General features: G+C 55.6%; 62 protein-coding genes and 1 pseudogene (1 of these 63 running past the window's edge). 6 read left to right on the forward strand and 57 right to left on the reverse strand.

Features of this window, described 5'->3' with window-relative positions; all coding sequences use genetic code 11:
* Positions 1-427 (forward strand): annotated as a pseudogene (locus F6X61_RS02255) (valine--tRNA ligase); the annotation flags it as partial.
* A gap of 441 nt (positions 428-868) precedes the next feature.
* Here F6X61_RS02255 and F6X61_RS02260 read toward each other — a convergent pair.
* The 40 genes from F6X61_RS02260 to F6X61_RS02450 form a co-directional block, all read right to left on the reverse strand.
* Complete coding sequence (locus tag F6X61_RS02260) at positions 869-1,657, reverse strand: hypothetical protein (RefSeq protein WP_153785184.1); 789 nt, start codon at positions 1,655-1,657, stop codon at positions 869-871.
* 485 nt (positions 1,658-2,142) lie between these two features.
* A complete protein-coding gene (locus F6X61_RS02265; RefSeq protein WP_153785185.1) occupies positions 2,143-2,346 on the reverse strand; it encodes a hypothetical protein in 204 nt (67 codons plus the stop codon).
* Positions 2,347-2,539: 193 nt separating this feature from the next.
* Positions 2,540-2,773, reverse strand: a complete 234-nt coding sequence (locus F6X61_RS02270; RefSeq protein WP_153785186.1) for a hypothetical protein — start codon at positions 2,771-2,773, stop codon at positions 2,540-2,542.
* Positions 2,774-2,801: 28 nt separating this feature from the next.
* Complete coding sequence (locus F6X61_RS26885; protein WP_178125741.1) at positions 2,802-3,353, reverse strand: hypothetical protein; 552 nt, start codon at positions 3,351-3,353, stop codon at positions 2,802-2,804.
* A gap of 96 nt (positions 3,354-3,449) precedes the next feature.
* Positions 3,450-3,752, reverse strand: a complete 303-nt coding sequence (locus F6X61_RS02280) for a hypothetical protein (protein ID WP_153785187.1) — start codon at positions 3,750-3,752, stop codon at positions 3,450-3,452.
* A 57-nt stretch (positions 3,753-3,809) separates the two neighbouring features.
* Positions 3,810-4,139, reverse strand: coding sequence for a hypothetical protein (locus F6X61_RS02285; RefSeq protein ID WP_153785188.1), 330 nt, complete (start codon positions 4,137-4,139; stop codon positions 3,810-3,812).
* Between the two features lie 16 nt (positions 4,140-4,155).
* Positions 4,156-4,485: a hypothetical protein gene (locus tag F6X61_RS02290; RefSeq protein ID WP_153785189.1), complete on the reverse strand. Its 330-nt coding sequence runs from the start codon at positions 4,483-4,485 to the stop codon at positions 4,156-4,158.
* Between the two features lie 137 nt (positions 4,486-4,622).
* Entirely contained in the window at positions 4,623-5,303 is a 681-nt protein-coding gene (locus F6X61_RS02295) for an ATPase, T2SS/T4P/T4SS family (RefSeq protein WP_153785190.1), read from the reverse strand.
* Positions 5,304-5,533: 230 nt separating this feature from the next.
* On the reverse strand, positions 5,534-5,878 hold the full coding sequence (locus F6X61_RS02300) for a hypothetical protein (RefSeq protein WP_153785191.1): 345 nt from the start codon (positions 5,876-5,878) through the stop codon (positions 5,534-5,536).
* A gap of 1,070 nt (positions 5,879-6,948) precedes the next feature.
* Positions 6,949-7,179 (reverse strand): hypothetical protein, encoded by a 231-nt coding sequence (locus F6X61_RS02305; protein ID WP_153785192.1) that lies wholly within the window; start codon positions 7,177-7,179, stop codon positions 6,949-6,951.
* A gap of 16 nt (positions 7,180-7,195) precedes the next feature.
* Positions 7,196-7,534, reverse strand: a complete 339-nt coding sequence (locus F6X61_RS02310) for a hypothetical protein (protein ID WP_153785193.1) — start codon at positions 7,532-7,534, stop codon at positions 7,196-7,198.
* Between the two features lie 13 nt (positions 7,535-7,547).
* Complete coding sequence (locus F6X61_RS02315) at positions 7,548-8,240, reverse strand: hypothetical protein (RefSeq protein WP_153785194.1); 693 nt, start codon at positions 8,238-8,240, stop codon at positions 7,548-7,550.
* A 223-nt stretch (positions 8,241-8,463) separates the two neighbouring features.
* A complete protein-coding gene (locus F6X61_RS02320; RefSeq protein ID WP_153785195.1) occupies positions 8,464-8,697 on the reverse strand; it encodes a hypothetical protein in 234 nt (77 codons plus the stop codon).
* Between the two features lie 36 nt (positions 8,698-8,733).
* Complete coding sequence (locus tag F6X61_RS02325) at positions 8,734-8,961, reverse strand: hypothetical protein (RefSeq protein WP_153785196.1); 228 nt, start codon at positions 8,959-8,961, stop codon at positions 8,734-8,736.
* Positions 8,962-9,050: 89 nt separating this feature from the next.
* Complete coding sequence (locus F6X61_RS02330; RefSeq protein WP_153785197.1) at positions 9,051-9,263, reverse strand: hypothetical protein; 213 nt, start codon at positions 9,261-9,263, stop codon at positions 9,051-9,053.
* Between the two features lie 73 nt (positions 9,264-9,336).
* On the reverse strand, positions 9,337-9,561 hold the full coding sequence (locus tag F6X61_RS02335; RefSeq protein ID WP_153785198.1) for a hypothetical protein: 225 nt from the start codon (positions 9,559-9,561) through the stop codon (positions 9,337-9,339).
* A gap of 84 nt (positions 9,562-9,645) precedes the next feature.
* Positions 9,646-9,864, reverse strand: coding sequence for a hypothetical protein (locus tag F6X61_RS02340; protein ID WP_153785199.1), 219 nt, complete (start codon positions 9,862-9,864; stop codon positions 9,646-9,648).
* Between the two features lie 101 nt (positions 9,865-9,965).
* Positions 9,966-10,190, reverse strand: coding sequence for a hypothetical protein (locus F6X61_RS02345; RefSeq protein WP_153785200.1), 225 nt, complete (start codon positions 10,188-10,190; stop codon positions 9,966-9,968).
* A gap of 16 nt (positions 10,191-10,206) precedes the next feature.
* Complete coding sequence (locus tag F6X61_RS02350; protein ID WP_153785201.1) at positions 10,207-10,491, reverse strand: hypothetical protein; 285 nt, start codon at positions 10,489-10,491, stop codon at positions 10,207-10,209.
* A gap of 94 nt (positions 10,492-10,585) precedes the next feature.
* Complete coding sequence (locus F6X61_RS02355; protein WP_153785202.1) at positions 10,586-11,146, reverse strand: hypothetical protein; 561 nt, start codon at positions 11,144-11,146, stop codon at positions 10,586-10,588.
* A gap of 99 nt (positions 11,147-11,245) precedes the next feature.
* Positions 11,246-11,431 (reverse strand): hypothetical protein, encoded by a 186-nt coding sequence (locus F6X61_RS02360; RefSeq protein WP_153785203.1) that lies wholly within the window; start codon positions 11,429-11,431, stop codon positions 11,246-11,248.
* 11 nt (positions 11,432-11,442) lie between these two features.
* The gene (locus F6X61_RS02365; RefSeq protein WP_178125742.1) at positions 11,443-11,691 is read right to left on the reverse strand and encodes an Arc family DNA-binding protein; all 249 of its coding nucleotides are present in this window, start codon (positions 11,689-11,691) and stop codon (positions 11,443-11,445) included.
* Between the two features lie 121 nt (positions 11,692-11,812).
* A complete protein-coding gene (locus F6X61_RS02370) occupies positions 11,813-12,469 on the reverse strand; it encodes an adenylosuccinate synthase (RefSeq protein ID WP_153785205.1) in 657 nt (218 codons plus the stop codon).
* A gap of 35 nt (positions 12,470-12,504) precedes the next feature.
* Positions 12,505-12,645, reverse strand: coding sequence for a hypothetical protein (locus F6X61_RS02375; RefSeq protein WP_153785206.1), 141 nt, complete (start codon positions 12,643-12,645; stop codon positions 12,505-12,507).
* Between the two features lie 285 nt (positions 12,646-12,930).
* A complete protein-coding gene (locus tag F6X61_RS02380; RefSeq protein ID WP_153785207.1) occupies positions 12,931-13,086 on the reverse strand; it encodes a hypothetical protein in 156 nt (51 codons plus the stop codon).
* Between the two features lie 46 nt (positions 13,087-13,132).
* Positions 13,133-13,408, reverse strand: a complete 276-nt coding sequence (locus F6X61_RS02385) for a helix-turn-helix domain-containing protein (RefSeq protein ID WP_153785208.1) — start codon at positions 13,406-13,408, stop codon at positions 13,133-13,135.
* A 68-nt stretch (positions 13,409-13,476) separates the two neighbouring features.
* The gene (locus F6X61_RS27170; protein ID WP_256671269.1) at positions 13,477-13,854 is read right to left on the reverse strand and encodes a tyrosine-type recombinase/integrase; all 378 of its coding nucleotides are present in this window, start codon (positions 13,852-13,854) and stop codon (positions 13,477-13,479) included.
* Between the two features lie 437 nt (positions 13,855-14,291).
* A complete protein-coding gene (locus tag F6X61_RS02395) occupies positions 14,292-14,687 on the reverse strand; it encodes a glyoxalase superfamily protein (RefSeq protein ID WP_153785210.1) in 396 nt (131 codons plus the stop codon).
* 201 nt (positions 14,688-14,888) lie between these two features.
* Positions 14,889-15,125, reverse strand: a complete 237-nt coding sequence (locus F6X61_RS02400; protein WP_153785211.1) for a hypothetical protein — start codon at positions 15,123-15,125, stop codon at positions 14,889-14,891.
* A gap of 14 nt (positions 15,126-15,139) precedes the next feature.
* Positions 15,140-15,379 carry a hypothetical protein gene (locus tag F6X61_RS02405; RefSeq protein WP_153785212.1) on the reverse strand — a complete coding sequence of 80 codons (240 nt, stop codon included), beginning with the start codon at positions 15,377-15,379 and terminating at the stop codon, positions 15,140-15,142.
* 327 nt (positions 15,380-15,706) lie between these two features.
* Entirely contained in the window at positions 15,707-16,450 is a 744-nt protein-coding gene (locus F6X61_RS02410) for a hypothetical protein (RefSeq protein ID WP_153785213.1), read from the reverse strand.
* Between the two features lie 19 nt (positions 16,451-16,469).
* Positions 16,470-16,841, reverse strand: a complete 372-nt coding sequence (locus F6X61_RS02415) for a histone-like nucleoid-structuring protein, MvaT/MvaU family (protein ID WP_153785214.1) — start codon at positions 16,839-16,841, stop codon at positions 16,470-16,472.
* Positions 16,838-18,988 carry an ATP-dependent helicase gene (locus tag F6X61_RS02420; protein ID WP_153785215.1) on the reverse strand — a complete coding sequence of 717 codons (2,151 nt, stop codon included), beginning with the start codon at positions 18,986-18,988 and terminating at the stop codon, positions 16,838-16,840. Before F6X61_RS02420 ends, F6X61_RS02415 begins: the two co-directional genes overlap by 4 nt.
* A gap of 33 nt (positions 18,989-19,021) precedes the next feature.
* Positions 19,022-19,288: a hypothetical protein gene (locus F6X61_RS02425; RefSeq protein WP_153785216.1), complete on the reverse strand. Its 267-nt coding sequence runs from the start codon at positions 19,286-19,288 to the stop codon at positions 19,022-19,024.
* A 12-nt stretch (positions 19,289-19,300) separates the two neighbouring features.
* Positions 19,301-19,813: a DotD/TraH family lipoprotein gene (locus F6X61_RS02430; protein ID WP_153785217.1), complete on the reverse strand. Its 513-nt coding sequence runs from the start codon at positions 19,811-19,813 to the stop codon at positions 19,301-19,303.
* Between the two features lie 107 nt (positions 19,814-19,920).
* The gene (locus F6X61_RS02435; RefSeq protein WP_178125743.1) at positions 19,921-25,806 is read right to left on the reverse strand and encodes an N-6 DNA methylase; all 5,886 of its coding nucleotides are present in this window, start codon (positions 25,804-25,806) and stop codon (positions 19,921-19,923) included.
* Between the two features lie 128 nt (positions 25,807-25,934).
* Positions 25,935-26,348, reverse strand: coding sequence for a hypothetical protein (locus F6X61_RS26895; RefSeq protein WP_178125744.1), 414 nt, complete (start codon positions 26,346-26,348; stop codon positions 25,935-25,937).
* Positions 26,349-26,747: 399 nt separating this feature from the next.
* A complete protein-coding gene (locus F6X61_RS02440) occupies positions 26,748-28,136 on the reverse strand; it encodes a hypothetical protein (protein ID WP_153785219.1) in 1,389 nt (462 codons plus the stop codon).
* Positions 28,137-28,145: 9 nt separating this feature from the next.
* On the reverse strand, positions 28,146-29,642 hold the full coding sequence (locus F6X61_RS02445) for a YqaJ viral recombinase family protein (protein ID WP_153785220.1): 1,497 nt from the start codon (positions 29,640-29,642) through the stop codon (positions 28,146-28,148).
* Between the two features lie 159 nt (positions 29,643-29,801).
* The gene (locus F6X61_RS02450) at positions 29,802-30,401 is read right to left on the reverse strand and encodes a hypothetical protein (RefSeq protein WP_153785221.1); all 600 of its coding nucleotides are present in this window, start codon (positions 30,399-30,401) and stop codon (positions 29,802-29,804) included.
* Between the two features lie 92 nt (positions 30,402-30,493).
* Here F6X61_RS02450 and F6X61_RS02455 point away from each other — a divergent pair, with 92 nt between their 5' ends.
* Entirely contained in the window at positions 30,494-31,147 is a 654-nt protein-coding gene (locus F6X61_RS02455; RefSeq protein ID WP_153785222.1) for a hypothetical protein, read from the forward strand.
* Between the two features lie 8 nt (positions 31,148-31,155).
* On the forward strand, positions 31,156-31,977 hold the full coding sequence (locus tag F6X61_RS02460) for a hypothetical protein (RefSeq protein ID WP_153785223.1): 822 nt from the start codon (positions 31,156-31,158) through the stop codon (positions 31,975-31,977).
* 287 nt (positions 31,978-32,264) lie between these two features.
* Here the strand turns inward: F6X61_RS02460 and F6X61_RS02465 are convergent, their stop codons facing one another.
* From F6X61_RS02465 to F6X61_RS02515, 11 genes are read right to left on the reverse strand one after another with little or no spacing between them, the layout of a single operon-like run.
* Entirely contained in the window at positions 32,265-32,609 is a 345-nt protein-coding gene (locus F6X61_RS02465) for a hypothetical protein (RefSeq protein ID WP_153785224.1), read from the reverse strand.
* Between the two features lie 19 nt (positions 32,610-32,628).
* On the reverse strand, positions 32,629-35,757 hold the full coding sequence (locus F6X61_RS02470; protein ID WP_153785225.1) for a hypothetical protein: 3,129 nt from the start codon (positions 35,755-35,757) through the stop codon (positions 32,629-32,631).
* A 5-nt stretch (positions 35,758-35,762) separates the two neighbouring features.
* The gene (locus F6X61_RS02475) at positions 35,763-37,838 is read right to left on the reverse strand and encodes an ATP-dependent helicase (RefSeq protein ID WP_153785226.1); all 2,076 of its coding nucleotides are present in this window, start codon (positions 37,836-37,838) and stop codon (positions 35,763-35,765) included.
* Complete coding sequence (locus F6X61_RS02480) at positions 37,828-39,144, reverse strand: hypothetical protein (RefSeq protein ID WP_153785227.1); 1,317 nt, start codon at positions 39,142-39,144, stop codon at positions 37,828-37,830. Before F6X61_RS02480 ends, F6X61_RS02475 begins: the two co-directional genes overlap by 11 nt.
* 21 nt (positions 39,145-39,165) lie before the next feature.
* Positions 39,166-39,831 carry a hypothetical protein gene (locus F6X61_RS02485; protein ID WP_153785228.1) on the reverse strand — a complete coding sequence of 222 codons (666 nt, stop codon included), beginning with the start codon at positions 39,829-39,831 and terminating at the stop codon, positions 39,166-39,168.
* 12 nt (positions 39,832-39,843) lie between these two features.
* Positions 39,844-40,212, reverse strand: a complete 369-nt coding sequence (locus F6X61_RS02490) for a hypothetical protein (protein WP_153785229.1) — start codon at positions 40,210-40,212, stop codon at positions 39,844-39,846.
* Between the two features lie 11 nt (positions 40,213-40,223).
* Complete coding sequence (locus F6X61_RS02495) at positions 40,224-40,748, reverse strand: hypothetical protein (protein ID WP_153785230.1); 525 nt, start codon at positions 40,746-40,748, stop codon at positions 40,224-40,226.
* Positions 40,749-40,753: 5 nt separating this feature from the next.
* On the reverse strand, positions 40,754-42,190 hold the full coding sequence (locus tag F6X61_RS02500) for a hypothetical protein (protein ID WP_153785231.1): 1,437 nt from the start codon (positions 42,188-42,190) through the stop codon (positions 40,754-40,756).
* Positions 42,191-43,462 carry a DotG/IcmE/VirB10 family protein gene (locus F6X61_RS02505; protein WP_153785232.1) on the reverse strand — a complete coding sequence of 424 codons (1,272 nt, stop codon included), beginning with the start codon at positions 43,460-43,462 and terminating at the stop codon, positions 42,191-42,193.
* Positions 43,462-44,445 (reverse strand): DotH/IcmK family type IV secretion protein, encoded by a 984-nt coding sequence (locus tag F6X61_RS02510; RefSeq protein WP_178125745.1) that lies wholly within the window; start codon positions 44,443-44,445, stop codon positions 43,462-43,464. The genes F6X61_RS02505 and F6X61_RS02510 overlap by 1 nt, the downstream gene beginning before the upstream one ends.
* Positions 44,446-44,462: 17 nt before the next feature.
* The gene (locus tag F6X61_RS02515; RefSeq protein WP_178125746.1) at positions 44,463-45,158 is read right to left on the reverse strand and encodes a DotI/IcmL family type IV secretion protein; all 696 of its coding nucleotides are present in this window, start codon (positions 45,156-45,158) and stop codon (positions 44,463-44,465) included.
* Positions 45,159-45,312: 154 nt separating this feature from the next.
* On the opposite strand from F6X61_RS02515, the gene F6X61_RS02520 reads away from it, so the two are divergent.
* Complete coding sequence (locus tag F6X61_RS02520; protein WP_153785235.1) at positions 45,313-46,419, forward strand: hypothetical protein; 1,107 nt, start codon at positions 45,313-45,315, stop codon at positions 46,417-46,419.
* Positions 46,420-46,448: 29 nt separating this feature from the next.
* Here the strand turns inward: F6X61_RS02520 and F6X61_RS02525 are convergent, their stop codons facing one another.
* Genes F6X61_RS02525 through F6X61_RS02545 form a run of 5 tightly spaced genes read right to left on the reverse strand, consistent with a single transcriptional unit; the run spans position 46,449 to position 52,601 of the window.
* Positions 46,449-49,232, reverse strand: a complete 2,784-nt coding sequence (locus tag F6X61_RS02525; RefSeq protein ID WP_153785236.1) for a hypothetical protein — start codon at positions 49,230-49,232, stop codon at positions 46,449-46,451.
* Between the two features lie 7 nt (positions 49,233-49,239).
* The gene (locus F6X61_RS02530; protein ID WP_153785237.1) at positions 49,240-50,400 is read right to left on the reverse strand and encodes a hypothetical protein; all 1,161 of its coding nucleotides are present in this window, start codon (positions 50,398-50,400) and stop codon (positions 49,240-49,242) included.
* Positions 50,401-50,403: 3 nt separating this feature from the next.
* On the reverse strand, positions 50,404-51,465 hold the full coding sequence (locus tag F6X61_RS02535) for a hypothetical protein (RefSeq protein ID WP_153785238.1): 1,062 nt from the start codon (positions 51,463-51,465) through the stop codon (positions 50,404-50,406).
* Complete coding sequence (locus F6X61_RS02540) at positions 51,455-52,096, reverse strand: hypothetical protein (RefSeq protein ID WP_153785239.1); 642 nt, start codon at positions 52,094-52,096, stop codon at positions 51,455-51,457. The genes F6X61_RS02535 and F6X61_RS02540 overlap by 11 nt, the downstream gene beginning before the upstream one ends.
* Positions 52,089-52,601, reverse strand: coding sequence for a hypothetical protein (locus F6X61_RS02545; RefSeq protein ID WP_153785240.1), 513 nt, complete (start codon positions 52,599-52,601; stop codon positions 52,089-52,091). The genes F6X61_RS02540 and F6X61_RS02545 overlap by 8 nt, the downstream gene beginning before the upstream one ends.
* 111 nt (positions 52,602-52,712) lie before the next feature.
* Here F6X61_RS02545 and F6X61_RS02550 point away from each other — a divergent pair, with 111 nt between their 5' ends.
* Complete coding sequence (locus F6X61_RS02550; protein WP_153785241.1) at positions 52,713-53,258, forward strand: hypothetical protein; 546 nt, start codon at positions 52,713-52,715, stop codon at positions 53,256-53,258.
* Positions 53,255-55,597 carry a DotA/TraY family protein gene (locus tag F6X61_RS02555; RefSeq protein ID WP_153785242.1) on the forward strand — a complete coding sequence of 781 codons (2,343 nt, stop codon included), beginning with the start codon at positions 53,255-53,257 and terminating at the stop codon, positions 55,595-55,597. The genes F6X61_RS02550 and F6X61_RS02555 overlap by 4 nt, the downstream gene beginning before the upstream one ends.
* A 56-nt stretch (positions 55,598-55,653) precedes the next feature.
* On the opposite strand, the gene F6X61_RS02560 is transcribed toward F6X61_RS02555, so the two are convergent.
* A protein-coding gene (locus F6X61_RS02560) for a hypothetical protein (RefSeq protein ID WP_153785243.1) crosses the window boundary here: on the reverse strand, positions 55,654-55,727 show its final stretch. It continues 787 nt past the right edge of the window; 74 of the gene's 861 nt are visible here — the last part of the coding sequence; its start codon lies off the right edge, out of view — the gene reads right to left on this strand; the stop codon is at positions 55,654-55,656.

The following is a 55,727-nucleotide window of genomic DNA, read 5'->3' on the forward strand; positions in this document are numbered from 1 at the left end:
CCGCGCCGAGATGAACATCGGCCCGGGCAAGCCGCTGCCGCTGTTCCTGAAGAACGCCAACGCCGACGACCAGCGCCGCCTGCAGGAAAACGAAGCCCTGCTGAAGAAACTGGCCAAGGTCGAGTCGTTCACCGTGCTGGGCGAGCAGGACGAAGCACCGCTGTCGGCCACCGCGCTGGTGGGTGACCTGCAAGTGCTGGTGCCGATGGCCGGCCTGATCGACAAGGACGCAGAACTCGCACGCCTGAACAAGGAAATCCAGCGCCTGCAGGGCGAAGTCCAGCGCGTGGGTGGCAAGCTGTCCAACGCCGCCTTCGTCGACAAGGCCCCGCCTGCGGTGATCGAGAAAGAACGCGCCAAGCTGGCCGAGTCGGAGCAGGCCCTGGCCAACTTCACCGAACAGCATGCGCGGATTGCTGCGCTGTAGGCCCGATCGTCCTACTCAGCACAAACAGTCGCACCCAGCCACATCGGGTGCGAGGCTTTGTCATCCCCCAGCCTCAGCAGAATAGAAAAAGCCCGCACCAGAGGCGGGCTTTGACTGCAGCGCCAGCGGCTAGCCTGGGTATTCCTCGTCCTCATCGTTGAGGCCCGAAATCATCCGGCTGGCTTCCGATATGGAGGCTGCGTTGCCTATGTGCTCGACACAGTTGCTGTCGGTGTACAGATCGTAAGATCCACCACAGGATGGAACCGAAACGGCAACCTCCCCAGTTTTAAAGTGATGAGCAATCTGCACGGAAATCTCCTAGCTGGCCAATGATGATCCGCTCATGCAAGAACGAGCAGATCTTTATTATAGTTCCTTTTAACGGAACATAAAAGAGTGCCATCCTTCCCGCTTGCTACAAGCAGCCACCGTCATCTTTTATCGCGGGAGCAGCACGCTGGTGTACGCGATGAGGGCCTCGAACTGCTCTTTGGCAAGCGCACAGAACAAGCCGTACGCTTCCACCGCCAGAGCATGCTGTTCAGATGTCTGCTCGATCACTGTGGCGATTGAAATCGCCTCCCTGGACCCTATCGACCAGCTTCGCTGCCCACTACCCCTCTCTTTCACTACCACCGATGCCGTTAAGCCAAGACCAATATTTCGCGGGTGGCCATGTTCGTGCTGGTTTCGGAAATCATCGGTCAGGTCATGTATCGGGCCATGACCCAGTCTTTCACTCAGCAGCGGCGCCAAGGTCTTCCAACTCGCCCAGGGCTGCCCAATCCTGGAAGCAACCTTCATGGTTAAATGGCCAGTTCCATCCCACTGCAGGGACGTATTGGCGCGGTGGAGCAGATTATTGGCATGGCTGCACCCGACTGCTGCTGCATGGATTATTCTCCCCCGAATGGCTTGAGGCCCGTTCAAGGCAAGCGTGGCGAACGGGCGGATATGCTCTACCAGTATGGATAGGCGGTCTTCGTCCCCGCAGCCGTCATAGACATGGCCCCACGCTTCGAGTGTGAGTATCCAGCGCCTGAAGTCGTTGATCGAGTTGAACAGTTCACGCAAGAAGTCGGAAGCGCTTTCCACGAACGGGATCATCGCGCCGGTCATGGTGCGCCCGCCTGATAAATGCGTTGATTGGACGATCGGCAGAGGACTGTGCTTTTGGTAATGGGTGCGGAATTGAGCGTAGAGCTCGACGGCGCGAAGATCGTCCATGGTCGACTTCCAATCAAGTTGTTGATAAACCCGCGTTGCTCGACCCAACCAAGCGTGCGGAGAGACCGTCAAGTCGCGGATCAACGTCAGACCCCAACTTGCCAGAGTTGCGAGGCCTGCGCACGGGTTTCACGACTAATGAACTTGCGCGCCTGGTCGTCCTGCAACACAAAGCCGCGGACCGCCATGCTGGCCAGCCACGGCGTCTTGTGCTCCTTAGGCGTAGTGTCGGACTCAGAAAAAAATACAAAAGTGCCCCGCTCCTACTGTCAAAGTCCCAGTCAAGGGCCGTAGTGTGCAGCGAACTCTTCCCAGATCATGCAGCGGCAAGCCGTTGCGCGGGTCGTGTGGGGTGTCACTCATGGGGCTGACCTCGATCTTGATGGGTGGGGGTTCAGTTCTTGCGCGGGGCCACTTTCAGCTGCAACTCGCTCCAGGCGTCATCGGCATCCCAGATCACCTGCAGCAGCGCGTCGTCCTCGACCTTACTGCCCAGCACCTGCCAGCTGCAGGCCTGACACCTCAAAGCGGTCTTCCTCGGCCGGCGCCCCGCCATTGGCCCACAGGTAGGCATAGCTGGCCTGGCGAAAACGGTTCAAGGCAGCCAGGTCGGGGCCGGCCAGGGTCAGGGTGACGGGCTCGGTCAACAGCGCCGGGGCGCGCTTAGCGGGGGCGGGGGTCGCGGTCATGGGTGGGGCTCCTTGCGAATAATGAGGGTGGGGGTTCAGGCGTTATGGGTAACTGGCGCCGGACATGCCGCCACTTGTCATCAGCCGCCGCCCAGGCGAAGGTTTTCGGATTGCCTTCACACCACCGGCATAGCGCGATCATCTTCACGCTTTTCGAACTGCTCTGATTTGGCCGGGGCATGGCGGCGATTTCCTACCGCTGGTTGAACATGTCAGCTTGTGTGTTCGCAGGATCTGCCTTCGGCGCATTCAGCGGCTGGCCCAACTGCCGGCGCACCTCGGCCAGCCATGCCTTGTACGGGGTGTTCTCTCGCTCGCCCCATGGGTATGCCTCGGTCAACGCTTTGCGCAGCGCCTTCATGTCGCTCCGTCCCACGCGGCGAATTACTTCTGCGACGACCGGCGCCGCTGCATCTGCCCAAGACATGGCCACCTCCCTGATTACCCTTGTCGATTCAGCTCAATGCCATACTGGCGATTGCATCACGCGACATGCTGTTTATTTCAGCATGAGCCACGCGCACAGACGCATCGAGCCAGAGGGGGAAAAACTCCTCAAATGTGAAGTCGATGACTTCACCATCCACTGGCGTATTGGGGCCACCCATATCCAGGAACTGGGACGTATCACCTACTCGGCACAAGTCGTACTCATTCTCCTGCTCAAACCACATCAAGAAGGCACGCTCAGGGCCAGTCTCAACGGTGATTTCGTACACGTCGTAATCCGGGCCGGAGTGGAAATTTTCAGGGTCATCACTGGTTTCAACACTTTCCACGAGCCTGATGACCGCGCTAACGTACCTATCAGGTTTCTCCGGATTTCGATATGGAGTCCAGTGAACATTCCAATCGTTAGCGTCTGGATTGAATTCGACGGCTTTCATTCCGTCCTTGGAAACCAGTCCATGCTTCAAAAACACCTCTTCCACCTCCTGCCCTGGGCTACTGGCTGTAACCTCGTCTATCCATTTGTCGCCCTGGTAAACGTCCCAAAAATGCGCCATTGAGTTACTCCAGATTCCACGGGTCGAAAGTACCCTGTTTTACGGCCTCGGCCCTACGTTTGACGGCTGGGCTTGTGGTGCACCTGGGCGTTTTCCTTATCTTGCTGTGTCGACCCCAAGGTGCTTACAAAGAGCATCCAGTTTTGTATTCAGGCCCTGTACCCCTGGCACTTCACTGGAGGGAGCTTCTTTTCGAGTATGGGACAAGCCTTTGGCTATCTCTCGGTAAAAGAAGAGCACCCCGAAGATAGAGACAGTCACCATCGCCGCCAAACCAACCCCTAGCCACCAGTCGATATCGAAGGCCTTGGGTAAGGTCATGCCGCCGCAGGTCGACAAGACCGTTAAAAGAACCAATAGGCTAAGGGGGTTGTACCCTTCAGTTTCTGAAGATTTCATCGCAATTTTCCTGTTGCGTTGTGTTAAGCGCCGGCATGCAACAGCCGGGCGTTTTCCTTAAATCTTTCTCAGCTCGGCAGCATAGGCGCGCAGCACCTCGCCACGAAGGTTGCGATCAAGCTTCACGAGCACCAGTGTGAAGCCGTAGAAGCCCCCATCCGGGGCTGGCACGATCTCGACTCCTGGGAAGTTGGACACAAACTCCATGAAGCCAACCTCAAACTCATCAGCGCCCTTGGCAGCACGAAGCAGGGTAAGGTCGTCAGTCGCGGCTACCTGCTCAAGAGCGTTGGCCATGCCATCACGCCACATTCGGCGGTCGTCACCGCCAGGCATCAAACTTACAAGCAACTCGGTCAGCGACTCAGGTGTTTGCTCAGTGGACATGCGTTGTTTTCCGGGATCAGTTGGTCGAAGACCAAGACCTGGTTTGGCCTCGGAAAGGAACCTCCAGATCCTTGCCGATGATCTGCTCCGATTTCACCTGGTTGATAGGAGGATTACCGATGACTCGCCCGGCCACTTGCCCAAGCAGTTCAAGCGTTCCGTGATTCACGACGTTGCGGGCCACTTGCCCGTGAACTACTGCCTTGCCTCCTGCCTCGATGATCAGTCCACCGGCCAGCTGGCCACGGGCGATCAATACGCCGCCTGATTTCACGTAGGTTGTGCCGGTGATCTGCCCGGACGTTTGCTGATGGTCGGTCACAATCAAATCGCCTTTATGTTGCATGAAAGATCCTCGATACGGAGCTGCGGAGAATCCGTCTCTCTCTACGCCCTTAGCCCAGCGCATGGCTGGGCTTGTGGGGTACAGCGTTTTCCTTTAACTGAGAACGAGCGGCGTAACGCCGCTCGATGCGCCTTTTGCTATCGTCTCGCAGTGATCGCCATCACCTGACCATTTTCAAGCAAGCGCTCCAGCAACAGCTCCCCCATGCCCTGCGCTTTCAACAAAGCCCGGAGCCGATCTACAGGCGATTTTGCATGGAGCGTCACAATCACTTTGGCACCGTCCAATACCATCGCGACAACCTCGAACGCAGCGTATGGATCTCGGAGTTCATCCACCACTACCAGCGACTCGGTAATCTGACCAGAACGGAGGATAGATTCCGCTCCAGGGATGTAGCGTGCGGACACTCGTTCGGGATAGGGAAACTCCTTGAGCCCGACATGCAAGATATCGGTGGGCTTGTCAGCATCTTGCTGTGCTATCAAATCTTCAACGATTACCCGCACAGTCGATGTTTTGCCTTGCCCCGTAACGCCCCAAACGACGATCAGCGCACCCGAGCTGCTGGACGGAGCCAGCATCTGGTGAACACTGAGATTCGACACTTCGTGTGCACCAATTTTGCCTACATCTTGTGTGCTCGATGGCTTGAAGGATGCACAGGCAGCGTCCCAAGTAGGGTAGTTTTCTTCCCTGGCCACAAGCTCAAGAGCTTGCGAGTGGGTCACAGAGACGCGGAACATACCTTCTACAGCGTTGCGCAGGTTTTTAGCGCGGACCTTAAGAGCTTCTGAAGTCATTTTGCTGGTTTCCATGTTGAGCCAGGTTGACGCATTGCGTTGTCGGAGTCCTCGTTCTCGATGCCTGGCAATGGTTGCCAACAAGCTTCGTCTATTCCCACATTCACCATACCGTTTCCGGCGAGGACGACAGGCTGTGGGCTGCCGTGTTGAAATGCTATTTGGGATGGCCTACCCATCCCGAATAGCACTTTTGCTCTAGGCCCCTCACCGGGGCCAGCGCATGTTTCATGGGCGACGTTTTCCTATTGGTCGCGTTTGCAGTCAAGGTAGGCCCGATAAACCTCCTGGTAACGGTGGTGTCCGAGCGTCGAGCTGTAGTGAGGACCCTGCTCATCCTTGACGATCATGCGCTCTTTATTGACCCCCGCTAGGCGATATTCCACGCCAAACTGGCGGCTCATCATCGACGCGGTTTCCTGCGTTTCTTGCAGGCCTTCTACAAGCTTGAACGCCTCCTGCTCATCACTGGCCCATCCCACGCACCCGCCCAGGGTGACGGAAGCCGGAATGTAGTTCACGCCGAAAACTGGAAAATGGCTGGTGTCCGATGATGCCATGATTGCTTCGATTTCAGCCGTGACGCTCATTGGTCGTTATCCCTTAACTGCTTAGCTTCTGGCTGGGGTTGGAGTTCTTGGCCGTATCCGCCAGGTCGTGCAGCTAGCGCATCTACCAAGGGCTCGGATCACTGCTCATCAGCGCTGCGCAGTGGACTACCTTGCAGACCCTCGCGCTTTAAGTAGTCCAGCGCTTTCGCCGGGAGGTCGCTATCTGGCGCTGCCCCGCTGAGTCGATAGGCTAGTTGTCGAACTAGAGCCGACAAATTTTCTATCACCGATTTGTGTGCTTCATCGTATTGTGGCCGGATCACGTACATGGCGTGACACCCGCTGCAATCCACCCAGTAGGCCTTCTCGTAGTCTGCGTGGGGTGCAACTGGGAATACGCCCCCCGGCATCGCCATGCCCCAGTTTGCTGCCTTGTACTCGCAGCGGTGGCCACACCTAGGACATGGCACAGTAATGCTCGCAGTCCGAGGAGAAACCACAAGTGCCACTTCTGCTCGTACTGATGACGGGTGTTGAACCTCAAAGCGATGCTGACAACGCAAGCACTCATACAGGTGCACATCCTCCGGCAGCTTCTGACAGCCTTCTGGCTGCTCAGTTACCCGCCGACCGACCGCACCGGGGGCACACGCCGGATTGGTGCAGAACCCTTTCAGGTGTTGGCTGTGGTTCTCAGTAATACCTGTGATTCGATCCAGTTTCATACGTCACCTCTTTTAGCTGGCGCGAATAACGCCCCGCTTCTACGACCTCAACCCCTTTTGATTCCAGGGCTGGGAGTGCAATTGATCGAAAATTATCTGGGTCTGGCGACTGGCGGCATGACCCCAGCTAGCCAACCACCGCGTGCGGCAAGAAGCTTGCTGCTTGGTGGGCGCCGGCGATTTAGTTCGGTTGTGCAGATTTACTCTGCAGTGCTTGGGTTCATTTCGGTTGGGACAGGCTGGCCAGCTGGTGCACGCAATGGCAGATCGTAATCGTCGATTCATTCCTCGACATGTGAGGCGCGAAAGCCGCGCCCTGGTGCCTCGAAAGCCCGCACTGGGCGGGCTAGGGAGCGGCGGCGATTTCCTTGGTAACGGCGTGGATCACGCCTGGGCTTCTTCCAGGGCTTCCACTGCCTGCTCAACGGCGTCGATAGCCGTACTCATTTGTCCGGCGGCCAGCTCCATCGCCTGGCCGCGCTCGGTTTGCTGCAAACCTTCGCTCAGGTTGTCGAAGCCTTCCTGTTCTTCCTCTTGCAGCTGCTCGATGCGCTCACGCAGATCCTGCAATTGCGTGGTGATTTCGGCCAGTTCCTTGCGGCGGGCGTTATTCATCGATCCTTTCCCTTTACTAAGCGCCGTCGGCCACGGGGACCAGGCGAAACTCAATCATCTCCGACGATACCTTACTGCCGAAATACAGACGCCCGAAGGTGTAGCCGAGCGTCGCTTCTGGCGGCACCACCAGCGGCCCGCCCTCTGGCGACTTGTCCGCGAACCCGTGCTGCCTCCTGATATTGCTCCCCGAAGGCAGTTGTATCGTCACAAACCGCCACCCAACCAGCGCCGGACATGCCACGACCTCGTTATCAGTCGCCTCCCAGGCGAAGGTTTTCGGGTTGCGCTCGAACCACCGGCATAGCGCGGTCATCTTCACGCTTTTCGAACTGGTATGACTTGGCCGGGACATGGCGGCGTTTTCCTTACCAACCGGCGTAGTGGGTAACCAGGTGGCCCCAGTCGGACAAAGCCGAATGGTCGCGCAGGATGTTCAACGCCTCGGCCGCATGTATCTTCGTTGGGCAGCCTCCAGTCAGGAACATCTTGTCTTTTCCCTGGCGGTACAGGTGCATGACGGTCAGCGTCATTACTTGTTGGAGAGGTGTCATAGAGCGATAGGCCTTGCGCATGGCTTTGAGGGCATCTGGAACCGCACTCCAATCACCAGCCCAGGCATAGCCGCGTGGACGCAAGCTGTAGTGATCCCCGTTGCTCGGGCGCACCTGGTTGTGCCGCTCGAAGCACCCATGTAGCTGGTACTTGTCAACGATGCTCCAAACCGCATGCCCGAAGATCTTCGCTCGCGCATCGGAGCCATTGAAAGAAGGCAGTGGCGCACCACAGACGATGGCCAGGGCCGCGTACTCTGCATAATCCATGCACGGGATCTTGTCGACCAGATCAACCAGGGCATAGCTCGGAAACCGTCCAGCAGCAAACGTAGGGTTCACAGCTGCATATGCGGCCAGAGCTGCCGGCTGCTGGGAATGGTGAATGTAGGCCTCACTAGCCGTTTGCACGTCAGTCAATGACCACACGCCTTCCGCGGCTTGATGCACTCCAAAACCGGTCAACAGTTCCTGCGCATTTGCGGCATAGTGTGCTGCTGTAACCATGACTCATCCTCTGAATTAGGTTCTTCTACTGGCTTAGCCCGCGACTGGGCGGGCTGTAGGAGCGGCAGCGATTTCCTAAGTAATCCGTCTTGCATCAATGTGGGCGCCCAGTTCGACATAGATTGGGGACCACATCAGCTACAACTGGCGTCCTGACAGCGGTGAGGCGGGGGCCTCGATTCAACAGAAACTCACTTACGCGCACCCCGTGGGCACGGAGCCATTACGGCGCCGGCGGCACCTCGCCCGCCACCTGGGCGGCCAGCGCGGCCTGCTGCAGCTCCCAGGTGTGATGCCCCTGGCCGAGCAGGCAATACTGGCAGTCGCGGAACATCCCGTTCGGGGTGGGCTTCCAGCGCGTCAGGCCCTTCTTGCCGCAGCGCGGGCACAGGCCGCGCTTGGGCTTGGGTATGCCGAACTGCTGGCCTTTGCGGCCGGTGCGATAGCCACGATCCATGGGCGTGTTCCTCGTTAGCGGCGGGTGGGGGTTCGGTTACTCGGGCAGGGCTGCACAGTGCGGGCACAGGTGGATGTTGCGGCCAGGCAAGCGGCGCAGCTTCCAGCCGTTCGCCTTGGCCACTTCCCAAGCGCCCGCAGCGGCACCCTTGGTGCTGTCCCAATAGGTTTCGCCCTGCTCGATGAAATCGAGCCCTACAGAGGATTTGCAGCCACTTCCGCCGGGGCCGTTGCAGAAAATGTCAGCTTGCCAAACAACGCTCATGGGTGGGGCTCCTTGCGGGGGTTGAGGCCGGCACGCGCCGCGACGGCGGCGGGTGGGGCTTGTTGCGTAGAAAAAGGGTGGGGGTTCGGTTACGCGATGGCTTGGCGCGTCAGGACATGCACGGAGGTGGCCAGGTTCTTTTCCGCCTGCTGCAGCTCGGCCTTAGCCTGCTTGGCCTCGGCGCTGCTCAGATCCCGCCGGGCATACGCCAGGCGGGCGGCCCGGTACGCATTGAGCGCGGCCAGGTCAATGCCTGACAGGGTAATGGTGACCGGATCGGTCAGGGGCGTGGCAGCGGTCATGGGTGGGGCTCCTTGCGAATGTGAGGGGGTGGGTTCTAGTGCCTCGGCCCAGCGCGGGGGCTGGGATTGGGCTTCAATAGTCGGTCCAGGGATACACATCACCCTGCGCGTCACGAAGAAGTTCATACACGTGCTGAGCGCTCACTTGCTCATCGGCCCCGGCGAAATAAACGCCGTTCTCGCATTTGACCCAGGTGTCACCCACTACCCACAACACGCAATCAGGTATGGCCCACACCGCCTGCATTATTGGGGCAAGCATCAGCGGGTGAGTGTCATAGGGTTCAGGGATAGCCATCGCCGTTTTCCGTGTCTGTGACTGTCGGCAATCGACTCTGTGAATCGACTCCCGACAGGCCCCGCGAATTGCAGGGCATGCCGATTACTTCTGCTGCAACTGGTGGTTGAGTTGCTGCTGTTGGAACGTCAGTTGGGCCTTCTGGTACTCCTGGGACTTCAGCTGATTCTCCTGGATCTGCGTCAGCGTCACGTTGATGGCTGCGAGCTGCGCGTTCTGCTGCTCAATCTGCGCCGGGGTGGCACAGCCACTCAACGACAGCAAAGCCACCACTGCAGCGGCCAAGGTGATACGGGTTTTCATGATAGGTCGTTCCTTCGATGCGCCCGGCCTATCCGGTGCGCCTCTACGGCCTCGGCCCAGCGCGGGGGCTGGGCTTGGGCGTACCTGGGCGTTTTCCTGGATCAGTTGTTATCTCGTTGAAGCTCACGAATCGTGATGTTCAACAGCTTGCCGACATTCAGATTTTGGGTTCCGACTGCCGCGCTGAGGGCAACGACCGCCGCGTCCAAATCCCCAGTTTCCACCAGTTCCCTTGCTTGCTGCTCGATCTGCTCTGCCCTGCTGCGCAAATCACTTGCCAGCTCAAGCATTACGGCGGCAATCCGCTCAGGGTTCAATTTCGCCATGGTCGCGGTTTCCGTGCTACTGCGACTGCTTGAGGAAGACGTGAGTGCTGGCTTGGGCAACGATGTTTTTGGCAGATGCTGTCATGCCCTGGACACGCTCCCACTGGGCCTGGTCGAAGTTCGATGGTGAGGTCACAACGCAATGCCCAGCATTGGCCAAATCGAGGGTTGCAACATCGCCCTTCGGAGCAAGCTCGATCTGCACCTGACAATTCGACAGGATCGCTTCTGGGGCTGCTGGTGACATCCCCAACAGGTCTTTGGTATTGGCTGTAACCATCACCACATTTTCATTGCTCATGCAGTTCATTCCTTAGCATGTGAAGCGCGAAAGCCGCGCCCTGGTACTGCAAAAGGCCCAGTCAAGGGCCGTGGGATGCAGCGGGTTTTCCGTGCTATTCAGGTTTGTGGGACTGCACCTCGACCGAAGCCAGAGATACAAGCGAACCAATGGAGGACTGCCGTTCGTATGCCGCCTTGGCGGCTCGAAGCTCGACAGCTGCCTTGCTCAAATCTAGAGCGCTTGCACTGAGCATTACGTCGATAGCCCGGCTTAGGCGTAGCCACGCAGCAGTAATTTCTGGCCTATGGGAAAGGTTTTCGGCAGGCCGCTCGACAATGCCGCCTTTGTCCGCTGCTCGTTCGGCCAAATCCAGGCGCATGATCAGCTCAGTGTTTAAGGGACATCCGCTTTCGTTAGCAGCGGCCTGGAGGCGCTCTTTGAGCGCTTCCGGCATGCGAACCCCGTATGGGTGACGGCTGAGCGGTTCTTCTACTCCACCGGTCACTGTAACGATGGGGTTCTCGCTCAGGCTGCGCTCAAGCAAGAGATTGATATGCGCGTTGAGCGAGCGGTTCCCACGCTCCGCCTGAACCTCCAAGCGCAGGCGCAAAGACGGAGGAAGGCGCAAAGAAAACGGATTTTGCCGCCCTATGCCCTGGAGTTTGTTCGCCATCGTTGTCCTGCTCGATCCTGGGGAGCGAAAAGCATCCCTCTCTATGTCCTCGGCCCCAGCAAGGGCCGGGGCTTGGGGTGTGCCTGGTCGCTTTCCGTGCTATTCGGCGTTGCTTGGGATAACGCCAGCGCGCTCGGCGCTGACCAACCGCTCTTGCTCAGCAACGATGAGCTCATCTTTTTCATCCTGGCCCAAGGCACCCCACTGATTGAACTCATCAGCCTCAGCGTTCCAGCGGTTCTCGGCACTCTGAGCAATGCTCGTATCAGGCGCATCTACTTTCATGTTGCTTTCCCTCAACTTTCGGCTTTCACGCCAAGGTGACGGCACAGCGCTTCAACTTTGGAGTCCAGAGCCAGCAACGCAGGCAAGGTCGAAGCCTCCTGCTTGATGGCACCCTCATTTCCCGATTCAAAGCTTTGTTTGAGCCGCGCATTGATTTCTGCTGTCAAGCTGCGCCCGTTTGCAGCTGCTGCCGCTGCAATCATTTCTTTGAGGGCTACGCTGTCAAATCGGTGGTTGTGCTGCGGGTCGGTGCGTGCCATTTCAACTCCTGCTCGATCCTGGGGAGCAAAAAGCATCCCTCTCTACTGACTCGGCCCCGGCCTTTGACGGCCAGGGCTTGGGGTGCAACTGAGCGATTTCATTTAGTTTTCCTTGAATTGTTCAAACACTCGCCGGGGTCACCCGGCGTGGTGTGGCTTTGGGTATCTCTCCGCTGAGGTCAATCCCACTACGCTGCATCTTCAAGGCTCTGATTTCATCAGCCTGCGCGTTGCAGATAGTGACCAATCGCGCTTGCTCACGCTGGGCGGCGTTGATTGAGTTCTTCACTTTGTCTGGATCGTCGATCCTGGCCATGACCCTGATCAGCAGCCACGTTTCACGCTCGGCATTCCGGGCGTGCTGCCAAGCCGCAGCGACAGCATCAAACGTCCCGCTGTTGTTAGACAGAGCGACTGGGCCAAGCACTGCCTTTACCCTGCCGCGAGCATTGACCCATAGTAGCCCCCAACGCGCAGGAACCTCATGGGGCTGAATCAAACCCTCGGGACACATGAAGTACCGGTAAACACCCATCCCTGCACCCTCAGCGCGGTGCGGCTTCTTGGCATCAGCCAGGAAATCAGCACGGGAAACCTTCACCTCGACCACTACCGTCTCAGTCACTCGACTGGCGGCGCGGTAGCCGATAGCGTCTGGCATTTCACCACCCCAGCCGGATCGGCACTCTGACAAAGCGACGTGGCAGCCATGTCCGCGCTGACTGTTCGGGCGAACAAGCCATTTTTTGGCGACTTCACAAAGCTCTGCGTGGTTCATGGCTGTCGTTTTCCTTTGGGGCAGGCGATCTGCCTTTAAGCTGCTCGGGCGGTCGCGATAAAGGCCTCACGGTCTTCGCGATAGAGCTGAGCAACACGGGGCAAACCCTCACGCATCGCACGCAGAGCGAAACGGTTAGCGGTGCGGGCTTGCTGGATCAAATCTGGCTTGGGCATGGTGTTTTCCTTCACTGATCCAATTTGCGGCGTGCTGCCTTTCGGCGCTCAGCCTTTGCCAGCTTTTCAGCCTCGTCACGACCAGCTGCCTCTACCTGATACACCTCGCAACGGGCGAAGTCAGGGTCGTCAGGATTACCACCTGTGCTCCAGCTCCCATCAGGGAAGCGAACTACTGTCCATTTCGTTGTCATTGCTCTTCCTCGATCCTGGGCGTGCAAACCGCGCCCCACTACCGCCGCGGCCCCGGCTTGGCCAGGGCTTGGGGTGCTGCTGAGCGCTTTCCTATGCCTGGGCAGCGCGTGCTTGCTGCATGTACTCGTCCCGACGCTTGCAGGCATCAGCGGCCCATTCCAGCGTGCGCTTAGTACCGCTCAAGCGATAGCCGATGGCCTGTTGATTCAGGTTCCTTGCGCGTTGAACGTATTCGTTCTTGCTCATGACTGATTCCCCGATCTGTAAGTGTTGCTCTTGACGCCATATTAGGTCAGCCCATCTGACCTTGCAAGAGCTTTTTTATCCCTGTCCTTTTGACCACCGGCCCCCAATCCACAAGCCTGTACTCGGCCCCTTCTTTCTCCACCTGGACGCCCAGTTGCTCACGTAGGCGTGGAACATCGTCGAGGATGGTTTGCTTGTGGTGGCCAGTCTCTGCGGCCAAGGCATTTAGCGTCGGTCGCTCAAGCTCAGCCATAGCTAGCGCGAGGCGCAGCAGGCGGCGAACATCCCCACGGGGGAACTGCTGCTTTGAATCATCAGCCATACGGCCAAACTCCAGAATCGTGATAATCGCTTCCCATTATGGTCAGTTGTGCTGACCTTTGGAAGTGCCTAAAGCGCAATCTCAAATGCGCGACGCAAGGTCTCCTGATCGACGCTCAGATAAGGCTTGCTGTGATCGAGGTGCTGGTGTCCCAGAATGGTCTGCACTGTCTCCACGTCGCCGGTCGCGGCAAGCACCCTGGCAGCCAGCGAGCGGCGCCCACTGTGCGAGCTGCCCAGCTTGATGCCGGCCTGCCTGTAGAGCCTGCTTATCGTCTGCTGGAGCGCGTCACAGGCTCGGTACACCTCGGGGCCGCTCTCCAGCTCGCGGTGTTTGAAGGCCAGCTCGAAAGCCTGACCTTTGTGCGTCATCACCAGGCGCGAATCGGGCCGCAGGCCTCGATACTCAACCTCGGAGCTGACGCCCCATCCGCGTCGCAGGCGCACGGCTATCCACTGCTCGATACTGGCGAGACACTTCGGCTGGGTCAGGTAGATGTTGCGCAGCCCTTCGTAATCTCGGCCCGTAGGTAGACCTCTGGCCTGATCGCCCCGCTGGGGTAGAGCACGTCACCCACCTCCAGCAGAGCCAACTCGGTCACGCGAATGCCCGTTGTGTGAGTGATCCAGAGCAGCATCACGTCACGCTCAGGCATGCGGCCAGTTACGGAAGCAACTCGGATCAGGTGACGGAACTGGTGAGGGCGAAGGGATGCAGCGCGGCGGGTAGTCATGGGGGCTCTCTGTCAGGATTAGACGGGGGTCGAGATCGATCCTGAGAGAGTTGGCGGCGGGCCTCCTGATCAGCATACCAGCAGGCCCGGCGCGGTGTTCACGGAAAGTTGCGGGACGCCGCTTAAACGCAACCGCGCATCGCCTGCGCCTCAGTACACCCTGTTTCCATCGCAAAGGACTGGGCTGAATGACACGTTGATGCCAACTCGTTCTACCTGGGCCGCAAGCGCTTGGGCAACACGTACCAATTCCACGCTGAGGCCCTGCTCCAGTTGAAAACGGATAGCCTGCGGCGCCATACGCAGCAACGCTTGTAGGTCACGCTCCAAAAGATCGGCTGTACTGCTCTGGGTCACTTCCAGCAGCAATGCGGTTTCGATAACAGGTGCCCGGCTCAACGCGGAATGCGCCGTGTTCCAATCGCGGTAGCCATGTAAGGCCGCGACGGCTTCAAGGCTCTGGCTATGCGTTAGAGGCATGTTGTGGCGGGTAAGGTGGTTGCGCAGGCGCTTGGCTTGCGCCTTGAGGCTTTCAAGAGTGCTCATGATGTGTTCTCAGATTTCCGGCATCGCATCGCGTGTCGTCCCTCCATTGCGACCTGCCGGTGAGAATCACCATTAGGATGTGAACCTTGCTTTCACCATGCCAAATGGCGGAGGGGGCAGGCAGCAAGTTGCCTGCTCAAAGACTATTGCCGTCCTCGGTGATTATCAAGGCAAAAGATCACGGAAAATCAGACGGCCCCGCTACTCTGCTTCGGCCTGCCTTACCAGCTCGGCCAGGCGCTGCGACAACTCGATAGTGCACCGGGCGTAGTTCGTGTAGGCGTCTGTTTGCTCGGCTCTCAGTTGATCGAAGGTGTAGGCACTGACCCGATCACCGGCCAAGCTCAACTTGTAATCGGCTTTCTCCAGAACCTGGCGAGCGCCTTCCACCGCGACCATCACCATTCTGAGCGGTGCAGCATCAATCATTAGCGACATGGCGAAGCCCTCAATCAACCGTAGGGATGCTCCGCCTGGTAGATCAGCGCCTCGACCAGCTTCGTCAGGTTGTACGCCTTATCTTCCACGGTGCGCAGGGCCTGCTGGGTTCGCTCCGCCATCTGGTCGGCGTCCTTATGCTCGCCGCGAAGGAATGCAGCGTCGGCCGATTGCGACGATAGGACCACGAATGCAGCAGCAATCTGCCAAGCCTCCAGGGCGGGCTTCAACTTTTCGGCATCGATCATGATCATGGCGACGTCCTCGATTTTGAAGGGAGGGATTCAAGTCTAGTGCGACCGTGAACGTCTCGCTGAACTACAAGCCAAAGGTCAGGGGGAGCAGGTCACTGAGGGCGCCCCCCGAAGAGAGCAGCATCCTGCATCGCGAGGTGCTGCATCTGGCTTGGGTTTACAACCAGTGTGGCCAGCCACCAATGCATGGCAAGAGCCAACCCGCCAATCAGTGACCCACTGAGGTACAAGAGCACAAACAAGCCCAGCGACAGATCCTGCACGCCCAAGGCAACGTGTGGTTCGTTGGCGCCGGCCGCTCTTCCGTTTGAGCGTTCACAGTCAGTTTCACACCAGCTGCTCGATTCGTTGTGATTTCGCAGTCACGATAGAGACCCGCCACTCCACCAGCTCGTCTTCATCAACGTAGGCTGGGAATGCGTTCATCAGCTGACGCTCAACCTCAAAGCAGCTGTGCTCAAGGTCGCCCTTGTTCGACGCCTGACGGACCTTATCCAGGGCGTCCTGCAGCGACATCAAGGCGTCAGCCCGCGCATGAATCACGTCATCGCGCATGCAACGGCTAACCACCCCGCTGGCGCTCTTGGCTTCGGTACGGCTTGCGCCGGCGCTATCGGCGTCACGAATTTCTTGGACCAACCGCTGCACTGTGTCCGCATCGATCACGTCGATTACTTTGAGCATGAGCAGCATGCCGTCCACACGATTCAGCGCGTCCACACGAGCGGCATGGGTGTATGCATTTCGCAGCGGGGTCATAGCCACACGCAACTTGCTCACCGCCTTGCTGAATAGAGAGTCCTCATTGGGAGCATCTGCGGCAGCTTGACGGGCAAATTGTTGCCCGTCTTCGGTAATCCAGTGCTTCCAAGCAGCGCCAGCGTCGCGACCTCCAGAATTGTCGCGGTCACGGAAGCCTTCCTCGTACCCATCCTTGTAAGCCGCTTCGAGGGCGACCCCAAAATTACTTTGTTCCATCGTACCTCCGCGCTCATCATAGTGAGCAGTTTCTGCCTGAACGCCGACGCCAGCGCCAGCCAATAAAAAACCCACCGATGGTGGGTTATACATGCTTTCTTCTGGCCGGCGATTACTTCTGCAGCCAGCCTTCGACGACATCGGAGCCGTACTCTTCTTTCCACGCTTTAAGGCCGCGGTGGTTGCCACCCTTGGTCTCGATGACTTCGTCGTTGTGCGGGTTTTTGTAGATTTTCACTTGGCGCGGCTTGCGCTGCTGGCGCGCATCGGCTTGCTGTGGTTTCGCGCGAGACGATGCCGACTCTGGGTCCAGCATGGCGATGATGTCACGCAGCGACTTGCCGTTTTCGGCCATCAGCTCGCGCAGCTTCTGTTCGAACTCACGCTCCCTGGCGAAGTTCGGGTCTTCCTTGATTTTTGCCATCCGCGCCTGCAGGGCTTTGATCTGGTCTTCGCAGCTTTGGTACTCGTGGACGAGGTTCATGCAGGTAATTCCTTGTGATGAATTTTCGGAACCTGGAAACCATGTCCAAGCTCGCGCAGGTACTGATTGAGCAACTCAGGTGAGGACGCTTTCAACGTCTCGCGGCCCTTGCTGCCAGCGAGAATAGCAGGAAGCGCTTGGCTCAATAGCAAATTGCTTTCGTAGAGAAACTGACTAGCTCTGCCAGGATCTTTAGAGAACGGTATTACATCATCACAGTTACCACCTTTACAAGCCCTTAGCCAAGGATCCAATTTGGGGTCTCGAGGAGCGATCAAATTCAACTCTTTGATGCAGCGCGTCATACCGACATAGAATAGGCGGCGTTCATCCGCTAGATGCTCAATGATCTGCCACTCTGGTAACGACCTCGGTACGATCGGGAACTTTCCTTGCGACAAACTTGGCATGATTACACATGGATACTCCATGCCTTTAGACCTGTGAAGACTCAAAATCTGAATCGCCGTTGTGTCCTTCTGGGACCTTTCAGACACCGTTAAGAGGTCGCGAATATGATCCATTAACTGGGGCAGCGTACGCCCTTTGGCGTTGAGTTTTACATAAGCCCTGAAGGCCTCAATCAACTCCAGTATCTGGTCTGCCTCTTCTGGCTTATCAACTTCACTTTCAATCCTGTTCTTGATGTCCAGGAAGTACATCAACTCGTCGAGCAACGCATCAGGCCTAGGGAATTTACCGCTTTTCCCAATCAGGCGGAGCTTCGACCACAGCTTAGATCGGCGTGCAAGTCGATCAATCGCTGACTGATACTGCGAGTCGATGTGGTCGGATATGAAGCGAGAGAAGCCCTCCCCTCCCTCAGGGTGCTGCAGAATCAGCTTGGCGAGATTCCAGGTTCGCTCCCACCCTAGGAGCAGATTTGGGACGTTGATGATCTTCTGTATTTCCTTGATCGAGCCCGCGTCCGGTTCGCCACTGTAGGGGTGCTCCGCGATTTGACCGGCCGCGAGTTGCATCCACCCGATCAGCGATGCCACCCATTTGTTGGCAAGCACCGAGGCTTCATCACCGCCCCCCTCCAAACGGAACGGAATCCCGCGCTCCAGCAGGTAGAACTGGGTATCGGCCGAGTGGGAGTACGCTCGCACCAGGATGGCGATGTCTGAAAGCTGGCCCCCTTGCTTAATCCAACGGTTGATCACCTGGATTATGCGCGGCTCTCCGTTGACGACCTCATACTCAAGATTGAGCTTCGTCTGAGGCGCCTTTTCACCAGAGATACACAGCTTCTCTGCGCGATCATCGTTGCCTGAAATCACGTAGTTTGCAGCGCACGAAATCACGTGCCCGTAGCGCCAGGTCTTGTTCAGCTTGTAGATCTTCCCGCCTGGGAAGTCGTTGTGGAAATCTCGAAGGATGTAGGAGGCTTTGGCTCCGCGCCAGCCGTAGATCGTTTGGTCGTCATCCCCGACCGCCATCACGACTGCTGAAACGCCGGCGTTGAACCGAATCAGGACCTGCTGGCTCTCAGAGATGTCCTGGTACTCGTCCAGGATGATGTGGGCATAGCGAGATTCGATGTATTTGGCCGCGGCAGGGTTATTGAGCAGAACCTGTACCGGGTCATAGATCAGGTCGGAGAAGAGCCGAACCTTCTTGCTGCGCCGATCGTTCTCGAATTGATGGAACCAGTGCACAAACCAGTCGTATCGCGCAGGCCATTGGCCTTTCCGCCATACTTCAGCTGGTGGCAACAAGTCGCTTTTTACGCGATCGACGAAGCCCAGGAAATCTCGCGCGACAAGGCGAGGATAACGGTGGCCATGCTCCTTGCATGCCGATGCGATCGACTCAGCAGCGAAGCGATTTGCCATATTTACATCGGCGATGAGCTCCCAGCTCTCCATGAAGCCACCTTGCACCAACCGCTTGGTGGTCAGCGTCCCCAGCCGGTGGAATGTCACTGATTCGGGTGCATTTCGCTTACCGCAGCGCCTCTGCAACTTGCCCGTCATTTCCTTGGCTGCAGAGTCGTTGAACATCACCGCAATGATATGAGCAGGATCAAATCGAAACCCCTCGATCAGATAACCGATGCGCTCCACCATGGTTGTGGACTTGCCTGACCCTGCCACGGCGAGAACTACGGCGTGCTGTGTCGGTGGGTGGTTGACCACCAGCATTTGCTGTTCTGAAAGCGGCAAATCAAAGCCGTCCTATCGTTTCGGGCAGATGGCCAAGAAGGCTGGCCGCTTCTTTTTCTTCATGTCATTCAGCTGCTTCAGCGGGCCTTCGCACTCAACGAGGTCCTTGCCTGTTTCGCCAAGGCAGAGGTTCGCATTGCACGAGTCAATCTGCTCCTTCGTCAGGTCTTTCGGAGACAACGATCCCCCGCCCCCACCACCTTCACCATCGTCCGCATAGGCGCCCTGGGCCGCCAGTAAGCAGGCGAATACTACGCCTGCGAAGTTCATACGCTTCATCGACATGCCTCGTTACTTGAAGGGCCGAGCGCCCTTCGCCGACTTGTAAGTGATGATGATCTGGCGCAGGGACGAGTTGACCCGGACATCAGCCGTCTCACCGACCTGGTAGCCGGCATCGGCGATCCAAAGGATTGGCGCCCTCCGCTGTTCGGTGAAGGTAACCAGTAGCGGAATACCTGGCCTGGACCCGACGATCACTGGCTCTGGCCAACCCACCGCGCTGGCGATGCTCTTGATGAAAATTTCGAGCTCGCCGTTGAAGCCTTGTTCGAGCAGCAAAGGCGCTCGCATCTCAGGTGAGACCTTGGAGAGGTCAACCTTCAATTCTTGGGTGACGCGATTTCGCTGGTTGCGCACCGACTGGGCGAGTGATGCTTGCTCGGATGCCCTGGCCACACGTTGCGCGGCATCGTTGAGGGTTTGCACCGCGGGGTCGGACTCGCTCATGAGCGGTCGCTGCGGCTGTGTGGCGCACCCGGCCAGCACGCCGGCCATGGCGAGGAAGATCAGCGTTTTTTTCATTGCCCACCAACATGATTTAATAATATTACACGTTGCAAACGATACCCGATTGCTCGCCCTATGTCATGGCAATGAGGCCCTTCGTAAGGGCCTCATTGTATGGTCGCTTATCCCATTCGAAGGGATGGGCTATGTTGCGACGGCGCTACTGGCTCTGAACTCAACAAGTCTTCAATTGCCGGCTCATTCTCGAAACCATGCGCCAGCAATGCAGTATCCCCATTCTTGGCGATTTCGAGCTCCAACGAGGCCAGTTGCATCTCGGCCCTCATCTCTTCACGGATCCGCTCCAGACGCTCAATGAACGGGTCGCTCTCCATGAGGCTATTGAAGTCTTGCTTGGCGAACCAGAGATCCAACTCTTTCTGGGTCGCTTTAAGTTGATCAAGCTCGCCCTGGCGTGGCCAATCCTGCTGGAGGGAAGCGTCTTTTACCAGTTCAAGCTGACCTTCAAGCCTGCTGACTTCAGCATTGAGCTTGTTGGCGTGGTAACTCGCGTCATAGAACTCTCGCACCGATGCGCCCATGCTCTGCGGGCTTTTGGACAGCCGCCATTTCTGCGGCAGCAGGTCTCCGTCGAGGAGGCCCTGTACGAATGGCTCTCGCAGTAGGTCCATGGTGAGCACGAGTTCGATGCCGCCAATAGCCATGCCCAATTTTTCGTAGCCGCTGTTGTGCTTCATCAGGCGTGCATGGGCAACCGTCGACCGCATCAGCAAGGCCTCCCCTGTTTCAGTAGCACGGAGTAGGCTGCATGCTCCTTCGAGATGGTGCCTACTGACTGCCCCCTGCAACTCGACGAATTTGATAGGGGTCTTCGGCAGTGCTGCATGCGCTTTCTGCATCGCCGCGGCGGTACGGCTTACGCTTGCAATCTGATCACGGAGGTTTCTCGCAGCGCTCACTTTACTGAACAAGTCGCTCTGCCAGGCCCTCAACCGGCGCTCCATTTTGTTCACGCGGTCATCGACTTCAACCTTCTCCCGAATCTTGGGATTGCCGGTGGTCACTGCCATGACCTCGGCATAGCCCATGTCGAGATCTTCGCTGACCTCACGGCCGGCGGTAGTGGGGTCGCCCAGGGCCTTGGCGATGAACGTTGCCTTGCGCTGGTTACCGCCCCACATGAACAGGTCGAAAGAATCCTTTGTGGTGTACCGGAACTCCTCGACCTCCTCGAAGAACTTGTTGCCCTGACGGCGGATCCGGCCATTGCGCTGCTCGATGTCGTTCGGCCGCCAAGGGCAGTCGACATGGTGAAGAGCGCACAAGCGCTCCTGCACGTTCATGCCGGCGCCCATTTTCTCCGTAGAGCCGATCAGCACCCTGATATCCCCCCTGTTCACCTGGTCGTAGATCGCCATCTTCTCCGCGTCGTTTTTCGCGTCGTGGATAAAGGCGATCTGGTTTGCAGGGACGCCAGCTTCGACCAGCTGCCTTTTCAAATCTTCGTATGTCGAGAATGAGCCGTCTTTTTTCGGGGTACCAAGATCCATGAATACGAGCTGTGTGCCCTTTACGTCGGCATGCTGCTCCCAGCGCTGCAGAACGTTAGCCTTCACATGCTCCAACTTGATACTGGAGTCGGCCGGCAAGATTTCACTGACCAACCGCAAGTCAAGTGCCGCCTTACGGCCAGCAGTCGAGATGGAAAGCATGTTGTCTTGGTGCGGTTTCACAGATCCATTACGGACTTGGGTAGCCCGTATGGCGAGGTGCTTCATGAAGTCCTTCTGGGCGTCGGTCTGATCAACAGCGACCACCTCAACGTTCACTTTCGGTACCGGAAGGTTGAGGTCAGAGGGGTTTTTGACATCCGCGAAGGTACGGAACAGCTTGATCATCTCTGGCAGGTTCACAAACTTCGCGAAGCGCTCGTTGACCTTGAAGCCCCCGCCTTCAGGCAATGGCTCGAGCGCGGTGACAACCTCGCCGAAGCGCTTGGCCCACTCGTCGAAGTTGTAGATGCCGCTTTCTTCGAGGTACTCGGGACGAAGGATCTTCATGTGCACGTACAGCTCGCACATGGTGTTCGCCAACGGGGTTCCCGTGAAGCCATTCAGGCCCACGCTTCGCCCGTGGACGCTACGCAGATAGTGGCCCAGCATGTCCAAGTTGGAGGCTCTCTGGGAGCCCCCGCGCGTTACTCCCAGCACGTCCATGTTGGACGCGATAGTGAGGTTCTTGTAGTAGTGCCATTCGTCGACGTTGAGCGAGTCGATGCCCAAGCGATCCATGGTCAGAACGTCACCTTTGCGCTCCGCATCTTCGAAGTCCTTGATCACGTTCGCAAGTTTCGAACGCTGAGTCTTCAACTCAGCCTCGAGCTGTCGCTTCGCTCTGCCGGCCGCAGTCGCCACCTTCGATTCCAACAGATCAATCCGCTTCCGGTACTCGGAAATCTGAATATTCAGGGGGGCCTGAATACGGTTCATCATGCTGTGAGTGAAGATCACTAGATCCCAATCATTGTTTCGGACGCGTGCGAGGAAGCGCTGGCGAGCGTTCCCCCTGAGGTCCTCGCCCATGATCTGCAGGATCCGAGCGCCTGGGTACATCTGCTTGGCGTCGCGGGTCATTTGTCCGAGCAAGTTATTTGGTACGACGATTGCCGGCTTGTTGCACACACCGATCTGCTTGAGCTTCATCGCCAGCGCGATTTCTTCAAACGTCTTTCCCGCACCGACGCAATGAGCCGCCATGGAGTTACCCATCATGCCCAGGGCGACAGCATCCTTTTGGTGGGCGCGCGGCTTCCAGGTTGGAGACAGCCCAGGGAAGGTGAGCCGCGACCCATCGATTTTGGGCAGAGCGATCGCGTTGCAGTTTTCGTTGTAGAGGTTGGCGTACCTGAGCATGCGATCTTCATCGCGCGTAATCCAGGATCGGAACGCCCCTTCAAGGTCATCCTGCTTACTACGGGAGGCTAGTGTTCGTTCGTCACTGACGACTTTTCGCCCTTCAAGATCATCGTCATAGTGAGTCGGACGCTGGGCGTTGAGTTGCATCTCCAGCAGCTTCTCGAATGCGCAATCTTTCGTGCCATGCAGCGCGGTTCGCTGGGTCACCAAGTCGCTCTTGAACGCATTCGACACTTCCACAGTCCATGAGCCCAACTCAGGGAGGTAGGTTACGCTCAAGTCCCGCGGAGAAAACTCTCGATCGAATAAGCTGCTTACGAAGGCCTCGATGTCTGGCGCTGGAATCCACCCCACACCGAGCTTGAAGCTGATGTCTTCGAACGGAATTGGGTCAGGCTGAGCTTCTAGGAGTTTTTCGACGTTTACCTGGAGCTCTGGCATCGTCAAAACCGCTTGTTCGGCCTCACGGAGCTTTTTCACCACGTTGCCGCTGAGATACTGGTTGTGCGGGTCGTACTCTTCAGTCACCGGGTTGAAGAATACGAGCGAGCCGACCAACTGCCCCTTCAGCTCATCAACAGAGCGGCCAGAAGCCTCGGACATGAACTCAAAGTCGACACGCCCACGCATGTCGATCGAGTGGAAGTACGCATCCTCTGCAGACTCGATCGCCGCCGGCGTGGCTCCACCCACGACGCGTTTTGTGAAGGTGTCGGAGAGTGTCAGGATCTCGTCTTTGTCGTCATCCCAGATTTCGAGCGCGCACACCTCAGCGGAGCCGGCATCATCACCGTAAACACGAAGGTTGCTCCCAGTGTTCACAGGGCCATGGATGTCCACAAAGGCTTGATAGGCAGCCTTGGTGACGGACTGCTGGTGAGCCAGCTCCGCGTCAGTACCGCTTACCTGGGCATCAATGAGCGCTCGGCAAGCGTCTCGCAGCGGGATGTAGTCAAGCATTACCCCTAGTCGCTTACCCTTCAGTTTGCTTTCAGCGACGATGTGGTCGTAGCCGTTGATCACGCCCTGTCCATCGAAGGAAGGAACGACATCCACGATTTCAACCAGCTTGTTGTCGGCGTCGAGGATGTGGTCACCAACAAATCTCCCCTCTTGATAGGGAATGAGCGGATTGTCGCCCCAATCGTCTGCCTGTACAGCCACGCTTTCGGTGCTCGAAGCCTTCTCCCACTCCGACCGGTACCCAATGCCCTCTGGCACGGTGGCTTCGATGCGCTGGTTCACCATAACCCGCAGCGCCTCGAGCCGGTTGTACGTCTGCTGCTTATCCAGCGTATCGTCGATGAGGCTAAGCTTTGGCCCAAACGCACTAGACGCCATAACGTACTGCCCGAGCACGTTTTCTGGGTTCTGCAGGAAGTACCGGTTCACGGTGTCCGAGCTATGCGGATCCTCGACCAGCTCGCCACTATCAAGGTCGAGCGTTACCCGTGCAACTTCGGAATAGTCGGCGTCGGGCAATGTGCCAGGTGGGCGTTTCTGCAGGAACAGAATGTCGGTGTCGACCGATGCGCCCAGATGGGAAAACGCTTGCTGAGGCAGTCGAATCGCCGACACAAGGTTCGCTCGGGAGAAAATTTCCTCGCGAACTTTCTGGTCGGACTTGTCCAGGGTGCCTGATGAGGTGATGACAGCCATCAGGCCGCCAGCCTTCAGCTGGTCGAGGCTACGAATTATGAAATAGTCATGGACGTGGTAAACGTCGCCGTAGCGAGAGTCGTGAACCTTGCTAGAGCCGAAAGGCACGTTACCTACGACAAGGTCAAAATTGTTTGCGAGCACTGCCTGCTCATACTTGCCATTGATGAACGTGGCGTCAGGAGCGACCGCGCGTGCGAGACGCACTGCGATGGGATCCGAGTCGATACCCACCAACGTAGAATGTGATTGCACCTTGCTAGGCGCGCCCGCAAAAAAGGCGCCACTGCCGCAACCTGCATCCAGGACTTTGGCCGAATAGTCGAAACCGGCTCGCTCCAGGCCGCGCCACATCGCGTCGATCAGCTGAGGCGGCGAATAGAACGACTCGAGACGGTTCTCCAGATAAGTGCGCTGGAACTCTTTTCCGGTCATCTGCAGGCTGGTGGCAATTTTCTGCCCAGCCTTGTTCTCAAAGGGCTTTCGGCTGTCCACCTTCAGCTTATCGCCGTACCTCCCCCACCCTGCGAAGGACACGAGCGAGCGTAGGCCCATTTCATACACCGGCTCGCCCCGTTCAACCCCCTCCAAGACACTGAATGCCGTCTCGCCGTTGAGCTGCATATCCATTGCATCGAGCATGTGCTGCATCGTCGCGCCACGCCAAATACGGTCAATCGCATGAGCCGGCTGGTCATCGTCCGCCAGATCGAGGGGGGCTGGTTCCGCCGGAACCTTACTGGTGGTGGCTGGTTCAGCAGCCGCTGTTACCACCACGGGCTCTTGCGGGGAATTTTGCGCTGTACCTGGCGCGCCGCTCTGCTCGGATGCAAGGGATTGCTCTGGCTCACCTATCGGGCTCGGCTGCGGTGCATCGCCGGCGACCCTCACGTCCTCGCGCTCCTCATTGTCAGCGGAGGCGCTTGCGGCGCGCAGAGCAGCTAACTCATCGAGCCCTGTCCGGATCTCTGCCGAGAACTCGTCCACGCCCGCCTCAAGATGGTCAGACGCGATCAGGTGTTCTTGGCTTTCGTCCGCGAATGTGGCGTAGAAATCGATGCTGCGCCCCGCCAAACGTGCGATAACGCGATCACCGCCGCGCTCAAACGCTACCCCGCCGTCTACCAGGTCGAGATCAACAGCGGCAGGTGATAGAACAAAACCGAGCCCCTCCAGTCCGCCAGCAAGGTGGCCCGCAGACAGCACCCGCTTGGCCAGTGCAGCAGAAGCTCGCACGTCCGCTTGCGAGCCGTGGTCAAAAAGATCGGTCAGTGCAAAGTCGGCATGCGCCATCTGGCTGACCAGGTACCGGATGGCATGCTGGTCAAGGCCCAGGGAGGCCAATGTGTTCTCGAACGGGGATGCCGCTGGGGAAGCATCTTCATCGTCTGCAAATACGATCGGTGCTGCCGCTGGCTGCTCAGCTGCTAAAGCGTTTTCCAGCGGGTCTGCAGCAGAGGCGTCATCGATCATTCCCCCCGCATAGGCTGCTGAGACCTCATCGATCGTCGAAGTTGAAACTTTTCGAGGTGACGACTTGCGGGCCACCTCCGCCCCGCCGACCGCTAACGCTGTTTCCTGCTCTAACGAAGTATTCGAGCCTACGCTGCGGGCTGCTCGAGCGCGAGGGCTACGAGGCTCAAGGCTACCTCGTTGCGCAGTGTCTCCCGCGCGTAGATCTTGGCTTGGTTGAGCCACTGGCTCCTGCTGAGATGAGGCTCCTTCGGGTCCAGAGGGTTGTTCTGGCGCCAGGCCTTCTCCAGCTTGCGGGCTTCCTCGCTCAGGTGGCTCTGCTGCGACTCCAGGTACTGGGTCAGTTTCCCCTGCGTGTGGAGTTGATCCATCAGCCGGGGATTCGTCTGGTACATCATCTCGTGCACCGTCCGCGCCCAGTACTCCAGGTCCTGCAGTTCCGCCATCATCGCGACTTCCACCGGCAGATCCAGCTGCTGCAGCTCGATCGGACTCATTGCGCTCGCCTGGCTGATCGCTTGCTGATTTGGTTGGGTTTTCATCGGGCTTTGCCTCTGGGTTTGGGCTGGGTTGGCGGGGAAGCTTGGCGGAAGGTACTACTTCTTCAACAGGCAGGAATTCTGCAGTCGCGTTTGGGAAGTAGGGAAAAAAATCGGACAACCGAAAATTCTGAATGTCTCGCGTCCAGTAGACGCGGCTCTGAAAATTGGGGTCTTGCCTGAAACCGAGTTTAGCGAGCGCCTCCAAATTTTCTGGTTTCCTGAGGCCTGGGCCAGCAAGTACCAGAGTGTGGTTGCCACGGCCGCTCAAGTCGCGCGCCATGATCAACTTCATGTCATAGGCGGCGAATGATACCCATCGCTTCATTGTGCTCATGCGAAATCCATCAGGTGCGCCAGGCGCAAAGCGCCTGGCTGGGGAGTAGAGGGTCTAGGCGCGGGTTAACCCATCCGCGGCGCTGCGCCAGCCGAACTGTTACGGACAGGACTTCCATCGGCATGCTGCTCAGCCTGCCGCAAAAGGGCATCGACCTCCCAATCGTCCAGGTGCTGCGAGAGTTCTTCCATACGACCCATGTCGGCACTCAGGGCATCGTAGTCGTACGCCTCATCGTCAAAGGCCTGCAGGTCACCTGTCTCAAATGCAGCGGGGGCAGCCATATCGCCTTGTGCCTGTGCAGTAGGCGCCGCGCCTGCAGGGGCATCACCGAACGCTGCCGCGCCCATTTCTGCCCGAGAAAGCGGCTTAGAGGCGTCCGGTGAGTTGGTTCCGGCCGCGCTGGCGCTTGGCCAACGAGCAGTCTCGTTTTGGAAAAGAGGCACCTGGGCAGTCAAGGTGCCTCCTGGCGCCGGCACGGTATCTACGACAACCATTCGGCCCGCCCTCGTTTCTTTCACGTGAAGGAAAGAATGCCGGAAGCCCTTCATAGCGTTCGGCTCAGCTTTGTTGAGGACGTAGGCCGCAGGAACCTTGAAATAGCTCTGGCCCGCCTTTTCAGCCTTGTTCACCAAATCACGCCCGACCTCAAGGCAAAGCCCTGGCAAAACGCTGAGTCGGACTGACTTCAGCTTTTCGTCGGTCCACTGAGGGTCCCGCTTGCACTCTTCGAGCGTCGTCAGAATTTTTTGGACAGCCGCGTTCTTGCCAACCTGCTGGCGCAACTCATCTACAGTCGGCAGGCGTGTACCCAACTCTCGATTATTCTGGTCCTTAAATACGCCACCAATCCCAAAAACCTTGAACGTATGGCTCTGAGCGTAACGGACAACCGCCATCGGGCGAGCACCGGACAACCCAGTCTCTTTCCAAAGCGGGCGACCCGCTACGTCATGGGTAATGTCACCCCCCTGCTTGAAACGCCAAGGCATAAGCTGCGAGACGATGGCGTCTACAAGTTGCTCCTTCGCCTTGTCGGCTGAAAGATTGACGCCAGCCATCTTTGGATCGAATGCGTAGACCTGGGCCGACAACATGTGCCTGTCGCTGTAGACAGCACCAGGTTGCATGACGGCATTGATGCAAAGGCCGTTTTTGTACGCGTGGAAGTACTCCGCGATGTACTGTGGAGTGTCACCATTCATCTTATGCAAAGATGCCTTATCGGCTCGAATAATGTCTCCCTTTGCTGGGAGATTTTGGTTTTCAGAGCGCTGCTGAATGATGATGTATACCGGCTGCTGGTTGTCATGCCGGATTGCGCGCAAGCGAAAAATCCGAGCATCACTTTCGGTTCCTTGCAATTCCGAGTCAACGACGGCAAGGATTGTCCGCGGCTTGGCGTCATCCAGCTTTCTCTTCATCGTTTTGGCAAATAGCGAATCGGCGTCCAAGATCTACTCCTAGTTCAAGCCCGGTGAGGCTCTCATGGGGATTGGTTGGTTTTCAGTACCATGAGCGGCGGACGCTGGGTCCGCAAACGCTGCACTGAGATGCCCCGTTTCCATCTCAATGGGTAGGAACGGCTCGAAAGCCGCATCAGGCTGATCCGCGAGTTTTGCCTCGTCATCAGCCATTTGCTCCTCAGAAATCCACGCGCCGAAGCGTGCGGCGGCAAGCCGCTCGTAGATCTCCAAAGTATTTTTGTCAGCGCCCTTCCTCGAAAGCTCAACAGCCAGCCCTGGCTTGCGGAAGGCGTCCAAATCAACATTGGAAGCGCGCAAGAAATTCTCCGCCTTCTTTGGGTCGAAGCTCTCTTCAAACAGGTGAGGTAGGTCGATCTTCCCCCCCAGGCGTTGGATCTCATCGAGAAGGGCGCCAATGTTGTAGCCAGGCGTATCTAGGCCAATTTCCTTCGCATTCGCGCCTCGCTCGAGCGCCTCTGCAACGACCTTGGAATGATCCAGCGCCGGCGTTTTCACTGTAACCGCAGAGATTGGGAGCTCCTTGTCCTGGAACGCTTTGCCGGCCAGCAAAACGTCGATCGCTTCCTGAGCTTCCTTGGCGGCATGTGTTAGGTGCTTCACTCCCGACTTCGCCATCAGATACTGCTGCTGGTACCGCTTGAGGTCCGCCTCTGTTGAGGCGTCCAGCTCAAGCTTTTCAGCTGGCCCAGGATTGGGGACAACGCCCTGCAGCACGAACTCATTCCAGCATCGCTTACCGGCAGCCAAGAGCTCGGCCTGAAGACTGCGCTTGAACTCAACTTGAAGGGGCACGATCCGGCAGCCAGGCATATCCATGGTGACCAATGAACGGGCCAACTCTGCAATACGCGAAGACTCCATCTTGTGGATGTTCTTCGTGAGGTGTTCTGACATGTCGGATGGCAAATCGAGCTTGGCCAGCTCCAGGCCGTGAATACGAATCCCCGCCAGATTCGCTAGTGTCGCGTAGTGGTGGAGTTGAATCTCGTAGTCGAACTCAATCTCTTCGCTAAAGGCTGACGGCACCTTGAGATCCACCAGAATCCGGCGGCCATCGACGATCGCGATCAGGTCTGGATTGCCAGCCATGAACTCGTAACCCGGCTGCTTCTTTGCGGCTTGAATGGCCGCCATCGCAGCGTGATCAAGCGTCGCGCCTGTCTTGATCAGGTAAGCCTGCAGGGCGAGTGACTCAAGCTCGTTTCCACGGCGCATGTGGAACGTCTCAAAAGCAGGGATCCGCTTCATGAGCTTGCCTTCGACAACATGAGCTATCGACTGGAAGCCTTGGTGCCGTCTCCCCCGGTAGTGGCTGACAATTGCTCCCATCTCGGAACCGCCAATGCCAGCTAGCCTTTTAGCGTGCCAAGCAGCCCGCTTGCCATGGTAACGATCAACGCCGTACGCCCAGCGCAGCGCGTCGTCCGGCTCGATGACAGAAAACTGAGGAAGGCTCTCGACAAAAGACTGCATATAATTGCATTACACCTTGCGCCTAGGTGCTTAAAAAAAGGGCCGAATGATACCCCTACCCATCTGACATGGTAGGCGGTACAGCCCTAAACGTCAACGAAGCGAGGCGGTCACCTGGCGAAGCTGCATGTTGCAGCGGTTGACGCGGAAAGGAAGGATTTAAATTGTGCGGCTACTAACGATGTCGAACTCTTGAAGTAAGTGGCCGACAGTTACGCCATTGATAGCACTCAAATCAAATACCGTGGCAACTTGAAAGTCACCTATTTCTTCTGTTCTAACGGTGTAAGCAATTACTTTAAGGTGAGAAAAACACTCGTCCTGGATGACGAAATCAAAAAGTGACGGATCTTTAACTGGATCGTTAGGATCATATACAGCGCCATTTGCATTCCTTCGCCAAATGTTAAATATTCTATCTAAAATGTCAGCTTTCGCGCGGCTTAATGATAGAAACCCAGTATGCTCAACTCCGCGAAGAGGATCTTCCGGAGCAAAGCCCAGTTTGTTCTTCATCCAAGTTCCGATTTCCACCGGGATGTACGCGATCGAGCTTCCATTCCCCTTGACCTGTCCTTCCCTAAGCAAATAGGCCTCTGCAGGGTTACGGTGGCCGTAGAGAAATGTGATCCCATTTTGAGGAAACTTGACGCTGGGGAACCGGCTCTCCACGCCATCAAGGCTGATAGAAGGGCCTATGGGCCTACCATCTCCTCTCACCGGATACCACAACACCGTGGTCAGTTTGATTTTCGACATACCTAGCTCCGCTGGACAACAATACCGGGTTACAACCGGGCAATGTACCCGCTAGACTATACCTGTTTTCTCTACAAGCAGGAATTCTAACCGTGCCGCACAAGCCTTCACCCCCTAGCGCAAGCGCCAACGTTGCAAGGCTGACCAAGGCCCGCCCTCTCCGCGGTTCTGACTTGATGCAGTTTGGCACAACTCATGACCTCTCGACGGTGGAGGCATGCACTGCCTTTGGGCTGAACACTGTCGCCATGTACGGCAAAAAGAATGAAGACCCTGAGTTGAACCCGCCGCTGGCAATTTTGATGCGCATCTATACTGCGTATCCTGAAACTGTACCTAAAATCAAGACGCCGACTTTTGATGAGCTTGTCGGCCTGATTCGCAGAGCGGAGCCTGGGTTCCCAGATTACTCGGTGGGGCCGCTTATAGGTGTCGACAAAAACTCGATCTACAGGATTCGTGAGAAAGGGTTCGAGTCATGCAAGCAGTACACCCAGGTGCTGTGCGAGTTGATCTACCGACTGCTGAGCGATGACCTTCGCAACTGGTCTATCCTAAAGGACCTTGTCCAGAGCGAGGCAGAATCTCGAGGCCAGGACCCTGAGGTAATCTGGAAAAAGGGTAAGTGGGTCACCAACAAGGGTCGCAAACCTGCTCTTGGCAAAGGTGAGCCAGAGACGGTCAAGGAATCAACCGGCAAAACCTCGACCAAGCCCAAGGCGATCGCCTGGGGTAAACCCGCGTAGGATCAAACATGGATTCCACGAGAGAAGAGTACTCGTCTGCAATCGCAGGGTTGAAGTCGGCCCTGGCCCAGGTTAAGCATTTTGCCCTGGAAGCTAACGCTATATCGACCGCGGTTTTCTTCTCGCCCGTCGGCCAGGCGCTAGAAGGTTGCCCAGTAGAGCTCTTCTTGAGCGCCATATCGACCTGGGAGGTCGAGGTCGACTCTGAACACGGCACAGTGCCACGGTACCCAGGCCTCGTTTCTGCATCGCCGGCACTCATCAAATCGATTGAAGCACTCAACGATGCAAAGCAGCGATTCGCCGCAGCGGGCGCAGGCCTTAGCGCGTCCTCAGCCAAGGAGAGGCGGGAGATTGCACGGCTTGCACTCCGACAATCAGGCCTCAGCCGCGCCCATCCCCTTCAATGCGCACGGACGGTGAGCATTGTCCGCCAAACCAGCTTAAGGTCGATCGGCTTTACCGAAACGAGGAAGTCGATCAGCTCTGTGACCATGCCGGTTTCGGAGGCTATCGCTAAGCTCACCCGTGCGGATGCCTGGGATCTCATTGAAGAAGTCGAAAGAAAGGTGGCGGAACGAGGTTGCAAGCAAGTTCGCTGGGTCAAAGCCGTGGCGCCGTTCCTCAGAGCGAACATTTCATTCCAGCAGGAGGATGCTCTCGGCAAAATGACCCTCCACGCCAGCCTACCTATCGTAGTGCCGCATGGCGCATGGCCAAAGAAGGTCAAATTTAATTTGCCGAAAGCCGAATCAGTGGGACGAACAAGGCGAGTCGCTGATGAGGATGTCATCCGGATAGGGGAAAACGCTTACCTCGACTGCTGCTGAATTACCCCAGCCTCATGCCCGAACGCTTGGCTGGTGCTGGTGCAGCTTCGGCGAGGGCTTTCAAAACACTACGCGGGCTAGGCGCCAATTCGGAAAGTGCCTGGCCACTGATCCTGCAGTCTTGGACCGGTCGACCACGAGTGATGTGGTCCCAGTTAATCGACTCGCAGATGAAATCGACTGGCTGGTCAGTGCCGTTCAGGCGAAAGGCCCCACCCAAGGCTGGGCCGCAACGTAGAAACGATTCAAAGCTCGCGAGACGCTGTTCGGCAGTACTAATCTTATCGTCACTGTGCATAGTCAATCACACCATCTTCCTTCTCACGGCCGATCTGGGGATTCGCGATCCCAAGCATCCGGCTACCATCGATAACATCTACGACCCTGCCATTTGTCAGATGTTCCTTCACGGTCTCAGGCACCCCTGCCAGCAAGATAAATTCAACAGGCGTCTTTTTAGCATCCTCACTGTCGCAGAGCTCGAGGATTAGATCTGCGCGTCCGACCTTTGTGATGAGGTTCACGCGGGCGAGCTCGAGGTCATCCCCGATATAGCCGCCCTCCCCGCCGTTCAAGATGATAGCAGGACCATCGCTCCCCCCAATCCCCACCAAATACTCACACAAAATCAAGTCACCGCCTCCTGTGAATTTAAGCAGCCGCCTCCAACCTTCGCAGCTGCTCTGCCGCAATTTGCTCTACAGCTTCCTGACGGCTAATGGGAACCCCATTAGCAGCATCCATTTTTTTCTTGACTGCTGCTTGCAAGTCAGGGACATGGGCAGCAAGGGTTTTCCTCGCCCATGCGGTCGATGGCCCCTCACGGTATAGGATACCACGAAGCATGCGCTCGTCGGCTTCAGTTGCATACGCCCATCGCTTAATTCCGCCCATTTGGAAGTGCAACGACAAGCGCTGAACTCCAGAACTGGTTTTGAACACTGCGAAGATTTCCGCCCCCTTTTCGATTGTGGGTTTGGTGATCTCGTAAAGGGCGTTACGCTCATCGTCGGTAAGATTGAGAAGCTGTTGCACCGACTTAGCCGAATTCATGGACTGGCTGACACCACATACAAAGAAAGTCGATGCCAGATCACGCAAGTTCTTCGGGAAGTGCTCAGGGAGCTGGGTGCCCAGTACAATACCAACCTGGTACTTGCGACCCTCAAGCCCGATCGAATCGATAATATCTAGGGCGCCTTTGACCACGCCAATACGATGGACCTCGTCCGCCAGCAGAACCTTATCAACTTGCGCCTGACGCTCAAGGAACATGTGGTGGTATGCAAGTACTTTGTCCGCCAGGCCTAGCTCACCTTGTCGCTGGGTCAACTCAAGACCGGTATCGAGGACGTTGACGAACATATCTTCAGTCTGTAGTCGCAACGCTACAGAGAAGAAGATCGACCGGCGCCAGTTATCATAGTCCGTGTCTTCGCGACCGAAAACGTTGGTCATATCGAAGACGCACGCACGAGCTTCCGATATATCGACATTGGTGATCCCGACCATGCAAGGGAATTGACCGATTGCAGCGTTCAAACAAAGAATGAGCTGGGATATTATCGACAGACCTTTATCAGTTACGGCATCAACATAGCGGTCTGCCAAAGAGTCCAGCGCGGCTACAATGTCCTTGAGCCTAGGCACGGCATGTCGTTGAGCAATCTTGGCAGCGTAGATCAGACTTTGATCGTTAGTTTCGATTCCCTTGCTAGCTAATGCGTCAACCACTTCCCAATAATATGGCGTATCAGCACTTGTAAACTCGATGCGATCGAGTGCGTCGACTACAATTGGGTTGGCCAAATTCTTTTTATAAACTTCAGCTGAATCACCGCGAGTTCTGAAATCTTTTTTTGCATAGGCTGAATCCACTGCCGCCCGCAGGATATCCATGACAACAACCATGTGCTCTGGTGTCGCGACACTAGCGCAGACTACGCTCAATGTTCGCATCAAATAGTTTACGTGGTCAGCAAGCGGGTAGCGAGCACACAGACGAGTATCGAAAAGGTTTTTAACCATCGTTGAATCATTGACAAACGTTCTGAACAACGCCTCATGCTTTCGATTATCCGGGAGAGATTCACGGATAAGATCGATAACACCCGCCGCCGACCCACCAAAGTCAATACCGCGAATATATGGCATCTCTTGCGCAAGCGGGTGATTTGCAAAGTAGAAATAGTGTTCAGAAATCAGATTCGACTTCCCAAAGCCCATGCCTCCACTGACAAGTGTGAGCATTGCGTTCTGAAGTTTACTGAGTGGTTGATACGGTAATAGTACACCGTCCCCAGTCCTGAACCAAATGCTGTACCGAGGATCCCACAGGCTGGCAGGCCGCATCAGGGGCAATTGCGTTATGCAGTCAAATTCGGGCTGAGGTGCTTTCGGACAAACTGGCGGCAACATGTAGCCGGCCGAAGCTGACATAGTCGATTCGACCGCACACCCGAAAAGGGTATCGACTTGCTGCCCTCCCCACTGCTGCAATAGTGTCTCAACATCGCGTGCACGCTTGATGAGGTTAGGGACCTCATATCGTGGAGATCCTGTCTTTGCGTCGAACGACACTGAATAATCCGACCACGTGGTCGCCGCCAGGCCGTAACCGAGCACCGCCCCACCCTTCTCGGCATATTGGCGAAGAGCACTGTCAGCCTTAGATATCTGGCGATTGCTTGGCGAAGCGAACGAGAAGAAACCAGCAAACAGTCGATTCCAATAATTCGCTTGTGAAGAGTTGGCCATTAGGCTGTACGACAAGCGAATCGGCAGCCTTCGCTTGTAGCACATATCAATCAATGTTTCTAAATGTTCGGGCCGTGTCGCACACTCCGCTACATGCATAGGAGCATACGCGCGCTCACCTATGATTGTGTACTTACCCAGGTCGAGAACATCTTCCAGCATCTGCTTGGACAGCTTTGGCGGCAACTTGAACGTCCAATCATTTGGCTCTAAATCCGCACGCTGAAGTCCACGAACGTTCTCCGGAACGTTATGAGTGGATCGATACAAAATGTCCCTAGGTGAAATTCGTGGCTCCCATCCTGGACCTGTTCCAGCAGGTATTAACGAGGCGCGCATAGCTTTCAGTGCTTTTCGGCAATCCAGCCTCTCGTAGGCATAACGCTGCTTAGGTCCGCGGTTGACCGAAAGGAACGTCATGACTTTATTGAGCTGTTGCTCATGAACCGCCTCGATCGCATCAACACCGACCTTAAAGCTCATGGCGTCCCGACCACGCCTGAAACCCATGATGCTACGCTTACGATCGTTCAACCCCCGAATCCTGTCTGTCTTCGGAAGGGAGTCCAAGTGGGTCACGACCAACAGAAACTGTTGCTCCCTTGCGCAGGACCTTCCATACACCTCAGTTTCTTCGAGCAGAATGTCTTCGGTGGCAAGGCCACGGCGCTTTCCCGCCTCGATCATTGCCCGGCGACTTTTAACGACCTCTTCGCGCATACCGTCAGGGTCAAACTCATAGGTCCAGAAAAGATCGAACCCTGCAGCCGTCTTATCTGCAGCGGAGGTCTGCATGAACTGGACCCAGGCCTTACGAAGGCCTTCAAACTGATCAGGAAAGTACTGCCCCATGTAGCCTTTGATCGAGATGACACTTACCAACGAACCGTTATACAAAGCGAGCACGTTGTTATTGTGTGGGCAGGCCACAGGATAGTACTGAGTATGATCCCTTTTTGACCAACCACGAAATCCGTCATACAGGTCTTCAGCAATACGGAGAGTAGCATCCACAAATCGCATCAATATCACCTAAAATGTAGTTTGAGAGCCGAGCAAAACGCATCTGCCGATTCGAGCTCGTCTTCATAATCAGTGGATGCATTATGTGTGGCATCCTGGGAAATTCTTAAACCTGGCTGGTAACCCATCTCCTCGAGGAACCTCGAGGGCTTGTAGATTTTTTGGTCGTTCCCACCAGGGAAACCGTACTGGTCGGAGTGGTAGAACTCACACTCTAGTTCAGCTCTGGTGAGGCCTACGAATGCAAGGCGTCGCTCTTCTTCAATATGCGAGAATGCAGCATCACTATCGTCAGCTTCATCCGATCGATTATCCAAGGGAAGCAAGCCTTCACTCATGCCTACGAGCAAAACAAACGGATACTCCAAACCTTTAGAACGGTGCAGGGTCGACAACGTGATCTGTGATCCTTTCGACTGTGACTGGCCCGAACTACGCAAGGAAATTTCAATGAAGATGTCACGCCAACTAATTTTTTCACCAGCACGACGCCGGTCGGCACACTCATGGTCCACGTTGTCTGCCAGCATACTAAGATGCTGGTTTTTGCGCTCACGAATCTGATCGTCACGCTCGCGCTCGAGAAGATTCATTGGGCCGTCAACCACCCATTTCAAAAATTCCTTAGCGCTATCTGCGAGTAAGATTTCATCTTGAATGTCCGCAAGAAAACGTGTCAACGGCGCAAGCCTTGTTGCGCTTACACCGGGAATAGTATTGGGGATGTCATGCAGGCTTGCGCTTTCATCTGCCAGCAGCCAATCGCACACCGAATAGCAACTAGCATCACCAAAGCCATCGATGAAGTTTGCTGCACTTTTCAAGGCGTTGATATCGCGCCCATTACTCGCCAAACGTACAGCAGAAACCGCAGCTACGACTTCTGAGCGATCGAATAGGCTCATACCGCCTACAACATGGTAATCGACCCCAGCGTTTCGCAGAGCCGGCTCTAACAGCATAGCCATACGATTAGTGCGGTATAAAATTGCGATATCTGCAGGGTCGATGCCTGAGTCAATCTTTTCACGGATGCTCTGCGCAATGGCAGCTGCCATTTCACGGCTGTGCGCATATTCGAACAGGTATGGATTTTCTCCGATTTCTCCGCTAGAAAACGGAGTTTTATCCAAGCGGGTAGTGTTGTGCTTGATCAGGCATGTGGCCAAATCAACAATACTCTGTGTCGAACGAAAGTTTTCCTCCATCGGAAGGCTGTGAGCGAGGAATTGCCTCTTGAATCTATGCAGATTGGAAACCTCTGCTCCGCGCCAACCATAAATACTTTGGTCATCGTCTCCGACCATGGTCACTGCGCAGTGGTTCTTCGCTATAGCAGAAATTAATTCGTACTGAATTCTATTAGTGTCTTGCATTTCGTCGACGATGACGTGAGAAACGTTAGACTTGATCAATCTCAGAAAATCAGAATCTTCGTGTGCTCGAAGCAACGGCAAATACAATAGATCGTCGAAGTCTACTGTGCTACTCCTACGTTTCTGCTCCTCATAGCCGCTTAGAGTTTGCCAGGCAATGACGACCTCATCAGAATTCAAGTCATGCTTATTAACTAGCGTTTCACAAATGTGCGACTTATTTTTTGAGGTATTATTGACGTTATATCCGGCCTGTCTCAATAGGCTCCAAGTGTTAAGCCAGCTCATCGGATCTAATCTTTTCTTGTCGGCAGAATCTTTGGCCTTTGGGAGCCCATAGTCTTTCGCCAATGCGCGGATCGATCGCTTAACGTCGGTATCAGACAGCAATGTGAAGCCGTCATTGAGGCCAAAGCCACGCGGGTCCACCTTCAGTAGTTTCAGGCCATAACTGTGAAACGTATCAAACGCGATATTGGTCGGAATTGTGCCATTGACCCGCTTTACGCGCTCCCGCATCTCCGCGGCGGCCTTATTACTAAAGGTGAGCATCTGAATATACTCACTCGCTTTTAGCGACGATGCGATAGCGATCGCTTTTCTAGAAATTACAGTAGTTTTACCTGAGCCCGCCCCGGCAATTACCAACAGTGATTGCGATGGATCAAAATCTAAAATCGCCTGTTGCTGGATATTAGCCTTCACGGTTAGCGGCCTCGATTTCCATGAGACAGGTACGATCCACCTTGGCGCTGAACTCCCATGGATCGAGACCGAGCAAATGTTGTTGTATGTGAATCGGGTTATTCTTTCTGATCTGGTATGGAGTTAGATTTTTCAGGGATGCTGGATAGAGCAGCTCCAACTGCTGTGCAGCATTGGGAATTCGACCTCGAACGGACATCGGGCAAACCACCCCGACCCGTCCGTTACCGTATGTCGTGATCTCCATCCCTGCTCCGTGTAGCTTCGCCGCAAGCTGCAGACAACGCATACGATCGAAAGCCTGTAGCCAGGCGGTCGACAAAGACTTAGCTATGCTAAATGTCCCCTGATTTCTTCTCAGCGTACCAACCCAAAGGTTTTCAGCAACAATGCCGTAGGCATATGAGATTGAGGCCGCCCTCGAGTTAGGTATTCGCAGGCCTGGGTTGGTCCATCCCCCCGCTACAGCAACGGCTTCTATCGTTACATCGCCGTACTGGCAGAGGAAATTCAATTCCGGTAGGGCGCACCACTCCCTAAAATTCCGTGCATCGTATGTAGTGCCAGCGGCTGACTGGTGTTCAACATCAACCGCGCCAGCTCCGTAGTTCATCAGCCGCCCAATGGTAGGGTCCATCGACTCTACCCGCACTTTGGCGAAAATCGGCTGATTGTACTCGGTAGCCCATGCAGTCAGGTCCATAGAGTTCGCCGGCAGACGTTCTCGTGGTATGAGGCGCAATTCACCTGTAGGCAGCGGTTCGGCGAGCATCAGGCTGGCCCATTGCGTCCTGGGGGCCCAGAAGCTGAAGACCTCGGCGTTCTCGAAGCGTCGGCTACGAGCTGCAGCTGTATACCTCTGACATGCCTGCTCCGCTATCCGCAACACTGGGGAGTTTTTCGCTGGCTGATCACTGCCGTAAAGCTGGCCTACAGCTTGAGGCATTCCATATGCAGGGTACTCAACAAGGCCAAGCTGCGCTCGTAACATTGCCGACGAATTACCGAGAATTTCTGCCAGGAGGGAAACCTGGTACTCAATGGACTGCTGGGAGATCCCCAGCTCTTGTACCATCTGAGATAGCCGAGTTCGAAAATAGTCATCAGCGGCTAGCCAGGGCACACGGTGCAACCCTGCCTCAAACAAGCTGTCTTTTGAGAGATTGGTGACCCAAAGAGTCTGTTTAGGTAGGCTCGCCGGCGCATTAAATGAAAATGGCTCTCCGCCATACTCGCATGCGACGTTGTCATCAGTGCTAAATGCAGACGCTTTTCTGAAAAGCGCAACACCCATTTTCGATGCCATTGGCGAACTCCTGTAGAAAGATCACTCGAATCCAGCGGCGTTTTCATACACGGCTTTCAGCCAGTAATGGGATGACTTTGCCCAGAACTTTGGGTTTGGCCAGAAACGCACCCCTTTTAAAGCTTGTTCTCGATAGTCAAAGTATTCGCTCGGTAAAAGTGATAGCGCGCGAACAAACTCTTCATCTTTATCATTCTTGTACAGCTGAACGTTAGCGGCCATATGGGCCGTTCTACCATTAAATGCAGTAAGTGCGTGCGACGCCGCTTCATACAGGTGGTGTGATGGTGGCACATTATTCGAGGTCGCAAGAATCAAGCTCGCAACAATCGAAATCTTCTCTTGTGTAAACTCAGGGAGCCAAATCAGACATCCCGGCGCAGACTCTTCATCACTGGTCTGCCTCACGACTGACCAGTTGACCGCCAGGGCGCTTGCACATAGCTGGCATAAACATTTTCCAGAATGTACTTCGCGAGTTACGAGAACCGGGCTATTGGTGTCGACTGGCACCATAAAGCCATGATTGACCTTCTTACTGGGACGGCTTTCGAAACCGCAGTGCTGGCACGTGTAACAATCCCGTTCGAGAATGCTAAATCCAATATCGGACAGGGAGCTGTTCAGTGCCCAGCCACCTAAAATTAGCTTTCCTGCCAACGCTGGACTGTCAACCGTACCAATCACCTTGGTAATTCCTCAGTAATTCACGTTCAGTTCAGACAGAGCGTTACTGGTGTTGCCCTGCCCGTTCGAGACGCTGCCGCTCGTGGCGATCAGTATTACGGGGATGATGGTGCAAAGAGCACCACCCAGAACGCCAAAGAACTGCCAAGTCAAAGGCTGATTCTGTTTTTTAGTCGAAATTGCTGACATGATTGACCAGCCGCAATAAATGAAACCACAGAGCGCAAAGAAACCCAGTGCAACTGGCCCAGCAGATTTGAATTCATCAATCCAGCCCGCCCAAATATCGGACCACTTGAAGTCCGCCGAAGCGTAATTGGCGTACATCGTCAGTAACAACACGCCAGCTGTGTTAAGTACTTTTTTCGTGACCTTCTTCATTTCCTGCTCCTTCATGATACAAAAATATTGCCAACACTTTTAGTGATCACATCTTTCAAGTGCATTGACATGATCAAAAGACTACCAGCTACAAAACGAGAAACCACAGACCATACCAGGTCACTTCTCGCCTCAATCTGAACGGTACCAATGCGCGACATCATCACGTAGGCTCGCCCCATAGTGACGTAACCAGTTATTACCATTAAACCCAGGGCAGCCATCAGGGCCGCTTCAAATCCAGAACCTCCCCCGCTGTACCCGTCGAGGCCCATGGGATTGGAGTTGGCCCAAAGTGAGCCTGACCATACCTTCACCCACATTGAAAGGTTCACCAGGCTCGCCCCGCCTATAAGCTTCCATCCAATGCTGGATACAGGTGTGATCAGACCATTATCACGTCGACCAAGCTTCACGATCTGTAGAACGCCAATGCTAAAGATCATAAAGCCAATAAACGCAAACACGTACATGATGGCTGCTAACAGTGATGAATATTCACTGCTGAAGCTAACCACCAGTTCGATCAAGTCCATGGCGATTAACGCTGCACGATCTTGCCGCTGGTAGTGCAAATGACCCTGTTAGCAGGGTCAAACGAAATCACTGTGCCAAAACCGCGTACTTCGCTGTCCTTATTCACCATGATGCCAAGGCCATCGGCCTCGCGACGGATAAAGCCTGCTGCTGTTGATACGCCTTTCACGGCCCATACCTGAGAAATCGGCCCGTTACAGGAGGTCGTTGGACTTTTCGCTACCAAACGAACTGGCTCTTGCGGCTTCACAGCGGCAACCTGGGTTGGACGCGGGACTGCCTGCGACTTCGCTGGTACCGAGTTGCTGACCATCGACCCGCCCGTGAGCACAAGCTTGTCGTCTTTCTTTGTGCCTTTAGCCAGAGCAGCCATCGCCGCTTTCACTGCAGTTTTCGAGACATCCTCTATCTTCTGGTTGGTGGCTTTCTCGAAAACCGTCAGCTGGTTAGAGATGTTGTCCAACCGCAGTGCCATCGCAGAGGTTTTGCCCGCGTCATTTTTGACTTGCTGCTGAAGCGTCGCAAATTCATTCCGGAGCAGTTGTACAGCTTCAAGAAGCTTGACGACGTCAGCACTCGTCCGGTTCAGTTGTGCGCTAACTTCGCCGAAACGGGTGTCTGCCATTTGTGGTGCAGGGGCTGGCAACTGGTTGACCGGCTGTATCGATGCTTGAGCTGTGGCAGCCTGGCCAGTGTTGCTAGCAGCTGCAGCCATGTTGTCGTAGTAGACCTCTTCTTCCGTAAGAGGGGCGACGGCAGGCTGGGCTGCCCCAACAGCCTGAAGAGGCGCCTCGTGGCCTACCGGTTGCACCGACGGCTCAGGCTCGAGCTCAACCACAGACGGCTCAGGAACAAGCGCAGACTCTGCTGGGTAGGGTTGCCCTAATTGAGCCGTTTCCACGACTTGTCCCTGCAGCTGTTGCACTTGGACCCGCTGTTCGAACGGCCCACTCTGGTTGAACGTCTGGGGTTGCACCAGTGCAGTGGCAGGGCGAACCGCGGCCGTATCATTCGGAGACAAACGTACCACTAGTACGGTTCCACACAGCGCAACGGCTACTGTAGTCGCCAAGATGTGCCATTTGTACTTGGCCATAAGGCCGACGGCGGTCTCCTTGGCTGGTGCAACCTTTTCAGGTGTAGGTACAGTTTCAGCAGTGGACGCTCGCTGCGGGGGGGGTGGAGTAGCCTGGTGATGTTCAACCGGACGAACTTCGCTCACAGCATCTACGGCTGGTTCTCGCCGTTGTTGGTCGTGGCCCAGTGAGTCAAAGCTCAGATCGAAATCGGGCTCATGGGTATCACCCAGGGTTGATTGTCCACCAACTGCTGGTTCCTGCGCTGGCGAAGTGTTGCCCCGAGAAAAGTCAGAGCGGAATTCATAGTCGTCAACAACAGAAAGCCCGTGTTCTTGTGGACTAGGGTTTGATGCGACAGTCATTTACTTATCTCCACAGACATCTGTCATGAACACAATCCCCATCTGGTCATTTACCTTCAGGCTGATCGTTGAGGGCCGATTAATACGATTTGTGAATACGTCACCCATGGACTCCCCGAGCGAACCGATCATCATCTTCAGCTCTCGTGCAGAGTCCTTGGTGGTGTTCTGGACTACGTTGTCACCAACAAAAACGGTTTCCGTATTTGTGTTACTTTGAGCAGCTTTGCCAACAGCCTTCATTGCAGCGCCAATACCCCACCAGCCGTATCGATACAGGGTGTGATTATCAACATCGCCGGCTACGGCATTTAGAGACGTTTCGAGATCAAGACCAATAGCCTTCACCGCCCGCGGGTCGGACTTGCCGACGAGGCTCTTGAACTCAACCCTGAGCCAATCTTCCTTTTTCTCGAAAGCACCAATCATTCGATGCAAACGAAGGGGGCCGTTGAGAATCTCTACGAATACTTCTCCGCCAATATCACTGTTCGCAGCAGTGATTGCTCTGGCTAAATACTGCCGACCAGCTCGGATAATCGGGTTAGCACACTGATCTGGCAGCTCACCATCCACCACTTTGCTACTTGTGCCCGGCGATCCATTGTTCGAGTAATTGCTCACGGTTTGGCGGGCACCAGAAGACTGAGGCGCAGCGTACGACCAGCTCACCGACCGATATTGAGGCGTTGCCTTCTCGGCATTCATCAACTCAGTCACCAGCGTTTTCATGTCTTGACTGTAGACAGCTTGTTTCGATGAGGTTGCTCTGTTGCTGTTTTGATGACCATCAGTTTCCGCTGTAGTAGCCCCTGACTCGCTCAGTTTCTCGGGATTTTTTAAGGAGCGGGCGCGCGGAAAGTGATCATCTGTACGCTCCTCCACGACGGCAATTGGATGAGCACTGGGATCGGTCTGCTGCTCAATCAGAAGTTGCTCGTTGTTAAAGCGATCAGCTTCCTGTTTAGAAAGTTCACTCGGCTGGCCATTTTTCACCGTCCTGGTAATACCGCCTGTAGCTGTTCCAGAGCCTATCACAGGTTTTTCTTCGGTAACTGTTCTGTAAACACTGAAAGCGGCAACTGCCGCGAGAGAAGAAACTACCCCGATGGCAACGACAGCACGTTTTTTATTCCGTGGATTGAAAATGCTTTTGACAGCCTTCCCGCCGGTCTCTGGCAATTCAAACTGAGTACCATTGTTAGAAATACGATCGTTCCGAGACGCACCAATGCTCTCAAGGTCCAGGTCATCAATTGCTTCATTGGTCATCAGTGGCCGCTCCCTTGAAGTGCTTCATCGAATATCTCTGCGGTCCTCGAAGGCTTGATACGGAGCGAGACCGTTTTCCCCTCCTCATTGGTTGCCCAGGCCACGGTTGTATATGGAATCTTGTAGGCCCTGTATCGGCCAAGAGCATGAGTCGCGCCCTGGACATCTGGGGAGAAGATAGCAAGCGGCGTCTGCAAGTAAATTGTCTTGTCCTTGAGCCAAGCCCTGGCCTCACCGCCTTCAACATCCATCTCTTTACTGTTGACCGGGCCGACGCCATAGAGCGCACTATTCAGGTCTGGGTCTGCCTTGGTGCCGATTTTTACTTCGTCGCCTCGGCCAACCGATTTTAGGTCAGTTTGAGGGCCAACCTCGTTAACCTTGATTGTCGCCATTTGATGAAACACGCCAGACTTGGCGATCATGACGATTTTTACCGGCGAGGCTCGCCCGACCAAATAGACGGTCATGTTGCCAGTTGCGCCAGTTACAAGCGCAGAGACATCGATAGAACCAGCCTGAGGGTCTTTAATATCAGGTTTTTCTGCTTGACCTTCTTCGCTTGCTCCACCGATAGCTCTTCGCACATCCACGGAGTCTTTCACGAAATCAGCGGTGGCCCTGATAGGCCATGGGTTGCCGTACGCGTCGACAAAGCTAATTGTCGTAGCGAGATTTTTGGCAATGAATATCTGGGGCACCCGAGAGTTGGGTTTTGCACCGATTTCAAAAACTTCATCCAGAGGCAGAAGCTCGCTAGCGATATCTTCATACATATCAACAATCGGGGTGCGCTTAGCTGCCTGGAAATCACCGATTATTTTACGTGCCTCTAGCACCTGTTGTGGGCTTGCCTGCAAAATGCCCTGAGTTGCCTCACCCAAGTCATCGATCAGCACGGTATTGTCCTGCGGCTCGGCAACGGCATTAGCGAATGAGCCGGACAAGACCAAAATACATGCAAAAGTCTTGCTAAATTTCATTGCTTTAAGACTCCGCATTACCGTGGCCTAACCACATAGCTTTCTACCCACAGGCCATCACCACGTATCAGGAAGGAGACGCGGCGGATTTTCATTGTCATCTCGACGTCAAGAGTGCCTCGTTGCCGACCATCAATGTTGACTCGATACGGTACCCGGACAATCCACTCCGAATAGCCTGCTCTGGGGTTGGTCTGCGCTTTCATGATGGAAGCTGTCGAGGTTACTGCGTAAATTGTCCCTTGATTTTCATTATTGAGATACTTAGTAAGCCCAACTTTTACCAAACTATCTTTGAAACTTTTCCGACCTCCGTCAGACAAGCAGAAGGAGTTGTTATTGATCGAGCTTTCCCAATCGACATATGAAAGCCTATAGATACTTTCTACACATTTTGAGCTCCACTCGAGAATCTGCTTCTCGTTGTAGATCGCTACGTTCAGTGCTGGAATCTCACGGAAGCGTCCATCCGGAGTCTCCCCGATGATTTTGACTTCTGGTTCCCTGTAGTACTGATAGGCGTTGCCGGCCATCGATCCAGCCAGAAGCACGAACAGCCCAGCAATCACACGGTTCTTGATTGTGCGACTGTCTTGCGCGGTCTCACCGCTTTCCAGCAAGGCGAGCATGCCATGCATGTCAAGCAGTGCGTCGACTTTCTCCTCAAGACCTCTCATCTTTGAGGAAGCATTCTGTTCTGCGTGATCAGCCACGTGTTTTCCTTCGATCCCAGGCATTAGGCCGGCAAATTTTCGGTATCCTAGCAGGATTGATTTGCTACGTGTAGTATCATTGAACGATGTTAAACCAATCGTCGACAGCTTCGGATTGGACCGTTAACCGTATCAGTGCACCGTGGAATCAAGCATGCAAACCAGATCATCACAGGCCGCCCCAACCTCAACCAGTAAGCGATATTTTTCCCTAGGGGGCATTGTCATCGTCTGCCTGCTGGCGGGAGGGCTCGCTACATACAAGTTCTTCCCCCCTGGCCAGCCTACGCCCCCCCTGCAGGGTGCAGGCGAAGCAGTGGTAGCCACCATTGCAACAGCAGAGCAATCTCAAGCTCCTGTGCCACCAGCCACGCCGGCGGATTCGATCCTTGAAAGCGTGGACACAAGCCTCATCAAGCGTTTACTGCCAAGCGCCAGGATCCGCGGTGTAGAGAAGCTGGACTTGGGGATGAACACCTGGATATGGGAGGTGGACATGCTTGCAGATGAGAGTAATCCTCAGACAGCAGGCTTCGTTTACTTATCGGCTGATGGCTCCAAGCTGCTGAATGGGCCACTTATGGACAAACGCAGCAAGATCGGTCTCACGCCACCGTCTGCACGGGCCCAGGCTGCACCGCCACCTTCGGCCTCATCGCTTCCCGCGCCTGCAGCAGCGAACATAGGGCAGCCAGCCCCTGATGAGCTCAACCAAAAGATCAATCGCGACATGGAGTCTCGGATTGCTACCGTCAGGCTGCAGCGCGAAGCCTTCCTGAGTGGGATAGAGCAGCTTCCTTACATCTCAAACACTCAAGGATCGACCCCGGTCTACGTCATGTTTGACCCGCTGTGCTCGATCTGCCACAAGCTTTACAAACAGCAGGAAAGCCTGGCCAGCGCCTACGACATCGATTTCCGCTGGATACCGGTATTCAACGACGAGAAGAGTTATCCCCTCGCTGGACTGCTACGTAAAACCTACGATCTCGACAAAGCGAAAGGCCTCGCCATGTTCGATGACATGATGACTGGCAGATGGAAGTCCGATGAACACCACGCCGAGATCGCCAGTCTGACCGAAGGCGATTATGGCCAGCTCGGCCCCGCAGCGGCCGTGTATTTGGAAGCCAACAAACTCATTCCTGGTTCGGGAACGCCCCTCGTCTTCTTCCGAAGTACCCAGGGTGAAGTGGTAATCATCGGGGGATTGCCGCTCGCAACAGACTGGGTGGCCCTTTCGAAGCCTCAAAAGTCCTAACCTCTTAGGGGCCAGCACATTCGCTGCCCCTATTTCTGTTGCAAGCGGTCGATAACCATACAAACCACTGCAGGTGTTCCAAGGTTCATTAGCGCATAAACGCTTTCGACAAATCGACGGACGCGGAAAAAAGTAGTTGGCGCCTGCACGGGTGGGGCTACTGGACTACAGATCCAGTTCACGAAGCGTTCAGCAGACCATGCACGCGCGTCTGTTGACCCCCTCCCCTCGACCGTGCCACGGCTTGCCACCATTGCCGTCTCCAGTAGTTCCCAGTCCGCGCCTTCAATCAGGTGTGCTTCACATGCATGCCAGGCCCACAACCAGTCAATGGCACCGGTTTCGGCGAAGCGATCAAGTATGTCGGCGGCTGCGCGCATGCCTGCGGAAGGTAACAGCTCGCTTAAGGCGCAGACCTTCAGCAATTCGTGCGAGATAACGGAAATCAGTACTTCAGTCTGGCGAGCCTCGCTGCATAACGGCGATGACGCTGCGACTGATCTTAAGCCCCTCACTGCAGCACCAGATGCAGCGCGTGGCCTCCATTGCAGGCTAGAAGAATACACTTCGCACGCCGTATAGTGCCGACCCACCACCTGATCTGCGCAGATCAACTCAACCGAATCGCGGAACCAAACCTCAACCTGGCGACTGCAGCTTCGCTCGAGCGGGCGCTGACTAGACTCGCACGCCCGCTTCATACCTAATACGAGGGCTCGGTAAGCCCTGATGGCCAACCTGTCCGCAGAACGGGGGGCACTAGGCAAACCATGCCACATGGCCAGGACGAGTTCCCTATGCAGACCGGAGCAAGCTCGCGCAAGACGGTTGAGATCGGACCTTGGCCAAAGATCTGCACGCCCAACGGTCAGTTCGTCTTGATCCAAGCTAACCGGCCCCTTATTCGCCGCCCCTCCTCCACGACTTTCAGCGTTACAGTCATGCCGGCCATCTAAGCTCTCCAGCCATTCGCTGTAGCTGGGGTCCGAGTAGCGGAGAGCGTCGATATGAAATCGAATGGCTGGCCGCATAACCTCCCGCCGTACACTCAATACCGTGCTGCGCGGTTGGACTAGTGCGGTCGGTGTCCATGGCACGCGTATCAACTCGGGCTCGCCGTCGTAGAGCGGCACAGAGATGATTACGCCCTGGTGCCCATGCACTGCATCGGCCGCAGTTTGAGCTAGAGCGTGGATGTCCAATCCTTGAAGATCGGGCAGGCCTTCAAGTTGGCTCGAAATCTCAGCCAACGTCCATCGCTGAAGATCGACTTGCTCTGCACTCCAGGTCGAATCAAGCGCGCCCTGGGCCCTGGGCAGCGTAGCGATCCGATCAAGTCGGCGGAGACCGGCGCTCACCTGCTGTTGATTGAATTCGCTCGCTCGGAGCTCATCACTCACATGATCAACCAGATGCTGAAGCGAGTCGTGGTAACTGACCTGCTCACTCTCCTCTCCACCAGATATAGAGTTTGAGCGTGAGAAGTGCACCATCACCGGCGCCATAGGCAGCAGTTCGTTTAATTCGCCTCGTAAGTACGATCGAATTGCATCCGAGCTTAGGACGGCGTCCTCGATCCAGCCTACGTCAAGTGCTCGCAACTCCCCACTTGCAACCGATATCACACAGGAGGCCAGTGAGTGCACCGGTTCCGCGAGCATCCACAGCAGTTGATCAATCTCATAGTCCGAAAGGGTTGCTCCTCGGCCCGACTCCCGCAAAGACTGTATGACAGCTACCGACCGATAGTTCTTCAACGCGGTCGCCATGTAGCCTTGATCACTGCCGTCAGCACGTCCGAGCAATGGGGCAAGCCTTCGTGCCTCCATCCCTTTGCGGGTAACAATTTCAAGGAGCTGCTCAGCTAGAGCAGGCAGCGCCGTTTGGAAGTCTGCGTCTGCGATCTCTCGGGAGATCCCCAGCGAGTGATACACACCATCACCTTCCGCAAAGAACAAACCAATTCGTCCATGCTCACAGCGGAGAACCACGCCACTGGTGCCGTAGTGCATGGTTGATAGGTTGTCCAAAATCTCTCTGCCCTCACCTGCCGCATGACCCTGCGGCAGCAGGCAAGCGATGTGTGTATCCCATAAACGCTTGGAACCACCCGCGGGCTTTAGTATCCCGGTAACAGAGAGGTTCTCGAGGTCGCCGTCCGGACGCGCAGTCCACGCTAGAGTGTCGCCCTGCCATAAAGGTCCGACTAGATATGAATGATCATCGCTACTCGATCCGGTCACGCTACTGAGCTTCTCACCGGCGAGCCCAATCAACTTGGAGCCACGGATCGCAGCGCTTGAGCATCCGCCTTCTACCAAGTGCACATGGCCCTGGCCGTGCCAACGGTCATCCAGCCCTTGGGCCGCCAACTTGCGCAACGCACGAGCAGGGGCTGTACTTTCGCCGGAAATCGCTGCTGACATGCAATCGGCAGCTTCCCAGACGGTTCCTACACCATGCCAGGCTAACTCGAGAAGTATGGCGTCCTGATTTCTACACCATAAGGCCTGAAGCTGGTTCGTCAGAATCGGTGAGACAGACGAAACTTCAGAGAGGCGGCGGCCGCCGCGAAGGAAGGAGTAGTCAAAACCTACCAGGGTGATGGCCGGACTAAGATCTTCAAACTCGCTTTGCGAAAGAGCCCCGAGCCTGTACCAGTCATCCCCACTTAAGCAGAAGCCAAGCTCTAGGAGCTTGGCCTTCCACCCTGCCGGTGCAGACTCGACAGCCACCACAATGGAAGCGCCAAAAACGATCGCGCGGAATTGTGCACAGCTGTGTCTCCCCCATACGTTTGGCATTCGAGTCATTTGGCAATCACATTCCTGGGCGCGGCCCTATGCCCAGCGTCTGGGTTGCGCGGCGGAATATAGACTTGATCAAATCTGCAAGCTGGCTGATTACGCTATTCAAACGATCAGCCACAGACTTGCCGCTCTGATCCTTCAACGCCTCCAGGACCTCTTTGTGGCGGTCTCGTACGTCACTGATGCGGTTTTGAATGTCGCTCTCGATCTGCTCGGGAGACAAGCCAGCACCGGATCCCACGACCGCAGCTTTCGAAGTTGAAGTTGACAGTGCACCCACAGAAGAAAGCAGCTTGTTGAAAAGGTCGCGATTTGCTGGCTCTTCCAAGAACTCCTGTACGAACTCATCGCGATGAGCCCCCTTCAAACCATGCAGGCCGGAACTGAGGCCATTGCCATTCAGCATTCCCACCACGTCTTCGATCTGCTGGGTATGACCATTCACCTCGGAGGTGATTTTGTTGTATCGATGCTGTTGCATAGCGTTGTTCGCCGCAGCACCACCGTTGCGAATGAGGTGTGCCAGTGCCGCCAGGCCGGCACCGCCCAGTAGACTCATGCCTTGCAGGAGACCAACTTCTACCCGCCCTGCATCGTGACCAGCTGGATTGAGATGGCTGCCAGGTGCCATTCCATTGAGAGGATCCTGGCCTAGTTGATGAGATGGCTGTTTCGCGCGCGCATCCTGGAGGGCCTCGGTGAGCTCGTCTTCGAACTCGGGTCCAGGCACCGAGTCGGCCGGCTTTTGCGAATCGCCAAACTGAGGACCAACACCGTCGTCAAGGTCAGCGAGCCCTTTGAACGCGAAGGGGTCATCCTCCACGGAGTCGGGTGCCGAAGCTGTGGTTTGTGCAGACTCTGGGTCGAGCTGGGGCTGCTCATCAGGAGCAGGCAGCGGCATTGCTTGATCGTCATCGAAGATGGCTGGGTCGAAATCGAAGTCCCCTTGCGGCGACGTGTTCTGGGATTCTGTATGACGCAACGATGCCTCAAGCAGGTCGTCGAAGCCCAACTCATCGATGCTGCCAATCGACGGCTCGATATTGAGATCCACTGTTTCCCCCTGAACATCGAAGCCCTGCCGTGAGTCAGCTATTGCAGCTCGAACTTCTGCAAGCTCATCATCCTCAGAGAAGTTTCGATGGTGGCGCACCTGAGTTTCTTCAGCCATAACTTACCTCGTCGTCATTCCGTCTTGGGACGCTTCGCGAATCTCTTTGAGCGCAGCGAGCATCATCTGTTTGCGAGAAATTTCATTTGCAATACCCTGCTGATGCAGGAGCTCAGCCAGCTCAAGCATGATTTCCTTGTTGACGGCCTCAGGGCTTGGGGAGGCCGTCATTTGGGTGATCCATCGCGGCGAAAGAGCTCTGTAGCTCGCGCCGAGCTTTTCAATCTGATAACTGGAAAGTTTTCCCGTCGACCAAAGCTTCCTTGTCTCGGAGTCCATCGCCTCAGTCATGTAATCAATCTGCTCTTTGAATGAGTCAGAACTGATGAGTTGAATTCGGCTAGCTTCATCTTCGTCGGTAATCGATTGAGCTGTAATAAGGCGTGTGTTCAGGGCGTAGCTTTGAGCAAGTTTCTCCTTCTCACCCTGAGAACCATTACTTTTGATCCGCTTAATATCCTCTTCAGACGGTAACTCAATCGGGAAAGGATTGATCGCCACGTCCTTCACTTTACGGTGAGCAGCAATAGCCGCTGCGTCATTCGGGATAGGTGATTGCGAAAGCAGGACTTCGGCTGGCTTGGATGCCTCATCACCTAATACATCGATGACATTCTTGATCGCATACTCTTTACGACTTTCACCTGGTGCAAGGTTGGCACCGCGTCCGTTGTAATCAGAGGTCTTTGCGACCAGCGCCTTGCGCAGCTGGCTAACTGAACCACCTGCAGCCGCTCGCACCGTCGCCGTGTTCTTCTGTGAGCATGCCAGCCGAGGCTTTGCGATGCTTGGATCCATGGCGTAAGCATTCTTGATGCGCTGCTCAGTGACGCCCTGCGCAGAGGCGATGGCTACATCGAAGCCACTCTGAGTTCTGAGCACATAGTCCTGCGCATTCAGTAAGGCCTCAGTCTGCATCCGGATGCCATCGAGAACCGCATGCGCAGCGTTATTGGTCGCCTCTTGGCAGTTGTAGCAGAACACTGGAATTCCCGTAGCGGAAGCATGTTCAGCCTGGAGCACGAGGAGGGAAGCAGCGATAAGCGTTAGTAATTTAGAGCCCATTGAGTGCGTCCTTCAATGCATTATCGACCGAGGATTGAACTCGCGGGACTCGGTTTTGAGTAGGGCTCGGCAACTGCGAGGCTGCTTTCCCAGTAGCTTCATTAGCAAGTTCTCTTGCTTTGTTGATTGCGGCTTTTTGAACCGCGTCGCTGACTACTTTCGAGAAATCATAGCGTTCGGTTTGAACTCCGCCCTCGCCAGTCGTGGCGCCAACGCCTACAGCGAACACACCATATGGATCGCTGATGTTGTAGTTGAGTTTCCCTACCACGCCGGCAATGAAGTCGTTTGCATATTTGCAGGCCATGTCGCGAAGCTTGGCAAAAATGGCACCCATTGCGCCGCCCACTGACGGAATCCGCAGCCTGATCAATGAGTCCAGCGTATCGAGAATCGGTAGGCAGCTGGCGTCTTTTACGTTCGGTGCGGTCTCAATTAAATTGGACAAAGGTTTCTGCAGATTTTTTTCATAAACCGCAACTGCCATTTTATCCATGTTCAGGCGGTTGGATTCCATCAACTCGTCGATTTCGCACGTCGAGTCTGCTGGATCAGCATCGGCGTAAACCATTGAAGGTTGCCCGACCAGTGAAACGACGATGAGTGTTGCGGCAACTGATCGTTTAAACATTCCGAGTCTCACGTATCGTTTGAAGGGTGCGAGAAATACTCGCTGCACGCTGCGAATCGAAAATCTTCGCCATCAATTCGCTTTTGTGAACCACCGTGACCCGCTCAAAAAATAGGTCTGCGAAAACTGCTCGATCGCCACCAAGCCGCCCCAAAGACACGACCAACCGGTTCACAAAATTCGGCATGCGTTCGTCCATGATTTCGAGGAAGCGGAAAAACCGGCTGGCATCAACCCATGCCAAAAGCTGTGAGAGCGAACTGGCGACGTCTAGATTCTGAAAGTGCTTGGCCGCCCCTTCTTGAGCAGAAAGCTCGATGAGCGCGGCGAGGGCCTCAACTAGCTTGTTATCGCCGCTCGCCTGGATCCAGGTCTCCTGGCTATCCATCCACGCCATCAATGCCTTGAGTGATTTGCCAAGCGCTTCCCAGCGCTGAGATACCACCGCGCTGTCCAAAATCCCGACGCCATGCAGCGTGGGCTGGGGCCTTGAGGGTTGATCCATGGGGTTCACCAGAAATAGTTTTGACTACGTGTAATATCTTTATACCATACAAGCTAGCGCTTGCCTAAGCAGCGTCTTGGGCGAAATTCGGTGTTTATAGGGGAAGAGATGATGAGCGATGACCAGGTAGCCGAGGACGCCTCGCAGGCCTCTGCAAGGGCGGATTTTGGGCGAAAAGATCAGCAGACTCAGGCCCCGACGGCACGGCAAGAACCGAGTTTCGCTCGCCGTGTCTTCTTCAACTGGTTCCTGGGTGTGGACGTATGGCGTCGGCAAGCACAACACTTGAGGCGCCGCGCCAGTTTCCCTTTATTACGGAAGATTTCAAAGGACGGTATAACTCACAACAAAGTTATTATCGCGACCGAATTGATCCACGATGACTATGTAGACAAGAGCATCATCGGCCATCGAGTTATCATGGCTTCCGCCGCTGCAGCCTTTTCCTACTCGTTTTATCTGCTCGCCAGGGGTATCACTTTGGCAATTGTGTTTGGACAAAGCTGGAACAGCTGGCTACTTGTCTCAATTCCGCTGGTGATTTTCACCGGATTCAGATTCATATTTAGCCACAAGGTGCATACTGCCTTCACCGCGGAGCGCGCGAGGCGTGCAGCAATGGTCATGCCAACGAATACCGAGGTGACTTCGCGATGACCTATCGGTCTGTTTACTACTGGAGCCTGGTGCTCTTGGGCCTGGGTCTGGCAATGGCCACCGCCAACGTGATGGCGGCAGACGGCTTCACGATCGAGCCGCTTGGGCAGTCCAGCGCTGGTTACGATTTTGGCCGCAAGATCATCAATTGGATCACGTATGGCGCCGAAACGGGCACGCACGGAGAGCGATCTCTGCTGTCGGTCGTGTCACTCACCTTGTGCACCATATCACTCGTAATGATGGCTGCTCTCTCTGTCTTGGGCGGTGTCACCTACGTCATCCAAACCGCCAACAAAGGCGTACCTGGCGGTCAAGTGGTATCGTCGTTCTGGATGCCACTGAGGATCAGCGTTGCTACCATCCTGATGGTTCCACTCGCGAGTGGCTTTTCGACAATTCAGTACGGGGTGACAGCGATCGCGATCGCCGGCAACGACCATGCAAATGTCCTAATGGAAAAAGGCTTGGACTATTTGTATGACTTCGGGGCATACCGCCCAATTTCGTTATTGAATGGCGAAGAGGTGATTTTCGGGTGGATCGGTTCCGAAGTATGCAAGCAGTACATAAATGCGTACACCAATACCGACACTATTCAATTCAAACAAGCCACCGTTGGCACGGTTGCCGAAGGCTTTAGTACGAAGTTCCAGTACTCCTACAAAGAGCCAGCTAGCTCATTTCGTGCCGCAAACGCAAGGTCTGAATACTGCGGCAGCATAAACGTCACCAGCCCAGCCAAAGGAGATATACCTGACAAGACTGGTCCAATGGACTTTGCCGATCATGAGAAAATCTCCTCAACCCTCGCATCGTCCTCACAACAGAAGCTCGTCGCTCTCGTTGCAGGCCTACAGCCTCAGGTTGCTAGAATTGCAGCGAAGATCATGGCCGATCAATCTTCACTTCAGGCAATGCAGTCCAGTGGGCAGAGCGCTCAATCAACCTTCGAATCGGCCCTCTCTGAGGCTCGCGGGCAGGCACCTGGCCTCAGTGGTGAGATCGGTCAACTGATCGCGACCTTCAATGATGGCCGGCAAGCAATCGTCGCCGCAGCTGTGAGCGAGGCAAACTCGTCGGCCAAAAAAGAGGGTGACTGGAAAACCCAGACCATCGATGCTGGCTGGCCAGCGCTTGGTACAGTCTTCTGGCAGATCTCGATCAACCAGCAGGAAATCAACAGCTTGTCGCAGTTGATGACCGTCAACACGATCGAACCCCAGATGGACACAGAATGGCTCGAGGACCAGCGCTTGCAGGAACTTTCCCAGCGTCTGCTGGCGGCGAAGAAGGCATATGGCGCAAGCGGTACCAGCTTGTTGAAACAGTCGGCAGAGTCACTGAATCAGCCGATTCCGTCTCTATCTGCAATCGCCAGTGCCGGCGCAGAAGGCACTGACCTGCTTAGCTCCATGAAGATGGCGCTCTACGCAGGCCTGAGCAGCATTACCAAAAAAGCGCTTCAACGCAATTCGCCGGATGATTTGCTGGTCAACATCCAGTACATCGGCTCTGCCATCGGTACCGGCGCAGAGGTCATGTACATGTCGAAGGCTGCCACCATAACGGGTATGACCTTCGCAGCGAGCTCGATCGCCCAGGTCGGTGACATCGCCAAGTCAAACATTCTGGGGTTCATTACCCCAATTGGTTTGGGAGCTAACACTGTCGCCGCCGGCGGGAAAGTCACTCTAGCAGTGCTGGACTCGATTACTCAGTCACTCCTGCCAATGGTGGATACCATTCTGTCGATCTTGATCGGTATAGGCTTTATTGCAGGGGTGGTGCTGCCTACGATCCCACTGAGCATCTGGTTCATGGGGGTTATCTCCTGGATGCTCTTCTACATCGAGTGCCTGTTGATCAGCATGTTCTGGCTTGCAGCACACGGCACCGCAGATCGGGAGGGCTGGGGTACAGAGCACACCCGTCAGGGCTATATGCTCATGCTTGGCCTGTACTTGGCCCCAATCCTGCGTGTGGCAGGCTTCTTCGCAATTTTCATTGCCCTCAGACCCCTGTCGACCCTGGTGTCTTGGTTCTTCGACTATGTGAGTGGCGTGCTCGAATCAGGCTTCGTTTTCCTGTTCAGTTCGATCGGCGCGGTCGTGGTGTGCCTCATGTTTGGGTACTCAGCGATCGTGCGCGTTTTCGGCCTACCCTCCGAACTTTTCGAGCGAGGCCTGCGCTGGGTCAACGGCGGGCAAGAGGTAACTGGCGATAGCCACAACGAGGAAAAGGTCCGCGGTAACTTCATGGCATTCGTTGGTAAAGCCGAACACGCAGCGATGCGTGGAGGCCCCATTAAGCCGCCAACGCCACCAAAAGGCGGGTAGTGCAGAGCAGCAAAAAAGGGCCACTTGGGGCCCTTTTTTATCGAGTGTGTGAAAGACTAGCTGAGGAATGGCAGCGCGATTGCCGACAGCGTCAGCACGCTGAGAGCGAACGCGCAGAGCCCCGCATACG

The sequence above is a fragment of the Pseudomonas sp. EMN2 genome, assembly GCF_009650555.1.
Classification (GTDB): Bacteria; Pseudomonadota; Gammaproteobacteria; order Pseudomonadales; family Pseudomonadaceae; genus Aquipseudomonas; species Aquipseudomonas sichuanensis.

Excerpts from the sequence above, each read along its gene's own strand:
- F6X61_RS02405 (WP_153785212.1), bottom strand. The coding sequence starts at position 15,379 with ATGATCATGATCGATGCCGAAAAGTTGAAGCCCGCCCTGGAGGCTTGG.
- F6X61_RS02305 (WP_153785192.1), bottom strand. The coding sequence starts at position 7,179 with ATGAATAACGCCCGCCGCAAGGAACTGGCCGAAATCACCACGCAATTG.
- F6X61_RS02400 (WP_153785211.1), bottom strand. The coding sequence starts at position 15,125 with ATGTCGCTAATGATTGATGCTGCACCGCTCAGAATGGTGATGGTCGCG.
- F6X61_RS02450 (WP_153785221.1), bottom strand. The coding sequence starts at position 30,401 with ATGTCGAAAATCAAACTGACCACGGTGTTGTGGTATCCGGTGAGAGGA.
- F6X61_RS02505 (WP_153785232.1), bottom strand. The coding sequence starts at position 43,462 with ATGACCAATGAAGCAATTGATGACCTGGACCTTGAGAGCATTGGTGCG.
- F6X61_RS02530 (WP_153785237.1), bottom strand. The coding sequence starts at position 50,400 with ATGGCTGAAGAAACTCAGGTGCGCCACCATCGAAACTTCTCTGAGGAT.
- F6X61_RS02410 (WP_153785213.1), bottom strand. The coding sequence starts at position 16,450 with ATGTATAACCCACCATCGGTGGGTTTTTTATTGGCTGGCGCTGGCGTC.
- F6X61_RS02335 (WP_153785198.1), bottom strand. The coding sequence starts at position 9,561 with ATGGCTATCCCTGAACCCTATGACACTCACCCGCTGATGCTTGCCCCA.
- F6X61_RS02265 (WP_153785185.1), bottom strand. The coding sequence starts at position 2,346 with ATGACCGCGACCCCCGCCCCCGCTAAGCGCGCCCCGGCGCTGTTGACC.
- F6X61_RS02490 (WP_153785229.1), bottom strand. The coding sequence starts at position 40,212 with ATGAAGAAGGTCACGAAAAAAGTACTTAACACAGCTGGCGTGTTGTTA.
- F6X61_RS02535 (WP_153785238.1), bottom strand. The coding sequence starts at position 51,465 with ATGGGCTCTAAATTACTAACGCTTATCGCTGCTTCCCTCCTCGTGCTC.
- F6X61_RS02385 (WP_153785208.1), bottom strand. The coding sequence starts at position 13,408 with ATGGCTGATGATTCAAAGCAGCAGTTCCCCCGTGGGGATGTTCGCCGC.
- F6X61_RS02395 (WP_153785210.1), bottom strand. The coding sequence starts at position 14,687 with ATGAGCACTCTTGAAAGCCTCAAGGCGCAAGCCAAGCGCCTGCGCAAC.
- F6X61_RS02540 (WP_153785239.1), bottom strand. The coding sequence starts at position 52,096 with ATGTTTAAACGATCAGTTGCCGCAACACTCATCGTCGTTTCACTGGTC.
- F6X61_RS02555 (WP_153785242.1), top strand. The coding sequence starts at position 53,255 with ATGACCTATCGGTCTGTTTACTACTGGAGCCTGGTGCTCTTGGGCCTG.
- F6X61_RS02315 (WP_153785194.1), bottom strand. The coding sequence starts at position 8,240 with ATGGTTACAGCAGCACACTATGCCGCAAATGCGCAGGAACTGTTGACC.
- F6X61_RS02510 (WP_178125745.1), bottom strand. The coding sequence starts at position 44,445 with ATGAAATTTAGCAAGACTTTTGCATGTATTTTGGTCTTGTCCGGCTCA.
- F6X61_RS02365 (WP_178125742.1), bottom strand. The coding sequence starts at position 11,691 with ATGGCACGCACCGACCCGCAGCACAACCACCGATTTGACAGCGTAGCC.
- F6X61_RS02360 (WP_153785203.1), bottom strand. The coding sequence starts at position 11,431 with ATGAAAGTAGATGCGCCTGATACGAGCATTGCTCAGAGTGCCGAGAAC.
- F6X61_RS02340 (WP_153785199.1), bottom strand. The coding sequence starts at position 9,864 with ATGAAAACCCGTATCACCTTGGCCGCTGCAGTGGTGGCTTTGCTGTCG.
- F6X61_RS02420 (WP_153785215.1), bottom strand. The coding sequence starts at position 18,988 with ATGCTGGTGGTCAACCACCCACCGACACAGCACGCCGTAGTTCTCGCC.
- F6X61_RS02415 (WP_153785214.1), bottom strand. The coding sequence starts at position 16,841 with ATGAACCTCGTCCACGAGTACCAAAGCTGCGAAGACCAGATCAAAGCC.
- F6X61_RS02330 (WP_153785197.1), bottom strand. The coding sequence starts at position 9,263 with ATGACCGCTGCCACGCCCCTGACCGATCCGGTCACCATTACCCTGTCA.
- F6X61_RS02370 (WP_153785205.1), bottom strand. The coding sequence starts at position 12,469 with ATGAACCACGCAGAGCTTTGTGAAGTCGCCAAAAAATGGCTTGTTCGC.
- F6X61_RS02430 (WP_153785217.1), bottom strand. The coding sequence starts at position 19,813 with ATGAAAAAAACGCTGATCTTCCTCGCCATGGCCGGCGTGCTGGCCGGG.
- F6X61_RS02285 (WP_153785188.1), bottom strand. The coding sequence starts at position 4,139 with ATGTCCACTGAGCAAACACCTGAGTCGCTGACCGAGTTGCTTGTAAGT.
- F6X61_RS02425 (WP_153785216.1), bottom strand. The coding sequence starts at position 19,288 with ATGAAGCGTATGAACTTCGCAGGCGTAGTATTCGCCTGCTTACTGGCG.
- F6X61_RS26885 (WP_178125741.1), bottom strand. The coding sequence starts at position 3,353 with ATGGCGCATTTTTGGGACGTTTACCAGGGCGACAAATGGATAGACGAG.
- F6X61_RS02290 (WP_153785189.1), bottom strand. The coding sequence starts at position 4,485 with ATGCAACATAAAGGCGATTTGATTGTGACCGACCATCAGCAAACGTCC.
- F6X61_RS02295 (WP_153785190.1), bottom strand. The coding sequence starts at position 5,303 with ATGGAAACCAGCAAAATGACTTCAGAAGCTCTTAAGGTCCGCGCTAAA.
- F6X61_RS02320 (WP_153785195.1), bottom strand. The coding sequence starts at position 8,697 with ATGGATCGTGGCTATCGCACCGGCCGCAAAGGCCAGCAGTTCGGCATA.
- F6X61_RS02345 (WP_153785200.1), bottom strand. The coding sequence starts at position 10,190 with ATGGCGAAATTGAACCCTGAGCGGATTGCCGCCGTAATGCTTGAGCTG.
- F6X61_RS02350 (WP_153785201.1), bottom strand. The coding sequence starts at position 10,491 with ATGAGCAATGAAAATGTGGTGATGGTTACAGCCAATACCAAAGACCTG.
- F6X61_RS26895 (WP_178125744.1), bottom strand. The coding sequence starts at position 26,348 with ATGAAAACCCAACCAAATCAGCAAGCGATCAGCCAGGCGAGCGCAATG.
- F6X61_RS02520 (WP_153785235.1), top strand. The coding sequence starts at position 45,313 with ATGCAAACCAGATCATCACAGGCCGCCCCAACCTCAACCAGTAAGCGA.
- F6X61_RS02500 (WP_153785231.1), bottom strand. The coding sequence starts at position 42,190 with ATGACTGTCGCATCAAACCCTAGTCCACAAGAACACGGGCTTTCTGTT.
- F6X61_RS02445 (WP_153785220.1), bottom strand. The coding sequence starts at position 29,642 with ATGCAGTCTTTTGTCGAGAGCCTTCCTCAGTTTTCTGTCATCGAGCCG.
- F6X61_RS02280 (WP_153785187.1), bottom strand. The coding sequence starts at position 3,752 with ATGAAATCTTCAGAAACTGAAGGGTACAACCCCCTTAGCCTATTGGTT.
- F6X61_RS02435 (WP_178125743.1), bottom strand. The coding sequence starts at position 25,806 with ATGATCGATGACGCCTCTGCTGCAGACCCGCTGGAAAACGCTTTAGCA.
- F6X61_RS02260 (WP_153785184.1), bottom strand. The coding sequence starts at position 1,657 with ATGGACGATCTTCGCGCCGTCGAGCTCTACGCTCAATTCCGCACCCAT.
- F6X61_RS02325 (WP_153785196.1), bottom strand. The coding sequence starts at position 8,961 with ATGAGCGTTGTTTGGCAAGCTGACATTTTCTGCAACGGCCCCGGCGGA.
- F6X61_RS02460 (WP_153785223.1), top strand. The coding sequence starts at position 31,156 with ATGGATTCCACGAGAGAAGAGTACTCGTCTGCAATCGCAGGGTTGAAG.
- F6X61_RS02310 (WP_153785193.1), bottom strand. The coding sequence starts at position 7,534 with ATGTCCCGGCCAAGTCATACCAGTTCGAAAAGCGTGAAGATGACCGCG.
- F6X61_RS02495 (WP_153785230.1), bottom strand. The coding sequence starts at position 40,748 with ATGGACTTGATCGAACTGGTGGTTAGCTTCAGCAGTGAATATTCATCA.
- F6X61_RS02380 (WP_153785207.1), bottom strand. The coding sequence starts at position 13,086 with ATGAGCAAGAACGAATACGTTCAACGCGCAAGGAACCTGAATCAACAG.
- F6X61_RS02545 (WP_153785240.1), bottom strand. The coding sequence starts at position 52,601 with ATGGATCAACCCTCAAGGCCCCAGCCCACGCTGCATGGCGTCGGGATT.
- F6X61_RS02525 (WP_153785236.1), bottom strand. The coding sequence starts at position 49,232 with ATGACTCGAATGCCAAACGTATGGGGGAGACACAGCTGTGCACAATTC.
- F6X61_RS02470 (WP_153785225.1), bottom strand. The coding sequence starts at position 35,757 with ATGCGATTTGTGGATGCTACTCTCCGTATTGCTGAAGACCTGTATGAC.
- F6X61_RS02355 (WP_153785202.1), bottom strand. The coding sequence starts at position 11,146 with ATGGCGAACAAACTCCAGGGCATAGGGCGGCAAAATCCGTTTTCTTTG.
- F6X61_RS02375 (WP_153785206.1), bottom strand. The coding sequence starts at position 12,645 with ATGCCCAAGCCAGATTTGATCCAGCAAGCCCGCACCGCTAACCGTTTC.
- F6X61_RS02300 (WP_153785191.1), bottom strand. The coding sequence starts at position 5,878 with ATGAGCGTCACGGCTGAAATCGAAGCAATCATGGCATCATCGGACACC.
- F6X61_RS02480 (WP_153785227.1), bottom strand. The coding sequence starts at position 39,144 with ATGGCATCGAAAATGGGTGTTGCGCTTTTCAGAAAAGCGTCTGCATTT.
- F6X61_RS02550 (WP_153785241.1), top strand. The coding sequence starts at position 52,713 with ATGAGCGATGACCAGGTAGCCGAGGACGCCTCGCAGGCCTCTGCAAGG.
- F6X61_RS02270 (WP_153785186.1), bottom strand. The coding sequence starts at position 2,773 with ATGTCTTGGGCAGATGCAGCGGCGCCGGTCGTCGCAGAAGTAATTCGC.